This window comes from Kitasatospora sp. NPDC056446 (genome assembly GCF_042796115.1).
In the GTDB taxonomy this organism is placed as follows: domain Bacteria; phylum Actinomycetota; class Actinomycetes; order Streptomycetales; family Streptomycetaceae; genus Kitasatospora.
The window spans coordinates 1-42953 of record NZ_JBHTRF010000046.1; the positions used below are offsets into that span (position 1 = coordinate 1).

At 72.9% G+C, this 42953-nt stretch carries 41 protein-coding genes and 1 pseudogene; 13 read left to right on the forward strand and 29 right to left on the reverse strand.

Annotated elements, in window-relative coordinates; all coding sequences use genetic code 11:
• Positions 1–45: 45 nt before the first annotated feature.
• The 11 genes from ACFQ6N_RS25740 to uvrA all read right to left on the reverse strand — a co-directional run bounded on the left by ACFQ6N_RS25740 (position 46) and on the right by uvrA (position 13086).
• The gene (locus ACFQ6N_RS25740; RefSeq protein ID WP_045300565.1) at positions 46–333 is read right to left on the reverse strand and encodes an RNA polymerase-binding protein RbpA; all 288 of its coding nucleotides are present in this window, start codon (positions 331–333) and stop codon (positions 46–48) included.
• Positions 334–538: 205 nt separating this feature from the next.
• Positions 539–775: a preprotein translocase subunit SecG gene (secG, locus tag ACFQ6N_RS25745; RefSeq protein ID WP_380653459.1), complete on the reverse strand. Its 237-nt coding sequence runs from the start codon at positions 773–775 to the stop codon at positions 539–541.
• Between the two features lie 87 nt (positions 776–862).
• Positions 863–1648 carry a triose-phosphate isomerase gene (tpiA, locus tag ACFQ6N_RS25750; protein ID WP_380653462.1) on the reverse strand — a complete coding sequence of 262 codons (786 nt, stop codon included), beginning with the start codon at positions 1646–1648 and terminating at the stop codon, positions 863–865.
• 4 nt (positions 1649–1652) lie between these two features.
• Entirely contained in the window at positions 1653–2864 is a 1212-nt protein-coding gene (locus ACFQ6N_RS25755; RefSeq protein ID WP_380653465.1) for a phosphoglycerate kinase, read from the reverse strand.
• Between the two features lie 151 nt (positions 2865–3015).
• On the reverse strand, positions 3016–4020 hold the full coding sequence (gap, locus tag ACFQ6N_RS25760; RefSeq protein ID WP_380653468.1) for a type I glyceraldehyde-3-phosphate dehydrogenase: 1005 nt from the start codon (positions 4018–4020) through the stop codon (positions 3016–3018).
• 305 nt (positions 4021–4325) lie between these two features.
• On the reverse strand, positions 4326–5306 hold the full coding sequence (gene whiA / locus ACFQ6N_RS25765; protein WP_030238424.1) for a DNA-binding protein WhiA: 981 nt from the start codon (positions 5304–5306) through the stop codon (positions 4326–4328).
• Positions 5297–6394, reverse strand: coding sequence for a uridine diphosphate-N-acetylglucosamine-binding protein YvcK (gene yvcK / locus ACFQ6N_RS25770; RefSeq protein ID WP_380653471.1), 1098 nt, complete (start codon positions 6392–6394; stop codon positions 5297–5299). The genes whiA and yvcK overlap by 10 nt, the downstream gene beginning before the upstream one ends.
• A 66-nt stretch (positions 6395–6460) precedes the next feature.
• Positions 6461–7345 (reverse strand): RNase adapter RapZ, encoded by an 885-nt coding sequence (rapZ, locus tag ACFQ6N_RS25775; protein ID WP_229928619.1) that lies wholly within the window; start codon positions 7343–7345, stop codon positions 6461–6463.
• 118 nt (positions 7346–7463) lie between these two features.
• Positions 7464–9518, reverse strand: a complete 2055-nt coding sequence (uvrC, locus tag ACFQ6N_RS25780; protein WP_380653475.1) for an excinuclease ABC subunit UvrC — start codon at positions 9516–9518, stop codon at positions 7464–7466.
• A gap of 84 nt (positions 9519–9602) precedes the next feature.
• On the reverse strand, positions 9603–10040 hold the full coding sequence (locus tag ACFQ6N_RS25785; protein ID WP_380653478.1) for a Rieske (2Fe-2S) protein: 438 nt from the start codon (positions 10038–10040) through the stop codon (positions 9603–9605).
• A 130-nt stretch (positions 10041–10170) separates the two neighbouring features.
• Positions 10171–13086 (reverse strand): excinuclease ABC subunit UvrA, encoded by a 2916-nt coding sequence (gene uvrA, locus ACFQ6N_RS25790; RefSeq protein ID WP_380653481.1) that lies wholly within the window; start codon positions 13084–13086, stop codon positions 10171–10173.
• Positions 13087–13375: 289 nt separating this feature from the next.
• Between uvrA and ACFQ6N_RS25795 the strand changes: the two genes are divergently transcribed.
• Complete coding sequence (locus tag ACFQ6N_RS25795) at positions 13376–14113, forward strand: maleylpyruvate isomerase family mycothiol-dependent enzyme (protein WP_380653485.1); 738 nt, start codon at positions 13376–13378, stop codon at positions 14111–14113.
• A 54-nt stretch (positions 14114–14167) separates the two neighbouring features.
• Positions 14168–14821, forward strand: a complete 654-nt coding sequence (locus ACFQ6N_RS25800) for an MBL fold metallo-hydrolase (protein ID WP_380653488.1) — start codon at positions 14168–14170, stop codon at positions 14819–14821.
• 89 nt (positions 14822–14910) lie between these two features.
• On the opposite strand, the gene ACFQ6N_RS25805 is transcribed toward ACFQ6N_RS25800, so the two are convergent.
• The 6 genes from ACFQ6N_RS25805 to zapE form a co-directional block, all read right to left on the reverse strand.
• Positions 14911–15891, reverse strand: a complete 981-nt coding sequence (locus ACFQ6N_RS25805) for a TerC family protein (RefSeq protein ID WP_380653491.1) — start codon at positions 15889–15891, stop codon at positions 14911–14913.
• Between the two features lie 260 nt (positions 15892–16151).
• The gene (locus ACFQ6N_RS25810; RefSeq protein ID WP_380653494.1) at positions 16152–16730 is read right to left on the reverse strand and encodes a TerD family protein; all 579 of its coding nucleotides are present in this window, start codon (positions 16728–16730) and stop codon (positions 16152–16154) included.
• Positions 16731–16983: 253 nt separating this feature from the next.
• Complete coding sequence (uvrB, locus tag ACFQ6N_RS25815; RefSeq protein WP_380653496.1) at positions 16984–19074, reverse strand: excinuclease ABC subunit UvrB; 2091 nt, start codon at positions 19072–19074, stop codon at positions 16984–16986.
• Between the two features lie 44 nt (positions 19075–19118).
• Positions 19119–19427 (reverse strand): helix-turn-helix domain-containing protein, encoded by a 309-nt coding sequence (locus ACFQ6N_RS25820; protein WP_380653499.1) that lies wholly within the window; start codon positions 19425–19427, stop codon positions 19119–19121.
• On the reverse strand, positions 19424–19798 hold the full coding sequence (locus ACFQ6N_RS25825) for a type II toxin-antitoxin system RelE/ParE family toxin (RefSeq protein WP_380653502.1): 375 nt from the start codon (positions 19796–19798) through the stop codon (positions 19424–19426). Before ACFQ6N_RS25825 ends, ACFQ6N_RS25820 begins: the two co-directional genes overlap by 4 nt.
• Before the next feature lie 57 nt (positions 19799–19855).
• The gene (gene zapE / locus ACFQ6N_RS25830; RefSeq protein ID WP_380653505.1) at positions 19856–20974 is read right to left on the reverse strand and encodes a cell division protein ZapE; all 1119 of its coding nucleotides are present in this window, start codon (positions 20972–20974) and stop codon (positions 19856–19858) included.
• Between the two features lie 51 nt (positions 20975–21025).
• Between zapE and ACFQ6N_RS25835 the strand changes: the two genes are divergently transcribed.
• The 4 genes from ACFQ6N_RS25835 (at position 21026) to msrB (ending at position 24349) form a co-directional block, all read left to right on the forward strand.
• Positions 21026–21796, forward strand: coding sequence for a pyrimidine reductase family protein (locus tag ACFQ6N_RS25835; protein WP_380653508.1), 771 nt, complete (start codon positions 21026–21028; stop codon positions 21794–21796).
• A gap of 72 nt (positions 21797–21868) precedes the next feature.
• Positions 21869–22330 (forward strand): indole-3-glycerol phosphate synthase, encoded by a 462-nt coding sequence (locus ACFQ6N_RS25840; protein WP_380653511.1) that lies wholly within the window; start codon positions 21869–21871, stop codon positions 22328–22330.
• A 155-nt stretch (positions 22331–22485) separates the two neighbouring features.
• Positions 22486–23916: a UDP-N-acetylmuramate--L-alanine ligase gene (gene murC, locus ACFQ6N_RS25845; protein WP_380653513.1), complete on the forward strand. Its 1431-nt coding sequence runs from the start codon at positions 22486–22488 to the stop codon at positions 23914–23916.
• A 28-nt stretch (positions 23917–23944) separates the two neighbouring features.
• Positions 23945–24349 (forward strand): peptide-methionine (R)-S-oxide reductase MsrB, encoded by a 405-nt coding sequence (gene msrB, locus ACFQ6N_RS25850; RefSeq protein WP_380653516.1) that lies wholly within the window; start codon positions 23945–23947, stop codon positions 24347–24349.
• A gap of 135 nt (positions 24350–24484) precedes the next feature.
• Here the strand turns inward: msrB and ACFQ6N_RS25855 are convergent, their stop codons facing one another.
• The 8 genes from ACFQ6N_RS25855 to ACFQ6N_RS25890 all read right to left on the reverse strand — a co-directional run bounded on the left by ACFQ6N_RS25855 (position 24485) and on the right by ACFQ6N_RS25890 (position 32170).
• Positions 24485–25678 carry a cytochrome P450 gene (locus tag ACFQ6N_RS25855; RefSeq protein ID WP_380653519.1) on the reverse strand — a complete coding sequence of 398 codons (1194 nt, stop codon included), beginning with the start codon at positions 25676–25678 and terminating at the stop codon, positions 24485–24487.
• Positions 25675–26361, reverse strand: a complete 687-nt coding sequence (locus ACFQ6N_RS25860; RefSeq protein WP_380653522.1) for an ATP/GTP-binding protein — start codon at positions 26359–26361, stop codon at positions 25675–25677. The genes ACFQ6N_RS25855 and ACFQ6N_RS25860 overlap by 4 nt, the downstream gene beginning before the upstream one ends.
• Positions 26339–26692 (reverse strand): DUF742 domain-containing protein, encoded by a 354-nt coding sequence (locus ACFQ6N_RS25865; protein ID WP_380653524.1) that lies wholly within the window; start codon positions 26690–26692, stop codon positions 26339–26341. The genes ACFQ6N_RS25860 and ACFQ6N_RS25865 overlap by 23 nt, the downstream gene beginning before the upstream one ends.
• Entirely contained in the window at positions 26689–27120 is a 432-nt protein-coding gene (locus tag ACFQ6N_RS25870) for a roadblock/LC7 domain-containing protein (RefSeq protein WP_380653527.1), read from the reverse strand. Before ACFQ6N_RS25870 ends, ACFQ6N_RS25865 begins: the two co-directional genes overlap by 4 nt.
• Positions 27117–29093, reverse strand: a complete 1977-nt coding sequence (locus ACFQ6N_RS25875) for an ATP-binding protein (RefSeq protein ID WP_380653530.1) — start codon at positions 29091–29093, stop codon at positions 27117–27119. The genes ACFQ6N_RS25870 and ACFQ6N_RS25875 overlap by 4 nt, the downstream gene beginning before the upstream one ends.
• 85 nt (positions 29094–29178) lie before the next feature.
• Positions 29179–30189, reverse strand: a complete 1011-nt coding sequence (locus ACFQ6N_RS25880; protein ID WP_380653533.1) for an MBL fold metallo-hydrolase — start codon at positions 30187–30189, stop codon at positions 29179–29181.
• A gap of 121 nt (positions 30190–30310) precedes the next feature.
• Complete coding sequence (locus ACFQ6N_RS25885; protein ID WP_380653535.1) at positions 30311–31114, reverse strand: hypothetical protein; 804 nt, start codon at positions 31112–31114, stop codon at positions 30311–30313.
• Between the two features lie 117 nt (positions 31115–31231).
• On the reverse strand, positions 31232–32170 hold the full coding sequence (locus ACFQ6N_RS25890) for a GNAT family N-acetyltransferase (RefSeq protein ID WP_380653538.1): 939 nt from the start codon (positions 32168–32170) through the stop codon (positions 31232–31234).
• Between the two features lie 267 nt (positions 32171–32437).
• Between ACFQ6N_RS25890 and ACFQ6N_RS25895 the strand changes: the two are divergent.
• The 4 genes and pseudogenes from ACFQ6N_RS25895 to ACFQ6N_RS25910 all read left to right on the forward strand — a co-directional run bounded on the left by ACFQ6N_RS25895 (position 32438) and on the right by ACFQ6N_RS25910 (position 36462).
• A pseudogene (locus ACFQ6N_RS25895) lies at positions 32438–33762 on the forward strand (DUF692 domain-containing protein).
• Between the two features lie 30 nt (positions 33763–33792).
• Complete coding sequence (locus ACFQ6N_RS25900; protein ID WP_380653541.1) at positions 33793–34884, forward strand: TIGR04222 domain-containing membrane protein; 1092 nt, start codon at positions 33793–33795, stop codon at positions 34882–34884.
• Positions 34885–35013: 129 nt separating this feature from the next.
• Positions 35014–35796, forward strand: a complete 783-nt coding sequence (locus tag ACFQ6N_RS25905; RefSeq protein ID WP_380653543.1) for a TIGR04222 domain-containing membrane protein — start codon at positions 35014–35016, stop codon at positions 35794–35796.
• Between the two features lie 69 nt (positions 35797–35865).
• Complete coding sequence (locus tag ACFQ6N_RS25910; RefSeq protein ID WP_380653546.1) at positions 35866–36462, forward strand: hypothetical protein; 597 nt, start codon at positions 35866–35868, stop codon at positions 36460–36462.
• A 108-nt stretch (positions 36463–36570) separates the two neighbouring features.
• On the opposite strand, the gene hemQ is transcribed toward ACFQ6N_RS25910, so the two are convergent.
• Genes hemQ through ACFQ6N_RS25925 form a run of 3 tightly spaced genes read right to left on the reverse strand, consistent with a single transcriptional unit; the run spans position 36571 to position 39351 of the window.
• On the reverse strand, positions 36571–37296 hold the full coding sequence (hemQ, locus tag ACFQ6N_RS25915; protein ID WP_380653549.1) for a hydrogen peroxide-dependent heme synthase: 726 nt from the start codon (positions 37294–37296) through the stop codon (positions 36571–36573).
• The gene (gene hemG, locus ACFQ6N_RS25920; RefSeq protein ID WP_380653552.1) at positions 37293–38723 is read right to left on the reverse strand and encodes a protoporphyrinogen oxidase; all 1431 of its coding nucleotides are present in this window, start codon (positions 38721–38723) and stop codon (positions 37293–37295) included. The genes hemQ and hemG overlap by 4 nt, the downstream gene beginning before the upstream one ends.
• A gap of 34 nt (positions 38724–38757) precedes the next feature.
• Entirely contained in the window at positions 38758–39351 is a 594-nt protein-coding gene (locus ACFQ6N_RS25925; RefSeq protein WP_380653555.1) for a Uma2 family endonuclease, read from the reverse strand.
• Between the two features lie 55 nt (positions 39352–39406).
• Between ACFQ6N_RS25925 and ACFQ6N_RS25930 the strand changes: the two genes are divergently transcribed.
• A complete protein-coding gene (locus ACFQ6N_RS25930) occupies positions 39407–39847 on the forward strand; it encodes a DUF523 domain-containing protein (RefSeq protein ID WP_380653558.1) in 441 nt (146 codons plus the stop codon).
• Positions 39848–39885: 38 nt separating this feature from the next.
• On the opposite strand, the gene hemE is transcribed toward ACFQ6N_RS25930, so the two are convergent.
• The gene (gene hemE / locus ACFQ6N_RS25935; RefSeq protein ID WP_380653561.1) at positions 39886–40989 is read right to left on the reverse strand and encodes a uroporphyrinogen decarboxylase; all 1104 of its coding nucleotides are present in this window, start codon (positions 40987–40989) and stop codon (positions 39886–39888) included.
• Positions 40990–41135: 146 nt separating this feature from the next.
• Between hemE and ACFQ6N_RS25940 the strand changes: the two genes are divergently transcribed.
• Positions 41136–41798 carry a DUF3000 domain-containing protein gene (locus ACFQ6N_RS25940; RefSeq protein WP_380653564.1) on the forward strand — a complete coding sequence of 221 codons (663 nt, stop codon included), beginning with the start codon at positions 41136–41138 and terminating at the stop codon, positions 41796–41798.
• Between the two features lie 320 nt (positions 41799–42118).
• Positions 42119–42835 (forward strand): LuxR C-terminal-related transcriptional regulator, encoded by a 717-nt coding sequence (locus ACFQ6N_RS25945; RefSeq protein ID WP_380653567.1) that lies wholly within the window; start codon positions 42119–42121, stop codon positions 42833–42835.
• The last annotated feature ends 118 nt before the right edge of the window (positions 42836–42953 follow it).

Consider the following 42953-nt stretch of genomic DNA (forward strand, 5'->3'; position numbering starts at 1 on the left):
CGCCACCGTCACTCGACGGTGGCGCCCTTCTCCGTTCCGGTCGCCTCAGATCTCGCCGCGGAGCTTCGCCAGCGCCTCGGCCAGGATCGCCTCGCCGTCGGCGTCGGTGCGCCGCTCACGGACGTAGGCGAGGTGCGTCTTGTACGGCTCGTTGCGCGACGGGGCGGGCGGGTTGTGCTCGTCCTGCCCGGCCGGGAAGCCGCAGCGCGGGCAGTCCCAGGTGTCCGGGATCGCTGCCTCGGCGGCGAAGCTGGGCCGGGTCTCGTGCTTGTTGGCGCACCAGAAGGAGATCCGGTTGCGCGGGGCGGACTCGCCGCGCTCCGCCTCGCCCATCGGGCCTGCCCCGACCCTGCTGCCACGGATGGCATTGCCACTTGCCACGGTCTGACTCCCTGCGTACTGGTGCGCCGACCCGCCGCGGTGCGCGTCGGTGGCGAAAGTCGTCCTAGTGTAAGCAGGAGTTAAGCCTCCGCCACCACTGCCTCCGCACCCGACCGTCCCAGGATAGGCGCTCGGGCGACGGGGCGTCAGGCCCGTGTCAGCTCTTGTACTTCAGCAGCATGCTGAGCACGAGGATGCTGGCGAACCAGCCCAGGCCGACCACGATGGTGATGCGGTCCAGGTTGCGCTCGGCCACCGCCGAGCCGCCGCCGGTGGACATCGCGCCGCCGCCGAACATGTCGGACAGGCCGCCGCCCTTCCCCTTGTGCAGCAGCACCAGGAGGATCATCAGCAGACTGAAGATGATCAGGGCAATAGAGAACCCGAGAACCACGACGGGACCAACTCTCTCGTATCTTCGGCGAAGGGGCCGGGCCGCGTACGGCGGTCCGGCCCCAAAGCCTACGTTGCTGCGGCGGCGTTAGCCTACTGCCTGGTCACGGTAGCGCACGATCTTGACGAACTCGTCGGCGTCCAGCGAGGCACCGCCGATCAGGCCGCCGTCGATGTCGGGCTTGGCCATCAGGCCGGCCGCGCTCGACGACTTCACCGAACCGCCGTACAGCACGCGGACCTTGACGGCCAGCTCGGCGTCGTACAGCTCGGCGATCCGCCGGCGGATGGCGGCGCAGACCTCCTGCGCGTCCTCCGGGGTGGCCACCTCGCCGGTGCCGATCGCCCAGACCGGCTCGTACGCGACGACGACGCTCTCGGCCTGGTCGGCCGGGACGTCCGCCAGCCCGCCGTCGAGCTGGGCGAGGGTGTACTCGACGTGGGTGCCGGCCTTGCGGATCTCCAGCGGCTCGCCGATGCACAGGATCGGGGTGATCCCGGCGCGGTAGGCGGCCTTCACCTTGGCGTTGACGATCTCCTCGTTCTCGCCGTGGTACTGGCGGCGCTCCGAGTGGCCGATCACCGCGTAGGTGCACTGGAGCTTGGCCAGCATCGGGCCGGAGACCTCGCCGGTGTAGGCGCCGCCGTCGTGCCGCGAGATGTCCTGCGAGCCGTACTTGATCTTCAGCTTGTCGCCGAAGACCAGGGTCTGCACCGAGCGCAGGTCGGTGAACGGCACCAGGACGGCGACCTCGACGGCCTCGTAGTCCTTGTCGGCCAGCGCGAACGCCAGCTTCTGGGTGTGCTGGATGGCCTCGAGGTGGTTGAGGTTCATCTTCCAGTTGCCCGCCATCAGCGGGAGACGGTCGGTCATGCTTTCAGCCTTCCAGGGCGGCGAGACCGGGAAGGGTCTTGCCCTCCAGGTACTCGAGGCTCGCGCCACCGCCGGTCGAGATGTGTCCAAAGGCGTTCTCGTCGAAGCCCAGGATGCGGACGGCCGCGGCGGAGTCCCCGCCACCGACCACGGTGAACGCGTCGCTGTCCAGCAGGGCCTGCGCGACGGCCTTGGTGCCGTTCGCGTAGTCCGGGTGCTCGAAGACGCCCATCGGGCCGTTCCAGAACACGGTGCCGGCGTCGACCAGCTTGGCCGCGTACAGCTCGCGGGTCTTCGGGCCGATGTCCAGGCCCTCCTGGTCGGCCGGGATCGCGTCCGCGGCGACGACCTCGAAGGCCGCCGGGGCCTTGGTCTTGAGGTCCGGGAAGTCGGACGAGACCAGGACGTCGACCGGCAGGACGAACTCGACGCCGCGCTGCTCGGCCTCGGCCAGGTAGCCGAGGACGGTCGGGATCTGGTCCTCCTGGAGCAGCGAGATGCCGACCTCGTGGCCCTTGGCCTTGAGGAAGGTGTACGCCATGCCGCCGCCGATCAGGATCCGGTCGGCCTTCTTCAGCAGGTTGTCGATCACGCCGAGCTTGTCGGAGACCTTGGCGCCGCCGAGCACCACGACGTACGGGCGGCGGACCTCCTCGGTCAGCTTCTTCAGCACGCCGACCTCGGTGGCGATCAGGTCGCCGGCGGCGTGCGGCAGCAGGCCGGGCAGGTCGTAGACCGAGGCGTGCTTGCGGTGCACGGCGCCGAAGCCGTCGCCGACGTACAGGTCGGCCAGCGCGGCGAGCTGCTCGGCGAAGGCCTTGCGCTCGGCGTCGTCCTTGCTGGTCTCACCGGCGTTGAAGCGCAGGTTCTCCAGCAGCGCGACCTCGCCGTCGCCGAGCGCGGCGACGGTGGCCCGGGCGCTGTCGCCGACGGTGTCGGCGGCGAAGGCGACGTCCTTGCCGAGGATCTCGCCGAGCCGCTTGGCCGCCGGGGCGAGCGAGAACTTCGGGTCCGGCTCGCCCTTGGGGCGGCCGAGGTGCGAGGCGACGACGACCTTCGCGCCGGCCGCCGCCAGCTTGGCGATGGTCGGGGCGACGGCGCGGATCCGGCCGTCGTCGGTGATCGTCTCGCCGTCCAGCGGCACGTTCAGGTCGGCGCGCACGAACACGCGCTTGCCCTCGACACCGGCTTCGATGAGCTCTTCGATGGTCTTCACGGGGATTCGGTTACTCCTGGGGAGATGGTCGATGCGCAGAGGCGGCACGGCGCAGGGGCCGCCTGGGAAGTCCTTGAGCGCGGAGCGAGGGCCCGGTCGGCAAGTGCGCCGTCCGGGCCCTCGCCCCTACATCACGTCAGCTCCCACCGCGTCAGAGCTGCCCACCGACGAGGGTGACCAGGTCGACGACGCGGTTCGAGTAGCCCCACTCGTTGTCGTACCAGCCGAGCACCTTGACCTGGTTGCCCTGGACCATGGTGAGCTGGCTGTCGAAGATGCAGGAGGCCGGGTCGTTGACGATGTCCGACGAGACGATCGGGTCCTCGGTGTAGGCCAGGATGCCCTTGAGCGGGCCCTCGGCGGCCTTCTGGAACGCGGCGTTGACCTCGTCCTTGGTGACCTCGCGCTCCAGGGTGACGACCAGGTCCGTGATGGAACCGGTCGGGACCGGGACGCGCAGCGAGGTGCCGTCCAGCTTGCCCTTCAGCTCCGGCAGGACCAGCGCGGTCGCCTTGGCGGCACCCGTCGAGGTCGGGATGATGTTCTGCGACGCGGCGCGGGCGCGGCGCAGGTCCTTGTGCGGGAAGTCCAGGGTCACCTGGTCGTTGGTGAACGCGTGGACCGTGGTCATCAGGCCCTTGACGATGCCGAAGCTCTCGTTCAGCACCTTCGCCATCGGCGCCACACAGTTGGTGGTGCAGGAGGCGTTGGAGATGACGTGGTGGTTGGCGGCGTCGTACTTGTCGTCGTTGACACCCAGGACGATGGTGACGTCCTCGTCGGTGGCCGGCGCCGAGATGATGACCTTCTTCGCGCCCGCGGCGAGGTGCTTCTTCGCGGCCTCGGCCTTGGTGAAGATGCCGGTGGACTCGACGACGATGTCGACGCCCAGGGCAGCCCACGGCAGGTTCGCGGGGTCACGCTCGGCGGTCACCTTGAAGGTGTGGCCGTCGACGGTGATGCTGTCGTCGGTGTGCGAGACCTCGGCCTGGAGGGTACCCAGGGTGGTGTCGTACTTGAGCAGGTGAGCCAGGGTCTTCGTGTCGGTGAGGTCGTTGACACCGACGATCTCGATGTCCGCGCCCTGGGCCTTGACCGCGCGGAAGAAGTTGCGGCCGATGCGGCCGAAGCCGTTGATGCCTACCCGGATCGTCACGAACCGATCTCCTCGTTAGGTACGCCGGGCCGGAGCCCGGCGGGGATGAGATTTGGGAAGTCCCCGACCGCCTATGACCCTACCCCTCCGGGGCCTGGGAGGGCACATCGCGCCGCTTGGTGAGACCGGGCGTGGCGTGCCCCAAACCCCATTTCAGGCCGTCCGGCCCTGGCCCGCCGGGCAGTTGGTCCCAGGTCAGTGGTCTCTACCAATTCGGGAGTGTCGCGGCTGTCCGGAAACGACCGCGGCCGGCACCCGGGAATCCGGGTACCGGCCTGTCGTGATCACTGAGCGTGAGCAGGAGGTCAGTTCATCGCCATCTCGTCGGTCAGGCTGGCCTCGGTGCTCGGCAGGCCGAGCTCGGAGGCGCGCTTGTCGGCCATCGCCAGCAGCCGGCGGATCCGGCCGGCCACCGCGTCCTTGGTCAGCGGCGGGTCCGCAAGCGCGCCCAGCTCCTCCAGCGAGGCCTGCTTGTGCTGCATCCGCAGCTGGCCGGCCGCGGCCAGGTGCTCGGGCACCTCCTCGCCGAGGATCTCCAGCGCGCGCTGCACCCGGGCGCCGGCCGCGACCGCGGCCCGGGCCGAGCGGCGCAGGTTGGCGTCGTCGAAGTTGGCGAGCCGGTTGGCGGTGGCCCGCACCTCGCGCCGCATCCGGCGCTCCTCCCAGGCGAGCACCGACTCGTGCGCGCCCAGGCGGGTCAGCAGCGCGCCGATCGCGTCGCCGTCCCGGATGACCACCCGGTCCACACCGCGGACCTCGCGGGCCTTGGCCGGGATGCCGAGCCGACGGGCCGCGCCGACCAGGGCCAGCGCCGCCTCGGAGCCGGGGCAGGTGATCTCCAGGGAGGAGGAGCGGCCCGGCTCGGTGAGCGAGCCGTGCGCCAGGAAGGCCCCGCGCCAGGCGGCCTCGGCGTCACAGGTCGCGCCGGAGACGACCGCCGGCGGCAGGCCCCGGATCGGGCGCCCTCGGCCGTCCACCAGGCCGGTCTGGCGGGCGAGCAGCTCGCCGTCCTTGACGACGCGGACCACGAAGCGGCTGCCGCGGCGCAGCCCGCCGGGGGCCATCACGACGAGGTCGGACGAGTGCCCGAAGATCTCCAGGAGGTCCTTGCGCAGCCGCCGTGCCGCCGCCCCGGTGTCCAGCTCCGCCTCGATCACGATGCGGCCGCTCACGATGTGCAGTCCGCCCGCGAACCGCAGGATCGCCGACACCTCCGCCTTGCGACAGCAGGCCCGGGTGACCGGGAGCCGGCTGATCTCGTCCTTCACCGCTGGAGTCATCGCCATGGCCCGATCCTTCCATGTGTCCGGAAAATCCGGTCGTACGCTGCCGCCAACAGCTCGGGGTCGTGTCGCGGCGTGCCGTCGGTGCGGGCCACCGAGCCGAGCACCAGGGCGGCGCCCATCCGCTCGGCGGCCTTCTCCAGACCGGCGAGGTCCGCCTGGCCGAAGGCGCCGCCGGTGACGGCCCGCTCGTCCACCAGGATCGCATCCACCGCGAGCTCGGGAGCGTGGTCGGCGATGACCTCCAGGTGGCGCTGCGGGGTGAAGCCCTCGGTCTCACCCGGCTGGGGGGCCAGGTTCAGGGTGAGCAGGCGGCGGGCGCGGGTCTCGGTGAGGGCCTTGACCAGGTCCGGCACCAGCAGGTGCGGCAGCACGCTGGTGAACCAGGAGCCGGGGCCGAGGACCACCCAGTCCGCCTCGCGGACGGCGGTGACCGCCTCCGGGACGGCCGGCGGCCCGTCCGGCAGCAGCCGGATCGACTGCACGGTGCCGGGCGTCACCGCGACGTCGGCCTGGCCCCGGACCGCCGACAGCTCGCCGGGGCGCGCGGGGTCGTGGCCGCGCACGGTCGCCTCGATGTCCAGCGGCACCGCCGACATCGGCAGCACCCGGCCCTGGACGTTGAGCAGCCGGCCGACCCAGTCCAGGGCCGCCACCGGGTCGCCCAGCTTCTCCCAGAGCGCGACGATCAGCAGGTTGCCGACCGCGTGGCCGCCGAGCTCGCCGTTGCCGGTGAAGCGCTGCTGGATCACCTCGGACCAGGTGCGGCCCCAGTCGTCGTCCCCGCACAGCGCGGCCAGCGCCTTGCGCAGGTCGCCCGGGGGCAGCACCCCCAGCTCGGTGCGCAGCCGTCCGCTGGAGCCGCCGTCGTCGGCGACGGTGACCACGGCGGTCAGGTCGCTGGTGAGGCGGCGCAGCGCGGACAGCGAGGCCGACAGGCCCTGTCCGCCGCCGAGCGCGGTGATCCGCGGGGCCGGGTTGGCCCGGGCGGGACTGCTGCGCGGACGGCTCGGCGCCGTGGGCCGGGCCGGACTGCCCGCCCGGTCACCGGTCCTGCTCTGCGACTGCCGTCCGGGCACGTATCCCGCCACACATCACCTCGCGTTCGTCGGCCCCGCCACCGGTTCCGCCGGCGGGGCCGACGAGGGAGGCGGCGGTTACTCCCGTCCCATGTCACGGTGGACGAGCACCGTCTCGACTCCGTCGGCGATGAGACGCTTGGTCAGACGCTCGGACATGGCGACGCTGCGGTGCTTGCCACCGGTGCAGCCTACGGCAAGCGTCATGTAGCGCTTCCCCTCGCGTCGGTACCCCTCGGTCACGATGCGCAGAAGCTCCGTGTAACCGTCCAGGAACTCGTTGGCGCCGGGCTGCTGGAACACGTAGTCGGCGACGTCCGCGTCGGTGCCGGTGCGGGCCCGGAGTTCGGGCACCCAGTGCGGGTTGGGCAGGAAGCGGCAGTCCACCACGAGGTCGGCGTCGACCGGCAGGCCGTACTTGAAGCCGAAGGACATCACGGTGGCGCGCAGCTCGGGCTCGTCGTGGTCGGCGAACTGGGCGTCCAGCTTGGCGCGCAGCTGGTGCACGTTGAGGTTGGAGGTGTCGATCACCAGGTCGGCCTCGCCGCGCAGGTCGCGCAGCAGGTCGCGCTCCTGGGCGATGCCGTCCACGATCCGGCCGTCGGCCTGCAGCGGGTGCGGGCGGCGGACGCTCTCGAAGCGGCGCACCAGCGCGTCGTCGGAGGAGTCCAGGAAAACGACCCGGAGCCGGACGCCGCGCTTCTCCAGCTCGTCCAGCGAGGTGAGCAGGTCGTCGAAGAACTGGCGGCCCCGGACGTCGACGACCACGCCGATCCGGGCGACGTTGCCCTGGGAGCGGGCTCCCAGGTCGACCATGGTCGGGATCAGGGCCGGCGGCAGGTTGTCCACCACGAACCAGCCGAGGTCCTCCAGGCACTTGGCGGCGGTGGAGCGGCCGGCTCCGGACATGCCGGAGATGATCACCAGCTCCGGCGCGTTCTCGGCCACGTCTGACACGGTCACTTCGGTTCCCCGCTCTCGGTCTTTCTGCTGGGGAGAACGCGCGCGGCACGGCCGCCCTTCCCCGGCCCGGGCAGGCGGGCGGGGTCGGGGCACACCGGCTGACGGGCGGCGTCGGCCGTCATGGCGTCTCCTGGGATGGTGCGGTCCGGTGTGCTGCTGCCACCGGCTCGGCGGCCTGTTGGGGCCCGTCCTCGATGATCTCGCCGGTCGCGGTGTTGACCGCGGGTGCGACGGGTGTACGGGACGACAACGCCGCCGCAACAGTCTCCGCGGTGCGGCGTCCGATGCCGGGTACCGCGCAGAGCTCGTCGACGGTGGCGGCCCTGAGCTTCTTCAGCGAGCCGAAGTGCTTGAGCAGCGCCTGGCGGCGAGTCTCGCCGAGGCCCGGGACGGAGTCCAGTTCCCCGGCGGTGAGTCGCTTGGAACGCTTGTTGCGCTGGTAGCCGATCGCGAAGCGGTGGGCCTCGTCGCGCACCCGCTGGAGCAGGTAGAGGCCCTCGCTGGAGCGCGGCAGCACGACCGGGTCGTCCTCGCCGGGCAGCCAGACCTCCTCCAGGCGCTTGGCCAGGCCGCACAGCGCGACGTCGTCGATGCCGAGTTCGTCCAGGGCGCGCTTGGCGGCGGCGACCTGGGGCTGTCCGCCGTCGACGACCAGCAGTTGGGGCGGGTAGGCGAAGCGCCTGGGGCGGCCGTCCTCGGTGCGCGGGCCGTCCTCCGACCGGTCGTCCTCGGCCGCGCCCTCCGGGACGGCCTCGGGGACGGCCCACTCGCCGGTCTGCTCGCGCTCCTGGAGGTAGCGGCGGAAGCGGCGGCTGATCACCTCGTGCATCGAGCGGACGTCGTCCTGGCCCTCGAAGCCCTTGATCTGGAAGCGCCGGTACTCGCTCTTGCGGGCCAGGCCGTCCTCGAAGACGACCATGGAGGCGACCACGTCCTCGCCCTGGAGGTGGGAGATGTCGAAGCACTCGATGCGCAGTGGGACGGAGTCCAGCTCCAGGGCCTCGGTGATCTCCTGCAGCGCGCGGCTGCGGGTGGTGAGGTCGGAGGCGCGCTTGGTCTTGTGCAGCGTGAGCGCCTGCTGGGCGTTGCGCCGCACGGTGGCCATCAGGTCCTTCTTGTCGCCGCGCTGCGGCACGCGCAGGTCGACCTGGCTGCCGCGCAGGCCGCTCAGCCACTCCCGGACCGGCTCGACCGGGTCGGGCAGGGCGGGGACGAGCACCTCGCGCGGGACGGACTCGCCGCCGCCGTAGAGCTGCTGGAGGGCGTGCTCCACCAGGCCCGCGGTGTCGACGTCCTCGACCTTGTCGGTGACCCAGCCGCGCTGGCCGCGCACCCGGCCGCCGCGGACGTGGAAGATCTGCACGGCGGCTTCGAGTTCGTCCTCGGCGAGGGCCAGCAGGTCGGCGTCGGTGGCGTCGGCGAGGACGATGGCGTTCTTCTCCATCGCGCGCTTGAGGGCGCCGATGTCGTCCCGCAGCCGGGCCGCCTTCTCGTACTCCAGCTCGGCCGCGGCCTCCTGCATCTGCTCTTCCAGCCGGCGCAGGTAGTTGCCGGTGCGCCCGGCCATGAAGTCGCAGAAGTCCTCGGCCAGCTCCCGGTGTTCGTCCGCCGAGACCTTGCCGACGCAGGGCGCGGCGCACTTGCCGATGTAGCCGAGCAGACAGGGCCGGCCGACCTGCCGGGCACGCTTGAAGACGCCGTTGGAGCAGGTGCGGACGGGGAAGACGCGCAGCAGCAGGTCGACCGTCTCGCGGATCGCCCAGGCGTGCCCGTACGGCCCGAAGTAGCGCACGCCCTTCTTGTGCGCCCCGCGCATCACCTGGACCCGCGGGTACTCCTCGTTCAGGGTGACGGCGAGTTCCGGATAGCTCTTGTCGTCGCGGTACTTGACGTTGAACCGCGGGTCGAACTCCTTGATCCAGGAGTACTCCAGCTGGAGCGCCTCGACCTCGGTGCCGACCACGGTCCACTCCACCGAGGCGGCGGTGGTGACCATGGTCGCGGTACGCGGGTGCAGGCCGGCCAGGTCCTGGAAGTAGGACGACAGGCGCGGCCGCAGGCTCTTGGCCTTGCCGACGTAGATGACCCGGCCGTGGGCGTCGCGGAACTTGTAGACACCCGGGGAGGTCGGGATCGCACCGGGCGCCGGGCGGTAGGTGCTCGGGTCAGCCATGGGTCCACCGTACCGAGTGGGGCCGGGGTCGCGGGGCGGGGATCGTCTGGGGGGACCGGGGCGGTCGGGAGGCGGTCAACTGGCTCAGCTCGGGGTCACCTTGAGGTTTCCGCCCTCGACCGTGACGGTGTAGGCGGGCAGCGGGGAGGGGGCCGGGCCGTCCTGCACGGCGCCGTCGGCGATGCCGAACCGGCTGCCGTGGCAGGGGCACTGGATCTGCGCGTTCTTCACCTGGTCCACCAGGCAGCCGGCGTGGGTGCACCGGGCGTTGAAGGCCTTGTACTGGCCGGCGGTCGGCTGGGTGACCACGATCTTCTGCTCGCGGAACACCTTGCCGCCGCCCTCCGGCACGGCCGAGGCCGGGCCGAGGTCCACCGGGCCCTTGGGGGCGCTGCCGGTGCCCGAGGAGGCGGAGCCGCAGCCGGCGACCGCCACGGTACCGCCGGCCGCCAGCACGGCCGCGGCCCCGCAGAGCAGGGTGCGGCGGGAGGCGGTGGGGCTGGTCTCGGGGGCCTCGGACATCGGTGCGCTCCTACGGGTTCTGCTGCTGCGGGGTCTGCCGCTGGGGACCACGGAAGTCTATGCCGCAGGCGCCCCACCGCTCCCTCGGATCCCACTGTTCGGTGGCCCGGGGGGCGGTGGGGCGGGCGGGCTACTTCTTCGCCGCGGCGGCCCGCTTGCGCGGTGCCGCCTTCTTCGCCGGGGCGGGCGCCGGGGCGTCCGCGAAGCCGTCCGGCAGGATGTCCCGCAGGAACTTGCCGGTGTGGCTCTCCGGGACGGCGGCGATCTGCTCGGGGGTGCCCTCGGCGACCACCGTGCCGCCGCCGGAGCCGCCCTCGGGGCCCATGTCGACGACCCAGTCGGCGGTCTTGATCACATCGAGGTTGTGCTCGATGACGATCACCGTGTTCCCCTTGTCGACCAGCCCGCTGAGCACCTTGATCAGCTTGCTGATGTCCTCGAAGTGCAGACCGGTCGTCGGCTCGTCCAGCACGTAGACCGTCCGCCCGGTGGAGCGCTTCTGCAGCTCCGAGGCGAGCTTGACGCGCTGCGCCTCGCCGCCGGAGAGCGTCGGCGCGGACTGGCCGAGCCGGACGTAGCCGAGGCCGACGTCGTTGAGCGTCCTGAGGTGCCGGGCGATCGCCGGGACGGCCTCGAAGAAGGCCAGCGCCTCCTCGATCGGCATGTCCAGCACCTCGGCGATGGACCTGCCCTTGTAGTGCACCTCCAGCGTCTCCCGGTTGTACCGGGCGCCGTGGCAGACCTCGCACGGCACGTAGACGTCCGGCAGGAAGTTCATCTCGATCTTGATGGTGCCGTCGCCCGAGCAGTTCTCGCAGCGGCCGCCCTTGACGTTGAACGAGAACCGGCCCGGCAGGTAGCCGCGGACCTTGGCCTCCTGCGTCTCCGCGAAGAGCCGGCGGACGTGGTCGAACACACCGGTGTAGGTGGCCGGGTTGGAGCGCGGGGTGCGGCCGATCGGCGACTGGTCGACGTGCACCACCTTGTCCACCTGGTCGGTGCCGGTGATCCGGGTGTGCCGGCCCGGCACGCTGCGGGCGCCGTTCAGCTCCCGGGCGAGGTGGGTGTACAGGATGTCGTTGACCAGCGTCGACTTGCCGGAGCCGGAGACGCCGGTGATCGCCGTGAAGGTGCCGAGCGGGAAGCCGACCGTGACGTCCTTGAGGTTGTGCTCGCGGGCGCCGTGGACGGTCAGCTGGCGCTTCTTGTCCCGCTCCCGGCGGGTGGCCGGGATCGGGATGAACCGCTTGCCGGAGAGGTACTGGCCGGTCAGCGACTCCTTGTTGGCCAGCAGCTGCTTCAGCGAGCCGGAGTGCACCACCTTGCCGCCGTGCTCGCCGGCGCCCGGGCCGATGTCGACCACCCAGTCCGCGGTCTTGATGGTGTCCTCGTCGTGCTCGACCACGATCAGGGTGTTGCCGATGTCGCGCAGCCGCACCAGCGTCTCGATCAGCCGGTGGTTGTCCCGCTGGTGCAGGCCGATGGACGGCTCGTCCAGCACGTACAGCACGCCGACCAGGCCGGAGCCGATCTGGGTGGCCAGCCGGATGCGCTGGGCCTCACCGCCGGACAGGGTGCCGGCCGCGCGGTCGAGCGACAGGTAGTCCAGGCCGACGTCGACCAGGAAGCGCAGCCGCTCGTTGACCTCCTTGAGGACCCGCTCGGCGATCTGCTTGTCCCGGGCGTTGAGCTTCATCGCGCCCAGGAACTCGGAGCAGTCGCTGATCGACATCGAGGAGACGTCGGCGATCGACTTGTCCTGGACGGTGACGGCGAGCACCACCGGCTTGAGCCGGGTGCCCCGGCACGTCGGGCAGGGCACCTCGCGCATGTAGCCCTCGAAGCGCTCGCGGCTGCTGTCGCTCTCCGCCTCGGTGTGCCGGCGCTGGATGAACGGGACGGCGCCCTCGAACCCGGTGCTGTACGAGCGCTCGCGGCCGAAGCGGTTGCGGTAGCGCACCTCCACCTGGTGCTTGTGCCCGTACATCAGCGCCTTCTTGGCGCGGGCGGGCAGCCCGGCCCAGGGGATGTCGGTACGGAAGCCGAGCTCCCCGGCCAGCGCGTCGATCAGCCGCTGGAAGTACTCCTTGGCGTGCCCGGCCGACCACGGGTGGATCGCGCCCTCGTCGAGCGAGCGCTCGACGTCCGGCACGACCAGCTCCGGGTCGACCTCCATCCGGTTGCCCAGGCCCGAGCAGTCCGGGCAGGCGCCGAACGGCGAGTTGAAGGAGAACGAGCGCGGCTCCAGCTCCTCGAACGACACGTCGTCGTACGGGCAGTAGAGGTGCTCGGAGTACATCCGCTCGCGCTCCGGGTCGTCCTCGGGGAGGTCGACGAAGTCGAGCACGACCATGCCGCCGGACAGCCGCAGGGCCGTCTCCACCGAGTCGGTGAGCCGCCGCTTGGCGCTCTCCTTGACGGTCAGGCGGTCGATGACCACCTCGACGGTGTGCTTCTCCTGCTTCTTGAGCTTCGGCGGCTCGGCGAGCTGGATCGTCTCGCCGTCCACCCGGGCGCGGGAGTAGCCCTTGGACTGGAGGTCGGCGAAGAGGTCGACGAACTCGCCCTTGCGCTCGCGCACCACCGGGCTGAGCACCTGGAACCGGGTGCCCTCGGCGAGCTCCAGCACCTTGTCGACGACCGCCTGCGGCGACTGCTTGGCGATCGGGCGGCCGCAGTGCGGGCAGTGCGGCTTGCCGATCCGGGCGAACAGCAGGCGCAGGTAGTCGTAGACCTCGGTGATGGTGCCGACGGTCGAACGGGGGTTCCGGTTGGTGGACTTCTGGTCGATCGAGACGGCCGGGGAGAGGCCCTCGATGAAGTCCACGTCGGGCTTGTCCATCTGCCCGAGGAACTGGCGTGCGTAGGAGGACAGCGACTCGACGTAGCGGCGCTGGCCCTCGGCGAAGATCGTGTCGAAGGCGAGCGAGGACTTGCCGGAGCCGGAGAGGCCCGTGAAGACGATGAGGGAGTCGCGGGGCAGGTCGAGCGAGACGTTCTTGAGGTTGTGCTCGCGAGCACCGCGGACGATGAGGCGGTCGGCCACTGCTTCTGGCGCCTTTCTCCGGGGCGAGAGGGCTTGCGGTGAGTTGGGGTTCTTCTTCCAGGATGCGGCAGCCAGCCTATAGCTCAGACGTTCGAATCTCGACTCTGTCCAGCGGAGACCACCCGAACGAGTGAGGATGGCCACCGGACCATCCGTACCCGCACCGTCCGCGTGCCGCGAGCCTTCCGGAAAACACCCTGCTCAGGGCCCTGATTCGGCGATAGCGTCGCCTGGTCAACGAGCGAAACCCCCCGCGGGCAACGCCCGCCCCGTAGCGAAAGCAGGTCCGATGACCGACCCGCAGTCCGCCGCCGACTCCGCCGCCGCCTGGCTCGACCAGGTCGAGGAGAGCACCCAGCGCCTGCTGCGCACCGCCGCCGGGCTGGCGCCCGAGGCCGTCGCCGAGCCCTCCGCGCTCCCCGGCTGGACCCGGGGCCACGTGCTGGCCCACCTCGCCCGCAACGCCGACTCCCTGGTCAACCTGCTCGACGGCGCCCGCACCGGCACCGACATCCCGCAGTACGCGAGCGGCGACGCCCGGGACCGGGACATCGAGCGCGACGCCCCCCGCCCGGTCCAGGCCCAGCTCGCCGACCTGCGCGACTCGCACGAGCGCTTCGCGGCAGCGGCCGCGAAGCTGCCCGCCGAGGCCTGGACGGCCGAGGTCCGGCACCGCACCGGCTACGTCTTCCCGGCCTCCGACATCCCGCACAAGCGCCTGCTGGAGCTGGAGTACCACCACGTCGACCTGGCCGCCGGGTACACCCCCGACCAGTGGCCCGAGGACTTCGCCGCCGCCCAGTTCCGCAAGCTCGCCGCGGACCTGGCCGACGAGGCCGGCCTGCCCGCCGCGCTGCTGGTCGCCGACGACTCCGGGGACCGCGCCGTGATCGGCTCCGGCGAGCCCGCCCTGACCGTCGAGGGCCCCGTCCGGGCGCTCACCGCCTGGCTCTCCGGCCGCTCCGACGGCGCCGCCCTGCGCCGCACCCCCGACACCGGCCTCCCCCCGCTTCCCCCGATGGGCTGACCGCGCGAGGATGACCCTGAACCCTGTAGCCGGAGCCGGACGAGGAGCAGTGGCATGACGTACCACGGAGCGGTCAAGGTCGGCGGACCGCCGGACGTGCGCGAGCTGGCCCACCTGATCATCACCAAGGTCGCCGTCGGTCCGTACGACAACAACGCCTACCTGCTGCGCTGCCGGGCCACCGACGAGCAGCTGCTGATCGACGCGGCCGCGGACGCCCCGGTGCTGCTGGAGACCGTCGGCGACGAGCTGGCCACCGTGGTCACCACCCACCGGCACCACGACCACTGGGGCGCCCTCACCGAGGTGGTCGCCACCACCGGCGCCCGCACCGCCGCCGGCGAGCACGACGCCGAGGGCATCGACGTCCCCACCGAGCTGCCGCTCGCGGACGGCGACACCCTGCGGGTCGGCCAGGTCGGGCTCACCGTCCGCCACCTGGTCGGACACACCCCGGGCGCGATCGTGCTGGTCTACGACGACCCCCAGGGCCACCCGCACGTCTTCACCGGCGACTGCCTCTTCCCGGGCGGCGTCGGCAACACCTGGGGCGACCCGGAGGCCTTCCGGACCCTCTTCCGGGACGTCAACGAGAAGATCTTCGACGTCCTCCCCGACGAGGCCTGGGTCTACCCCGGCCACGGCAACGACACCACCCTCGGCGCCGAACGCCCCCACCTCGACACCTGGCGCGAGCGCGGCTGGTAGTCCGCGCCCGGGGCGGGCCCGCCCCGGGTACGCCACAGGCCCCCGCGACGCAGTCGGTCGCGGGGGCCTGTGGCGCGCTACGGGCGGGGTCAGGCGTCGAGCTTCGCCTGCTCGTGCTCGGCCTCGGCGGCCTTCTTGGAGGCCCGCAGGCTGGTGAACGTGGTGACGGCCAGCACCACCACGATGAAGCCCAGCGAGAACGGGATGCCGATCTCCGGGACGTTCGCCCCGGCCTCGTGGGCAGCGTGCAGCACCAGCTTCACGCCGATGAAGCCGAGGATCACCGACAGGCCGTACGACAGGTGGACCAGCTTCTTCAGCAGGCCGCCGATCAGGAAGTACAGCTGGCGCAGGCCCATCAGGGCGAAGGCGTTGGCGGTGAAGACGATGTACGGGTCCTGGGTGAGGCCGAAGATGGCCGGGATCGAGTCCAGGGCGAACAGCACGTCCGTGGTGCCGATCGCCAGCATGACGATCAGCATCGGGGTGATCAGCCGGCGGCCGTTCTCCCGGACGAGGAGCTTGGTGCCGCGGTAGTCGTCGGTGGCCGGGAAGCGCCGCGTGATCGACTTCAGCAGGCGGTTCTCCTCGAACTCTTCCTCCTCCTCGTCGGCCCGGGCCTCCTTGACCAGCTTCCACGCCGTCCAGATCAGGAAGGCGCCGAAGATGAAGAACACCCAGGAGAACTCGGAGACCAGCGCCGCGCCGCCCGCGATGAACACCGCGCGGAGCACCAGGGCGATGATCACACCGAACATCAGCACGCGCTGCTGGTAGATCCTGGGCACCGCGAACTTGCCCATGATCAGGATGAACACGAAGAGATTGTCGACACTGAGCGACTTCTCCGTGATGTACCCGGCGAAGAACTCACCGGCCGGCTGCGCCCCGGAGTGCCACCAGAGGAACCCGCCGAAGATCAGCGCCAGCACGACCCAGACGGCCGTCCAGATCCCGGCCTCCTTGATCGAGACCTCGTGCGGCTTGCGACCACCGATGAAGAAATCGGCCACGATCAGGGCGATCAGCACACCGATCGTCGTGACCCACATGGTTACGGAAACGTCCACTACTGCTCCTCCGGCAGGTAGGCGAGACAGTCATCGTCACTGCCGGAGGTCTCTTCCGCCCGTCGGGCCGGCCGCCCCGGGGCGCCGCGATGGGCGCCCGTGATGACGGGGTCGGCTGTCGAGGAATACTCCCCTCCGCTGCCATCGAGAGTAACAGGAAGGGCAAAGGAAGGTAAAGAAGGTAAAGAACCGCCCCCGGGCTGCGCCGTCCGCGCGGCCCTGCGCCGTCCGGGCCGGTCGGCCCGTCCCGCGCGGGCCGGCTAGAGGTAGGGCTCGATCGCGGGCAGCAGGTCCTGGAAGGTACGCCCCTTCGCCGGCGCCCCGATCGCCTGCATCTCCCAGCCGCCGTCGCCGTCCCGGACCACCTTGGCCATGATCTGCCCGGTGTGCGGCCCGCCGCCCGCCAGCTCGTAGCGCGCCAGCTCCACCCCGGTGGTCTCGTCCACCAGCCGGCAGTGCGCCCGCTGCACCTCGGCGAAGGTCTGCCCGGTGTACGAGCTCACCGTGAACACCACCTGGGTGATGTGCGCCGGCACGTGCAGCAGGTCGACCAGGATCGCCTCGTCGTCCTCGGCCCCCGACCCGCCCTCCAGGTTGTCCCCGGTGTGCCGCACCGAGCCGTCGTTGCTCTCCAGGTGCTGGAAGAACACCACGTCGGACGGGGTCCGCTCGGCGTACAGCAGCGCCGAGGCGTCCAGGTCGATCGTCCTGGACCGGCTGCCGAACAGGCCCCGCTTGGGGGCCGCCTGCCAGCCGAGGCCCATCCGGACCACGGTCAGGGCGCTGCCCGGCCCCTTCTGGAGGCTGACCCGCTGCCCCTTGGCAAGGTTCACCGACACGACGTTGTCCTCTCTGCCGGCCATGCGGTCGCTGCCGCCCGGCACCCCGGTGGAACACCCCGTCGCCGTCCCCCGGCTGAGGCCCCCTCTGCTACGGCCCGTGCCCGTCCCGTGAGCGCGATGCCGCAGGCCAGCCTAGGCCCTGCGGCGCCCCCGCCCCGCCAGGGTTTCCCCGTTTGTGGCAAGGCTGAGACACCGCCGGGCTTGACCGGTGCCATTCCGGCCAAGCCCCGCCCCCGCCCCACCCGTCCCGTCAGGCCACCCCGGCCTCGCGCATCTGCCGCAGCTCCCTCTTCAGCTCCTTGACCTCGTCGCGGAGCCGGGCGGCGACCTCGAACTGGAGGTCGGCGGCGGCCGTGTGCATCCGGTCGGTCATCTCCTGGATCAGATCCGCCAGCTCGGCGGCCGGCAGGGACTTCGCGGGCTTGCGGTCCGCGCCCAGCGACGGCACCGGGGCCTTGCCCTTGCCCTGGTTGCGGTAGCCGCTGGACAGCAGCTCGTCGGTGTCCACGTCCTCCCGGGCGAGGGTGTCCAGGATGTCGCCGATCTTCTTCCGCAGCGGCTGCGGATCGATCCCGTGCTCCTTGTTGTAGGCCTGCTGCACGGCCCGGCGGCGGTTCGTCTCGTCGATCGCCTTCTCCATCGACGGGGTGATCCGGTCCGCGTACATGTGGACCTGGCCGGAGACGTTGCGGGCCGCGCGGCCGATCGTCTGGATCAGTGACGTCCCGGAGCGCAGGAAGCCCTCCTTGTCCGCGTCCAGGATCGCCACCAGCGACACCTCGGGCAGGTCCAGGCCCTCACGCAGCAGGTTGATGCCGACCAGTACGTCGTACCGGCCCGCCCGCAGCTCGCGCAGCAGCTCCACCCGGCGCAGGGTGTCCACGTCGCTGTGCAGGTACCGGACCCGGATGTCCAGGCCGAGCATGTAGTCGGTGAGGTCCTCGGCCATCTTCTTGGTCAGCGTGGTGACCAGCACGCGCTCGTCCCGCTCCACCCGCGCCCGGACCTCGTGCACCAGGTCGTCGATCTGCCCCTCGGTCGGCTTGACGATCACCTCGGGGTCGATCAGGCCGGTCGGGCGGATGATCTGCTGCACCTGGCCGTCGCCGCGCGACAGCTCGTACGGGCCCGGCGTCGCCGACAGGTACACCGTCTGGCCGATCCGCTCCAGGAACTCCTCCCACTTCAGCGGGCGGTTGTCCATCGCGGACGGCAGCCGGAAGCCGTGCTCCACCAGCGTGCGCTTGCGCGAGGCGTCGCCCTCGTACATCGCGCCGATCTGCGGGACGGTGACGTGCGACTCGTCGATGACCAGGAGGAAGTCCTCCGGGAAGTAGTCCAGCAGGGTGTTCGGCGGGGAGCCGGGCTCGCGGCCGTCGAAGTGCATCGAGTAGTTCTCGACGCCCGAGCAGGTGCCGATCTGGCGCAGCATCTCGATGTCGTAGGTGGTGCGCATCCGCAGCCGCTGGGCCTCCAGCAGCTTGCCCTGCTTCTCCATCCGGTCGAGCGTCTGCGCCAGCTCCGTCTCGATGCCGGCGACCGCGCGCTCCATGCGCTCGGGGCCCGCCACGTAGTGCGAGGCGGGGAAGACGTAGACGGACTCGTCCTGGCTGATGATCTCGCCGGTGAGCGGGTGCAGCGTGTACAGCGCCTCGATCTCGTCGCCGAACATCTCGATCCGGACGGCGAGCTCCTCGTAGACCGGGAAGATCTCGATGGTGTCGCCGCGCACCCGGAAGGTGCCGCGGCTGAAGGCCACGTCGTTGCGGGCGTACTGGATGTCCACGAAGCGGCGCAGCAGCACGTCCCGGTCGACCTCCTGGCCGACCTTGAGCTGCACCATCCGGTCCACGTACTCCTGCGGCGTGCCGAGGCCGTAGATGCAGGAGACCGAGGCGACCACGATCACGTCGCGGCGGGTGAGCAGCGAGTTCGTGGCCGAGTGCCGCAGCCGCTCGACCTCCTCGTTGATCGAGGAGTCCTTCTCGATGTAGGTGTCCGTCTGCGGGACGTACGCCTCGGGCTGGTAGTAGTCGTAGTACGAGACGAAGTACTCGACCGCGTTGTTCGGCAGCAGTTCGCGGAACTCGTTCGCCAGCTGCGCGGCCAGCGTCTTGTTCGGCGCCATCACCAGGGTGGGCCGCTGCAGCTTCTCGATCATCCAGGCCGTGGTGGCCGACTTCCCGGTGCCGGTGGCACCGAGCAGCACGACGTCCTTCTCCCCTCCCCTGATCCGCCGTTCCAGCTCGGCGATCGCCGCCGGCTGGTCACCGTTCGGCTGGAAGGGGCTGACGACCTCGAAGGGCGCCACGGACCGCTCAATACTCGTGATGGGACGCACGCCTCCACCGTACGGCCCACCACTGACAACCGGCGCCGCTTCGGTCAGGCCGCGTGCGGCTCGAACCTTATGGCGGGCTCGCGGGCCGGGTCGATGCGGACCGCGGCGTCGAAGGCGGAGGCCAGGCACTCGATCAGCAGCAGGGTCGGATCGACTCCGCTCTCCTCGATGCTTTCCAGCGTCTCCTCGTCCAGCCCGGCCCGCGCGGCCAGCTCGGCCAGCGTCCACCCGAGCGCGGAGCGGCGGGCGTACACGGCCTCGGCCAGCGCCATCCGCCGGCCGGCCGCCCGGTACTCCTCGCTCTCGCGGTGCTCCGGCGGCACGATCCAACGGGTGTGGTAGCCGCTGCTCATCGGTCCTCCTCGTCCCTGTCGTAGACCTGGTGGTCGTCGGCGGGCATGTGCTCGGCCTCGCACGTCTTCTGGGCGCGGCGGGCCCGCTCGACTTCGTCCGTCTCCCGGCTCCTAGTCTTGCGGAAGACCGTCAGCAGCACAGCCCGCCGTCCGGGAGCCAGCCAGTAGGTGATCCGCATCGGCCCGATCCGCAGTTCCCGCAGCGGCCCGCCGAGGTGGCTCGCCAGCGGGAAGGGCAGCAGCTCGCCGTCCTCGGCCAGGCGGTCGGCCGCGCGCTCGGCCGCCCGGTACTCGGCGAGCGGGCATCCGCGCAGCCAGGAACGGACCTCGGGCTCGATCTCGACGGTGTAGGCGGCCCGGGTGCCGGTCATGCGTCCCCCCTCTGCTCCGTCAGGGAGCAACGCGTGACCGGGGCCGGGGTTACGGGTTCAGGCCTTCGCGCTGTCGCGGGCGAGGGCGACGAGGCGGGAGACGGCGCGCAGGTACTTCTTGCGGTAGCCGCCGCGGAGCAGCTCGTCGGGGAAGACCCGGTCGAAGGGGAGGCCGGAGGCGGTGACGGGCAGTTCGCGGTCGTACATGCGGTCGGCGAGGACGACCAGGCGCAGCGCGGTGGACTGGTCGTCGACCTGGTGCACGCCGCGCAGGCAGACCGCGCTGACGTCGTCCAGCAGGGCGCCGTAGCGGCTGGGGTGGACGGCGGAGAGGTGGGCGAGCAGGGCGTCGAAGTCGTCCAGGGAGGCGCCGGGGGTGCGGGCGGCGGCGGCTTCGACGGCCTCGTCGGTGTACGGCGGCGGGGCGTCGGGCAGGCCGCGGTGGCGGTAGTCCTGGCCGTCGATCCGCAGCGGGCGGAAGTGCGCGGACAGGCCCTGGATCTCGCGCAGGAAGTCGGCGGCGGCGAAGCGGCCCTCGCCGAGCTTCTCCGGCAGGGTGTTCGAGGTGGCGCACAGCTTGACGCCGGCCTCGACCAGGCGGCCGAGGAGGGTGGAGACCAGCACGGTGTCGCCCGGGTCGTCCAGCTCGAACTCGTCGATGCAGAGCAGGGTGTGCCCGGAGAGGGTGCGGACGGCCTGCTGGAAGCCGAGCGCGCCGACCAGGTTGGTCAGCTCGACGAAGGTGCCGAAGGCCTTGGGGCCGGGGGCGGCGTGCCAGAGCGAGGCGAGCAGGTGGGTCTTGCCGACGCCGTAGCCGCCGTCGAGGTAGACCCCGGCGGGACCGGTGGGCGCGGGGGCGGAGCGGCGGAACCAGCCGCGCTTGGGCGCGGAACCGTTTCCTCCCGCGAGGGTGGCCGCGAACTGCTCCAGCACCTGGACGGCCTCGTACTGGCTGGGCTGGGTCGGGTCCGGGATGTACGACCCGAAGCTCACGTCGGCGAACCGGGGCGGCGGGACCATCTCGGCGACCAGCCGCTCGGCGGGCACCACGGGGCGGCGGTCGGTGAGCGCGATCGGGGAGCCGGACGCGCTCGCGGCGGCTATCGACTCGGTCGCGGTGTCGGGGCGGGAGGCTGCGGGCACATCAGTAGAGGGTACGCCTGGTCCCCGCGCCATTCGAACCGCCTCCGGCCTCCCCCGAACGGCCCACGGTGGAAGACTGAGGGCATGCAACAGTTGATCAGCCCGCTCGCCGCGACGGTCGCCGATCCGGCCGCACTGGAATCGCTCGCCGCCGTGTACGCGTACCCCGAACAGGTGAATCGGGGCCGCCCCTGGCTGCGCGCCAACATGGTGTCCGGCCTGGACGGCGGGGCGAAGCTCGACGGGCTGTCCGAGGGGCTCTCCGGGGACGCCGACAAGCGGATCTTCGGGGTGCTGCGGGCGCTGTCGGACGTGGTGCTGGTCGGCGCGGAGACGGTCCGCGCGGAGGGCTACCGGCCGGCCCGGGCCCGCAAGGAGTTCGCGGCGGCGCGGGCGGCGGCCGGGCAGGCGCCGGCCCCGGCGATCGCGGTCGTGACCCGCTCGCTGCACCTGGACCTGACCGCGCCGCTGTTCACGGACCCGCTGGTCAGGACGGTGGTGATCACCACCGAGGACGCCCCCGAGGAGCGCCGCCGCGCGGTCGCCGAGGTGGCCGACCTGGTCCTCGCCGGGACCGGTTCGGTGGACCTGCGGGCGGGCGTGGCGGCCCTGGCCGAGCGGGGCTGGACGCGGCTGCTGACCGAGGGCGGTCCGCGCCTGCTGGGGCAGCTCGCGGCGGCGGGCCTGCTGGACGAGCTGTGCCTGTCGCTGGCCCCGCTGCTCACCGGCGGCGACGCGCCGCGCATCCTCCACGATGCGCAAATGCCTGACGTGCAGCGGATGCGACTGGTCTCATTGATCGAGCAGAAAGGATTCCTCTTCACCCGCTACCTGCGTCGCCCGGGTTCGGAATGACCCCGTGACCCCTCGATCGTGATCCCGTTATGCGATGCCGGGGCCCGGGGGCCGGCCACTGGAAGGACTCACGTGTTCAAGACGGTACTGATGATCGAAAAGGCTCTCTCCGACGCGGACGTGGAGCTCGTCACCACGCTCCACAGCGACGAGAAGGTCTCCTTCGTCGTCCTGATGCAGCCTCGCGGCAAGCAGGACGAGCTGCTGCGGGCGCTGGACGACGTGGCCCTCGGCCACCTCGACAAGGTGGTGCACGAGCACGACGAGTCCGAGAGCGGGCCCACCGTGGCCACCGAGTCGCTGGAGCACAGCCTGCGCCACCTGCGCTCGGCCGGGGCCGCCGCGGTGGGCGAGCTGGTCGAGGAGAAGCCGCTGGAACGGCTGCGCGCGGTGGTCGAGGAGCACCGGGCCGACGAGGTGGTGGTGCTCACCTCCCCGCACTTCGTGGAGGAGTTCTTCCACCGCGACTGGGCCTCCCAGGCCCGGCACAAGGTGGGGGTGCCGGTGCTCAGGCTGTTCGCCAGCGACTCCTGACTCCGCGCGCCGGTGGTGCAGAATCGTCCTTGCGGTCCGTCCGCGAGGACGGTTCTGTCGTCTGCGGCGCCTGCGGCGTCCCCGACGTCCGTGGCGTCGCCCCGCACCGAACCGTCCGCCCGCCCTGTCTGCCCCCGCCCGTACGGAGCCACGCCTTGAACGACGCCGCGCACGACCTGCACGCCCCGCACTTCATCGGCATCGGCGGCGCCGGGATGTCCGGCCTGGCGAAGATCCTCGCAGTGCGCGGTGCCAGCGTCTCCGGCAGCGACTCCAAGGAGTCCGAGACCGTCCTCGCGCTGCGCGCCCTCGGTGCCACCGTGCACGTCGGCCACGCCGCCGAGCACGTGCCGGACGGCACCAGCAGCGTGGTCGTCTCCAGCGCGATCCGCGCCGACAACCCGGAGCTGGCCGCGGCCCGGGAGCGCGGCATCCCGGTGGTGCACCGCTCCGACGCGCTGGCCGCGCTGATGGGCGGCCGCCGCGCGCTCGCGGTGGCCGGCACCCACGGCAAGACCACCACCACCAGCATGCTCGCCGTCGCCCTCGGCGAGCTGGGCCTGGACCCGTCCTACGCGATCGGCGGCGACCTCGACGCGCCCGGCTCCAACGCCCACCACGGCACCGGCGAGATCTTCGTCGCCGAGGCCGACGAGAGCGACCGCAGCTTCCACAAGTACGCGCCCGAGGTGGCGATCGTGCTCAACGTGGAGCTGGACCACCACGCCAACTACGCCTCGATCGACGAGATCTACGAGTCCTTCGAGACCTTCGTCGGCCGGATCGTCCCCGGCGGCACCCTGGTGGTCTCCGCCGACCACGACGGCGCCCGCGAGCTGACCTCCCGGGTGACCGGCCGCGAGGACCTGAACGTGGTCACCGTCGGCGCCGCCGAGGACGCCGACGTCCGGGTGCTCTCGGTGGTCGCCCGCGGCATGACCAGCGAGGTCACCGTCGTCCTGGACGGCACCGAGCTGACCTTCACCGTCTCGGTGCCCGGCCGGCACTACGCCCACAACGCCGTCTCCGCTCTGGCCGCCGGCGTCGCGCTGGGCGTCCCGGCCGCCGACCTGGCCAAGGCGCTCGGCGCCTACACCGGGGTGCGCCGCCGCCTCCAGCTCAAGGGCGAGGCCGCCGGCGTCCAGGTGATCGACTCCTACGCCCACCACCCCACCGAGATGACCGCCGACCTGGAGGCGATCCGCGAGGGGCTGGACGGCGCGGGCCGGGTCCTGGTCGTCTTCCAGCCGCACCTGTTCAGCCGCACCCAGCAGCTCGCCGAGGAGATGGGCCGGGCCCTGGCCCTGGCCGACGCCTCGGTGGTGCTCGACATCTACCCGGCCCGCGAGGACCCGATCCCCGGCGTGACCAGCGAACTGATCATCGACGCCGCCCTCCGGGCCGGTGCCGAGGTCACCGCCGAGCACTCCTTCGCCGCCGCCCCCGCCCTGCTGGCCGGCCTCGCCCGCCCGGGCGACCTGCTGCTCACCATGGGCGCGGGCGACGTCACCAACCTCGGGCCGGCCATCCTGGACAACCTGCGGGGAGGCCTGGAGCACCTCGCGAACGTTGCTTCCAACGTCTGACCTACGTCCACCGCGACCGGGAGCCGTGATGAGCTACGAGATCGAGAAGACCGAAGCCGAGTGGCGCGAGCAGCTCAGCCCCGAGGAGTACCACGTGCTCCGCGAGGCGGGCACCGAGCGCCCGTTCGTCGGCGAGTACACCGACACCAAGACCGTCGGCGTCTACGGCTGCCGGGCCTGCGGAGCCGAGCTGTTCAGCTCCGAGACCAAGTTCGACAGCCACTGCGGCTGGCCGTCCTACTACGCGCCGCTGGCCGGGGACCGGGTCCAGTACATCGAGGACACCACGCTCGGCATGCGCCGGGTGGAGGTGCGGTGCGCGCGCTGCGGCGGGCACCTGGGGCACGTCTTCGAGGGTGAGGGCTACGGCACCCCGACCGACCAGAGGTACTGCATCAACAGCATCTCGCTGACGCTCCGGCCGGCCGAGTAACGGCGGACGGGCGGCGACGGCCGTCGTCGGCCCGGAGGCCCGGAGGCCAGGAGGCCAGGAGGCCCAGAGGCCAGGACACCCCGCGGTGTCCTGGCCTCCTGCCGTCCGGCCCGGTCCCACTCGGCCGGCGACCGCTCAGCCGGCGACCGCTTCGAAGCGGACCGGGAGGTGGACCAGGGCCCGGTGGAACGGGCCCGGGCGCCAGAGCAACTCCTCGGCCGGGCCGGCCAGTTCGAGGTCGCTGAGGCGGCTGCCGAGCTGCTCGATCGCGGTGATCGCGATCAGCAGGGCCGGGTCCCGGGCCGGGCAGGCGTGCGGGCCGGCCGCCCAGGCCAGGTGGGCGCTCTCGCCGCTGCGCAGCTCGCCGTCGTCGGTGGGCGGCGCGGCCTGGGAGTTGGCCGCCGCGTAGGAGACCAGGACCAGGGTGCCGGCCTTGATCTCGCGGCCGTGGAAGACGATGTCGTAGCGCGGGTAGTGGGCGGAGAGGTTGGCGAGCGGCGGCTCGTGCCAGAGCACCTCGTCGATCGCCTGGTGGGCGGTCATCGCGCCGCCGAACAGCGAGCCGGCGTAGCGGGCGTCGGTGAGCAGGCGCAGCAGGGCGTTGCCGATGAGGTTGGTGGTCGGCTCGTGCCCGGCGATCATGGTCAGGGTGATCTGCCGGATCACCTCGTCGTCGTCCAGTCCGACCGGGTGGGTGACGAACCAGGAGGCGAGGTCGTGCCGGGGGCGTTCGCGGCGCTCGGCGACCATGGCGGTGATCACCGCGAGGAGTTCCCCGTAGGCGGCGCCGGCCTTGGCGGTGGACTCGATCAGCCCGGTGATCGCGCCGACCACCCGGTCCCGGTGCTCCTCGGGCACGCCGAACCAGGTGGTCAGCACGAAGGCGGGCAGCTGGCGGGCGTACTGGGCGATCAGGTCGGCGTGGCCGGTGCCGGCGAAGCGGTCGATCAGCCGGTGGGCGGCCTCGGCGACCTGGCGCTGGAGCCGGTGCGGTTCGAACAGCGCCAGGGCGTCGGTGATCACCGCCCGGTAGCGCGCGTGCGTCTCGCCGTCGCTGAACAGGGCGGTCGGGCGGTAGCCGAGCACCGGCAGCAGCGGGGAGTCCGCCGGGACGGTCCGCTGCCAGGCGCGGGAGTCCTTGGAGAAGGTGTCGGAGTCGCGCAGCAGGTCCAGGGCGGCCTGGTAGTCGGTGACCAGCAGGGCCTCGACGCCGGGCGCGATCTCCACCGGGGCCACCGGGCCGTGCCGGCGCAGCCGCTCGTAGACCAGCTGGGGGTCGGCGGCGAAGACCGGGCCGTGGATCGGGGTCGGACGGGTCTCGACGGTCACGGGCGTTCCTCGGTGGCGGTGGAGGCGGTGGAGGCGGCGGTGGCGGTGGAGGCGGTGGAGGCGGCGGGCAGGGCTTCGAGGACGTGCTCGGCCAGCGCGATCAGCGCGTCCAGGCTGCCCTCGCGCTCGCGGGCGTCGCAGAGCAGCAGCGGGGTGGTGGGGTGCAGGTCCAGGTGGGCGCGCAGGACCTCGGGCGGGTGGTCCGGCGCGTCCGGGAAGCGGTTGACGGCGACGGCGTAGGGCAGGCCCTGCTCCTCGACCATGTCCATGATCTCGAAGGAGTCGGCCAGCCGCCGGGTGTCGGCGAGCACCAGGGCGCCGAGGGCGCCGCGGGCGATGTCCTGCCAGAGCGGGAAGAAGCGGCGCTGGCCGGGGGTGCCGAACATGTAGAGCACGACGTTGCCGGGCAGGGTGAGCCGGCCGAAGTCCACCGCGACGGTGGTGGTGGACTTCTCGGGCAGGCCCGCCAGGTCGTCGACCGGCCGCCCGGTCTCGGTCATCGCCTCCTCGGTGTGCAGGGTGGCGATCTCCGAGAGGGTGCGGATGAGCGTGGTCTTGCCGACCCCGAACGGGCCGGCGACCACCAGTTTCATCAGCGTCTGGTCCCGGTCGGGCAGGTAGCCGACCCGGTCCGGCGGCCCGACGGGGGCGCCGTCCGGGTCACCGGAGCGCACGGAGTCCAACGAGGAGCCTCTCGACGAGGGAGCGGTCGGTCTGCTGGGCCCGCGGGATCGGCGCACGGGCGTGCAGGCAGCCCGTCTCGACCAGGTCGGCCGCGAGGAAGACCGTGGCGCTGACCGGCAGGCGCAGGTGCGCGGCGGCCTCCACCACGGTGAGCGCGCCGGGGCGCAGCAGGTCCCAGAGCCGGCGGTGTTCGGGTTCGAGCCCGGTCGGCGGTTCGGCGCGGTCGGCGAACAGGACGGTCAGCCGCTCGAAGCCCTCGGTGCCGGGGCGGCTGCGGCCGCCGGTGGCCAGGTAGGCGGGCACCATCCGCCTGCGGGGGACGGCGGTCATGACCGGACGGTGTCGTCCTGCTGCCGGGACGGGCTCGCGAGCGCGCGGCCCAGGGCGGCGACCTGCACCTGCATCTGGTAGGACACGTTGCCGAGTTGGGCGTCCGGGGTGGTGAACACGGCGAGTGAGGTGTTCTCCCCGGCGGGGACGACGATGGCGTAGCCGAGGTCGGACTCCACCACGGTCTGGGCCAGCCGGGGGCGCTCGGTGTCGGTGAACGCGGTGGTGAACGCGCGGGCGGCGGCGTGCACGGTGGCGGTCATCGCGGCGACCCGCTCGGCGGAGGCCCGCCCCAGGCCGTCCGAGGCGCCCTCGACCAGGCCGTCCCCGGTGGCGATGACCGCGTGCAGCACCCCCGGCAGCTCCAGCAGCGGGGTCAGCACCCACGAGATCTCGTCGGTGGCGGTCGGGCTGGGCGTGCTGGTCACTGCTCGGCTCCTTCTAAGGGCGTCGGGCCGGTGGTGTGGCCACCGGGGTCGGGGTCGGCGGTGGTGTCGCCGGGGGTTCCGGCACCGGCGGCGGTGACGGTGACGGTGGCGGTGGCGATGGCGGTCGGGGAACCGGCGGTGGTGCCGCCGTTCCCGGACGCGGCGTCCGCCCGTGCGGCCCGCGCCACGGCGGCGCGGCCGGAGTCGGTGCCCTGTTGCAGCGCCTGCCAGTGGGCGGCGGCCTGTTCTGGGGTGCGCCCGGGGGCGGCCGGGGCCGTGGTGGCGGGGGGCGCGGGGGCGGCGGGGGTACCCGGCTCCTCGGCGGCCGTCGGGCGGCGGCGGCGCCGGGTGGGCAGGCCGCTGCCGTCGTCGGCCGGAGAGTCCGGCGAGTCCGGCGAGCCGGCCGCCTCCGGGGCGCCGGCGGTCTCCGGGGCACCGGCCGCTGCCGGAGGCCGCGGGGAGGCTGCCGTCCCCGCAGCCTCCGCCACCGGGCGGGCCGTGCCCGGGTCGGGCACCACGTGGATGGCCGGTGCCGGGTGCGGGCCCGGCTGGTGGTGGCGGTCGGCGAGCCGCGGGCCGTCCTGCTCGTCGGCGTCGCGCATCGGCGGGACGGCGGCGACGGTGGGCGCGGGGGCGGGCCCGGCGCCGGCCCGCAGCGGCAGCGGGGTGAGCACCGACAGCTGTTGCCCGTCGTCGACGACGGTGACCAGTCCGGCCGGGATGCGCAGGATGGTCCGCATGCCGCCGTACGGCGAGGGCTCGATGTGGCAGGCGAAGCCGTACTGGCGGGCGAGCTTGCCGATCACCGCGAAGCCGGTCTTGGGCGGGTTGCCGAGTTCGGTGAGCAGGACGTCCGGCGGGCCGGCGAGCAGTCGGCGGGCGCGGCGCAGCTGGTCCTCGTCCATGCCGATGCCGCTGTCGTCGATGATCACCAGCGCGCCGCGGCCGCCCTGTTGGACGGTCACCGGGACGTCGGTCTCCGGGTGCGAGTAGGAGGTGGCGTTGGCGAGCAGTTCCGCGATGGTGACGGCGATCGGCTCGGCGGCCCGGGCGACCACCGCCAGCCGGTGCTCCCGCAGGTGGTTGGCGACCTTGACCCGGGCGTAGCCGGGCACCCGGGAGAGCGCGCCGACGACCACCTCGGCGAGCGGCGAGTCGGTGCGGGCGAGGCCGGGCCAGGCCTCGCAGAGCACGCCGACGGTCTGGATCCGGCGCAGCGCCACCTCGTTGCGGAAGTCGACCTCCAGCAGCCGGGGGTCGTCGTTGTCGTGCTGGAGCTGCTGGACGAGGCTCTGGATCTGGTAGAGCAGGGTCTGGATCCGGGAGGTGGCGCCGCGCATGGCGGCGCGGGCGGCGGCGTCGACCCGCTCGCGTTCGTCGGCGAGGGCGGCGGTGGCGGCGTCCAGGACGGACTGGAGTGCCCGGACCGCCTCGGGGCCGACGGCCCGCGGGTCCAGCGGGCCGACCAGCGGCGCGTTGGCGTGGGTGAGCCGGACGGCGGTGGCGGCGACCCGTTCCTGGGCGAGGTGGCCGATCTCGGCGAGCAGCGCGGCGGCGCGTGCCTCGGCGGTGGCGAGGCCCCGGTCGGCCTCCTCGGCGCGGGCGGTCGCGGCGGCGCTCTGCCGGGCGGCGTCCCGGGCGGCCTCCTGTGACTCCCGGACGGTGTCCCGGGCGGTGTCCTGCGCCTCGCGGGCGGCGTCCTGGGCCTCGCGGGCGGCGTCCTCGGCGGCGCGGGTGCGGCCCTCGGCCCGCCGGGCGTCCTCGGTGGAGCGCCGGGCGGTCTCCTGCGCCTCACGCACCTGCTGCTCGGCGCGGGCCAGGCGGCCCTCGGCGACGCGGGCGCGCTCCTCGCCCCGGGCGAGCGCGGTCTCGGCGGCTGTCGCCCGGGCCGCGGCCCCGGCCCGGCCGCGGGCGAGCACGGCCGCGGCCACGGCGGCGACCAGCGCCAGGGCGATCAGCGCGATCTGCGTCATCGATGTCCTCGGGGGTGCTTGCGGGTCGGGCCGGGCGGGGGCGTCGGGCCGGGCGGGGCCCGACGGGGGCGGAGCCGGGCGGGCGTCAGCCCCGGGCGGCGCGGGGGTGCGGGATCCGGGCGGCGTCCTCGGCCAGTTCCCGGGCGACCAGGGCGACCTGTCCCATGGCGTCCAGGACGCCCGGTGCCGCCGATCCGTCCAGGTGCCGGTACTCGGCCGCGACGGTGAGGACCAGCCGCTCGGGCAGGCCGAGTTCGGGGTGGCGCTGCTCGGCGATCACCCGCCGGGCGGCGTCCAGCGCGGGTATCCCGGCCGCGTGCAGGGTGTGGGCGCGCTCGCGGACGTACGCGAGGTAGCCGATGTGCTCCTGGACGCCGTCGCGGTCGAGCACCGGGCCGTGGCCGGGCACGAAGATCTCGGCGCCGGTGGCCAGCGCCTGCTCGCAGGCGCCGATGATGTTCTCCAGCGGGCCGGCCCAGTGCGAGGGGTGGTCGCCGGGCTGTTCGGGCGTCGAGGAGAAGATCACGTCGCCGGTGAAGACCGCGCGCTGGTGCGGGAGGTGGACCATCAGGTCGCCGCCGGTGTGGGCGGCGGGCAGGCTGGTGATCCGTACCGGGTACCGGCCGACCCGCAGCTCCAGTTCGCCGGTGAAGACGGTGTCCGGGTGCACCGGATCGGTGCCGGACCAGTCGAACCGCCCGAAGTGCTCCTTGAGGTAGCCGCCGAGCAGGGAGTCCGGGTCGCTCTCGGTGACCAGGGCGTGCTGCTGCTGCGGGGTGGGCTCCCAGTGGATGTGCTCCAGCGCCTCGCGGGTGGCGATCACCTCGGCGTCGGGCAGTACCCCGGCGCCCCACAGGTGGTCGCCGTTGGCGTGGGTGACGACCACCCGGTCGACGTCGACCCCGGTCGGCAGCAGTCGGCGGCTCGCGGCGAGGAACTCGCCGGCCATCGAGGGGTCGTAGGGGGTGTCGATCCAGAGCGCGGTCGCCTCGGAGGCGAGCAGCCCGCAGTTGGCCAGGCCCCAGCCCCGCTTCGGGGGGAGCCACACGTACAGGTCCTCGGCAATCGCGCTCACGTTCGCGCGGTTGATCGTCATGTGCGTGATTATGCCCATGATGTGTCAGGAGCGGGGTAAAACCTGTACGAACGCCCGGAGTTCGTGCCCCGGTCTCTCCCGGGCTGTCCGGATTCGCACTACGTGGTCGAGACCAATCGTCTCATTGCTCGGGACGACTCGCGGACACCTCGCCCCGCAGCCCGGGCGGGACCTCGGAGCGGGGCGCGGGCAGGGCCCGGCAGACCTCGACCGTGACGTCCACGGTGTCCAGCCCGATCACCCGGCCCTCCACCGCGACGAAGCCCTTCTCCCCCGAGCGGAAGAGCGCCGCCAGCGGGGAGGTCCGGCCCGCCGCGGTCAGCGCCTCCACCGCCATCGCCGAGCCGAAGGCGAACACCCCGCAGAGCACCACGCAGGGCGCGTGCCGGGGCGTACGGGTCACGAAGATGAAGCCGTGGTCGCGGATCAGCTCCCCGGCCGGGCTGTACAGCGCCTCGAAGGTCATCCCGCCCCAGCGGGCGCGGGCCTCGTCCGGGTACTCGATGGCGAAGTCCGGGAACACCGCGTCCAGCACGCCGCCGGAGTAGGCGTTGACGCTCGGGCCGCCGATCGAGAAGGTCGGCATCCGCGGGTCCTGCGCGCCGGCCACCACCAGCTCGATCGTCGCCTTCCGGTTGACCTTCCGCAGCAGGTCGGTCAGTTCCGCTATCGCCCTGGCCTCCGCCATCGGCATGAACAGCACGTTCTTCGGCCCGCGGCTGGTCAGCCGGCAGCCGTCGGCGGTGAAGGCGAACTCCTCGACCTCGATGCTCGGCGTGACGATCTGCACCCGGCTGTACGGCGCCAGCAGCGCCCGCAGGAAGCCGTAGCGCAGCAGCAGTCTGGTCCGGGCCAGGGAGCGGGCCGCGAGGAAGCCGATCGCGGCCGGCACCGATGCGATCAGCACCTGGAGCAGGATGTCCATGTCATCCCCCCGGAGGGACACTCGACCGCGAACTGCGGGCCCTGGTTACGTCCCCGTCCGTGGCCGGAAATACCCCTTTCACGGCGGTTCCGGTCGTCAGGATCACCGTCCGGAGTGCTACTTCAGGTGCTTGATGCCCTTGCGCTCCCCCGCGCAGCGCTCGTACCCGAGCCATCCGTTGATCGCGAGCATCGGGGCGTTGGTCTCGTCGTTGGAGGTGTACGCGTGCCGGTAGCCGGCCGCGGCGGCCAGCCGCAGCGACTCCAGCTTGGCCGCCTTGCTCAGCCCGCGCCCGCGGAACTCCCGGCGGCAGGCGGTGAACGCGGACCAGTAGCGGTCCGCGCCGTCGGTCTGCGCCATGGTGAACGCGACCGGCTCGCCGTCCGCCACGGCGACCACGGTCAGCGCGCGGTCCAGGTCCGGCCGGGCCCAATCGCCGTGCAGCCACTCCTGGTACTCCAGGGCGTCCATCGGCACCTCGCCGGGCTCGTCCCGGATGGCGTCCGCCTCGACCAGGAACAGCGGGTACGGGTCGTCCGCCCAGTCGGAGGCCGGGCGCAGTTCGACGCCGGCCGGCCGCCGGGGCGCCTGCGGCAGCGGCAGCGCCAGGTCCCGGCCGCCGAACTGCGCCTGGCGCCCGAGCTCGTAGCCCCGGGCGGCGCCGAAGGCCAGCGAGGCGGGCTCGTCGTCCAGCCAGGTGTGCAGCTCCGTCACCCCGTGCCCGGCCAGGTGCCGTTCGGCCGCGGCCAGCAGGGCGGTGGCCGCTCCGCGCCGCCGGAACTCCGGCAGCACGCTGCCGTTGGCGTGCCCGACACCGGCCGCCGTCGTCCCGAGCACCAGGCCGCAGCGGACCGTGCCGACCACCCGGCCGTCGAGTTCGGCGACGAAGGTCCGGTAGTGCTCGGCGGGATTCTGCCGCGCGTTCAGCCAGAGCATGGCCGCGGGCGTCGTCACCAGGTGTTCACGCCCGGCCTGGTGGGCCGCCACCGCGGCCTCGGCGTCCTCCGGGTGGAAGTCACGGATGGTCAGGGAAGTCAGAGAAGTCGAAGAAGTCATGGGTTCGCACACTAGCCCCGAGGGGCCCCGGACCGCCCTCGATTTTTCCGGCGACACGGCGCCCCACCTGCGCCGATGTATCGTACTCGGGACCAAAGTCCCTCACCTTCGGGACGACAAGCTCAAATAATGCTCTGAGATGCCCGGGTGAGGCTTGGCAGCCACCCCGCCCGGGGACATCCTCAGCACACGGCCGCGTGGTCCTGGCGACGGCGCCCGCACCACCCGACGGCCCTCCCATCCCAGCCCTCCGAAGGGGGCGAACCGATGACTTCCCCTGCTCTGGACCTGCCCGTACGGGCGACCGGCGGCGCCACCGCCCCCACCGGCCTGGGCGTCGGCCTCGGCTGGCGCAGCGAGATCGACACCGTGGTCGAGCGCCAACCCGGCCTGGACTGGGTCGAGGTGGTCGCCGAGAACGTCTGCGCCGGCCACCTGCCCGAGTCGCTGACCGTGCTGCGCGAACGCGGCGTCACCGTCGTCCCGCACGGCGTCGGCCTCGGCCTCGGCGGCGCCGACCGGCCCGACCCCGGCCGCCTCGCCGGACTCGCCGACACCGCGCTCGCGCTCGGCTCCCCACTGGTCAGCGAGCACCTCGCGTTCGTCCGGGCCGGCGGCCTGGAGGCCGGCCACCTGCTGCCCGTCCCCCGTACCCGGGACTCGCTGCGGGTGATCGCCGAGAACGTCCGGATCGCCCAGGACCTGCTCCCGGTGCCGCTCGCCCTGGAGAACATCGCCGCCCAGCTCGCCTGGCCGGACGACGAGTTCACCGAGGGACAGTTCCTCGCCGAACTGGTCGAACGCACCGGCGTCCGGCTGCTGATAGACGTCGCCAACCTGCACACCAACCGGGTCAACCTCGGCACCGACCCGGCCGCCGAACTCGACCGCCTGCCACTGGAGGCGCTCGCCTACGTGCACGTCGCGGGCGGCACCCTGGTCGACGGCGTCTGGCACGACACCCACGCCCACCCCGTCACCGAACCGGTGCTGGAGGTGCTGGCCGAGCTCTGCGCACGGGTCGCGCCACCCGGCGTCCTGCTGGAACGGGACGCGAACTTCCCGCCGCCCAGCGAGCTGGCCGGTGAACTGGACGCCATCCGCCGGGTGCTGGAGGGGAGCACCCGGTGACCGGCGGCCCGACCACCGCGACCGACCCGACCACGGCGACCGACCCGGGCACCGCGGAGGACTCCACCGACGCCGCCCGGGAGCGCCTGGCCCGGCGACAGGCCGAACTGCTGGCCGCCCTGGTGGCCGGCGGGCCGGTCCCGCCCGGCTTCGACCCGGCCCAGGTCCGCGCCCAGTCCACCGGCCTCGCCACCAAGCGGCGCGACACCACCGCGAAGGTCGCCCCGGAACTGCCCCGCCTGCTCGGGCCGCAGTACGGGCCGCTCTTCCTCGGCTACGCCCGCACCCACCCGCAGACCGGCGGCTACCGCGCCGACGCCCGGTCCTTCGCGCAGTGGGCGCTCACCGACGGCGGCCCGCTCGCCACCGACCACCGCCGGGCCCTGGAGCAGTGGCTCCACCCGGCTCCCGTACGGCCGCCCGGCCCGCTCACCCGGCTGCGCCGGGCCCTGCGCGGCTAGCGCTCCATCGTCACCCCGGGGGAACCGCCCATGTGGCACAACAGCTACTTCATCGTCCCGGCCGTCCTGCTCGCGGCGGCCGTCGTGTACGCCGTCCGGACCCGGCAGCGCATCGGCCACGTCGCGTTCGCCAAGGGCCTGCCCGGCCGCGGACTGCCGCTGCTCGACGCCGCGTTCCTGGCCGGCGGGCCGGGCCGGGTGTTCGACACCGCCCTGGTCCGGATGCACCTCTCCGAGCAGGTCGTGGTCAGCCGCTCCGGCCTGGTCACCCTCACCGGCGGCAAGCCGTACGACGCCGTCGACCAGGCGGTCCAGGAGGCCGTCGGCCGCACCGGCAGCCGCGAACTCGCCCCGCTGCGCCGGATGGTGAAGCGCTCCGCCGCCGTCCAGGAGATCGGCAACCGGCTCGCCGACCGCGGGCTGATGCGCCGCCCCGAACGGCTGCGGCGCGCCCGCACGGCCCGTCGGCTGCTCTGGCTCGCGATGCTCCTCGCCCTGCTCTCCATGCCGGCGTCCGTGCTGATCGACGACGGCGCCTTCGGCCACGACCGCCCCAACCTCGTGATCCCGGGCCTCCTGCTGCTCGTGGGCACCGCCACACTGCTCACCACCCGGCCGATCAGGAACCGGATCACCCCGGCCGGGGTCCGCCAGCTGTCCCTGATGAACGGATCGCCGTGGACGCCCCGGTCCGGGGTGTCGCCCCGGCTGGCCGGCGGCGCGCTGCTGGGCGCCCTCGCGCTCGGCGGACTGGCCGCCGCCGGGCTGGAGGACCAGGAGCTGGAGGCCGCGATGCTGGCCGGGGCGGCCGACGAGGAGGCGATGCAGCAGGCCACCATGTCGACCCTGCTCGGATCGTCGTCCTCGTCCTCGTCCTCGTCCTCCTCCTCGTCGTCGGGTTCGTCGGGCTCGTCGTGCTCCTCCGCCTCCTGCGGCGGCTCCGCCACCTGGTGCGGCTCCTCGGACTCCGGGTCCTCCGGCTGCGGGACGTCCAGCTGCGGGTCGAGCTCCAGCAGCTGCGGATCCTCGTCGTCCAGCTGCGGCTCCTCGTCCTCCAGCTGCAGTTCCTCGTCCTCCTCCAGCTGCGGATCGAGCTGCGGCGGCGGTGGCTGCGGTTCCTGACCCCGGCCCGGGACGAACCGCCGCGGTTCGTCCCGGAACGGCGGTTCGTCCCCCGGCTGACGTCACAGTTCGGTATCGCGGACCGGGAAGCCGTTCCCCCCGCCATCCGGCGAGGCATACAACAAGGCCATGTGGTTGCTGTTCCTGATCCCGGCCTGTGTCGCAGCGGTGCTCTCCTGCCTCCGGCTGGTCCGGATGACCGCCACCGCCGACGCCCTGGCCGAACAGGACGGACTGCGCCCGCCCGAAGCCGTCGGCATCGGGCTGTACGAGACCGCGTACCTGGCCGGCGGCCCGGACCGGGTGGTCGAACTGGCCCTCGTCCTGATGGCCGGACGGGGCAGGCTGCACCTCGCGCACACCGGCTGGACCACCGTGGTCGACCCCAGGGGCCGCAGCCGCCTGGAACGGGCGGTCATCACCACCGTCGGCCCCGAGGGCCAGTGCCGTACGGACGGGCTGCGCCAGGCCATGGCCGAACACCCCACCGTGCTGGAGATCGGCGCCCGGCTCGCCCTGGCGGGCCTGGCCACCCCGGCCCTGGTGCAGCGCAACACCGTCGTGGTGGTCCGGCACGTCCGGCACGCGCTGCTGCTGACCCTGCTCCTGCTGGCCGCCTCACTGGCCCTCAGCGGCTTCACCGGCGGTGACACCGTCGCCCCGATCGCCTGGTTCTCGCTGCCGCTGATCCTCACCTCGGGCACCCTGCTGATGGCCCGGGTCGACGTCTACCCGTACACCCGCTGGGCCTCCCCGATCGGCCAGGAGGTGCTGCGGGAGGTCCGCCCGGCCCGCCAGCGCGGCCTCGCCGACGACGAGGAGCGCGAACTGCTCACCGCCGTCGCCATGAACGGCCCGGCCGTCCTCCCCGACGCCCGCCTCCGCGCCGCCCTGCGCCCGCACCGCACCTGACACCGCTCCTCGCCTGACCTGCGGAAAAGCAGCTGCGCACGGCGGCCGGGACGGGGCACACTCCTCCCCATGGACCCACGCGACCCCGACCGACCGGGCCTCGGCAGCAAGGAGCGCGCGGCGCTCGACCGCGCCCGGCACGAGGGCCGCCCCGTCCGGCTGCACCGCTCGATCCCCGGCGCGGACCGGCTGGACGGCTTCGTCCTCGGCACCGGCCCGGTCTGGACCCTGCTCGCCTCCTGCACCGACCACCGCCTCGACGGCTGGACCGCCGTCCGCACCACCGACCTCCACAAGGTCCGCGACCGGGACGGCGGGCAGGACGGCGAACCGGGCCTGACCGTACGGTTCCTGCGCCGCCGCGGCCTGTGGCCGGTCCGCCCGCCCGGCGCCGACCTGCCGCTGGACGACCTGCCCGGCCTGCTCACCGCCGCCTGCGCCGAGTACGGCCTGATCGTCCTGCACACCGAGCGCCGCGACCCCGACGCCTGCCGGGTCGGCACGGTCACCGCCCTGCGCCCCGCCTCCCTGCGCCTGCACGAGGTCGACCCGCAGGCCCGCTGGCACCGGGAGCCGACGAAGGTCCGCTTCGCGGACGTCACCCGGGTCGACCTCGGCGACCACTACACGGACGTGCTCCGCGAGTTCGCCGGCCCGCGGCCCTGAACCGCTCCGGGGACTGAGCCGCGGCGAACGACTGAACCGCTCCGGGAACGCCGGAGGCCGGCCGCCCCGAGTACGGGACGGCCGGCCTCCGGAAGGAACCGCGGACACTCAGGCCAGGCCGTTGAGCAGCTCGCCGACCGCCTTGCGGCGGCCGGTGAAGAACGGCACCTCCTCGCGGACGTGCAGCCGGGCCCGGGAGGGGCGCAGGTCGCGCATCAGGTCGACGATCCGGTGCAGCTCGTCCGCCTCGAAGGCGAGCAGCCACTCGTAGTCGCCCAGCGCGAACGAGGCCACCGTGTTGGCCCGCACGTCCGGGTAGCCGCGCGCCATCTTGCCGTGCTCGGCGAGCATCGCGCGCCGCTCCTCGTCCGGCAGCAGGTACCACTCGTAGGAGCGCACGAACGGGTAGACGCAGACGTAGTCGCGCGCGCGCTCGTCGGCGAGGAAGGCCGGGATGTGCGACTTGTTGAACTCGGCCGGGCGGTGCAGCGCCATGTTCGACCAGACCGGCTCCAGCTCGCGGCCCAGGCCAGTGCGACGGAAGCGGTTGTACGCCTCCTGGAGGTCGTCCGAGTCGCCGGCATGCCACCAGACCATGATGTCGGCGTCCGCGCGCAGACCGGAGACGTCGTACGTGCCGCGCACGGTCACGTCCTTCTCGGCCAGCTGCTCGAACAGCCCGTCGACCTCGGCGGCCAGCGCGGTGCGGTCCTCGGGCAGAGCGCCCTTGAGCTTGAACACCGACCACATCGTGTAGCGGATGACCTGGTTCAGGTCGCGCGCCTTCTTCTTCTCGGGCTGCTGCTCCGGCTGCCGCTCAACGCTCTCAGTCATGCGCCCATTGTCCTCTCCGTGGAACCTTCCCCGGTCGCCGGGGCCAACAGTCTGTCGACGGCTGCCGCGGCGGCGGCAGCCGAACCGATGCACGCCGGAATGCCCACCCCGTCGTACGCGGCGCCGCACAGCGCCAGCGCGCCCACCCGCTCCGCCGCCGCCCGGACCCGGGCCACCCGGTCCGGGTGCCCCACCGGGTACTGCGGCAGGCCCGCGTCGAAGCGCGAGACGAAGGTGTCGTACGGCCGGGCGGTCAGCCCGATCGCCTCCTCGAGGTCCGCCAGCGAGCGGGCCACCAGCTCCTCGTCCGGCCGTCCCAGCGCCTCGTCGTCGCGGTGCCGGCCCAGCGAGGTGCGCAACAGGAACGCGTCCGGCGCGGAACGCTCCAGCCAGCCCCACTTGTTGGAGGAGAAGGTCGACGCCTTGATCCGCCGCCCGTCCACCGGCGGCACCAAAAAGCCGCTGCCGCTGGGGAGTTCGGCCAGGTCGGCGCGCCGGAACGCCAGGGTCACCAGCGCCATGCCCGCGTACTCCACGGTGTCCAGCTCGGCGGCGGCCGACGGGGCGTCCTCGCGCAGCAGCCGGGCCGCGGCCGGGGCCGGGACGGCCAGCACCACGGCGTCCGCGTGCAGCACCTCGCCGCCGGTCACCACCCGCCAGCCGTCGGGGGTGCGGCGCAGTTCCTCCACCGGGGCGTCCGTGCGCAGTTCCGCACCCGCCCGGACGCAGGCCGCGGCGACCGCCTCCGGCAGGGTGCCGAGGCCGCCGCGCAGGCCGTTGAACACCGGGGTGCCGACCACCTTCGGCCGGGAGGCCAGCTCGTGCACGCCCTCGACCAGCGAACCGCCGCCGCGCGCGATCGCCAGCAGCTGCGGCACGGCGGCGCGCAGCGAGATCTCGTCGGCGCGCCCGGCGTAGACACCGCCCAGCAGCGGTTCCACCAGCCGGTCCACCACCTCGCGGCCCAGCCGGTCGCCGACGTAGCGGCCGATCGCGACGTCCTCCCCCACCTCGGTGGGCTCCTCGTGCCGGGCCCGCTCCAGCCCCTCGGCGGTCAGCACGCCGGAGGCGGCCAGCGCCTCCAAGTCGCCCGGCACGCCCATCACCTGGCCGCCCGGCAGCGGCCGCAGCGCCCCGCGTGTCCAGATCGCGGCCTTCGCGGTCGTCGGCGGCTCCAGCTCGTCGCCCAGGCCGACCGCCCGCGCCAGCTCCACCGCCTCCGGCCGCCGGGCCAGCACCGACTCGGCCCCGAGGTCCACCCGGACCCCGCCGACCTCCCCGCCCCACAGCTTCCCGCCGACCCGCCCCGACGCCTCCAGCACCGTCACCCGCGCCCGCGCGGGCCCCCCGGCCGCACCACTCAGGAAGGCGGCCGCGGCCAGCCCCGCGATCCCACCACCGACGACGACGACCCGTGCTTGCGACATGCTCCGCAGTCTCGCAGGTCTTTACACCGGACCCTCAATCCGCTGCACGCCCGGGCCTCGTCGGCACCAGGCTGTCCAGGTCGATCGTGACCGGAAACGGCACCGGGCGTTCGAGCCTGCCCCGGAAGATCCCGGCCGGCGCATAGGAGGAGGTCGTCGTGTCCAGCTCGTAGACGTGCACGACCGGCAGGTCGTCCTCTTCCTCGACGATCCAGTAATGCGGGATGCCGGCCTCCGCGTACTTGCGGATCTTGACCGTACGGTCGCGGTGCGCGGACTCCGGCGAGACGACCTCGACGACGAGCGCCACCTCGTCAGGGGTGAACCGCGTACGGTCGGGTTCGTACGCCGCGTCGGCGACCACCACGTCCGGCTCCGGGCGATTCCGCTTGTCGAGCCGGATCGTCATCTCGCGCTCGGCCAGCATCCCGTCCGGAACCGACGTCTCCAGCGCGGCGGTCAGCCTTGACACGACCCGGCTGTGCCATGAGCGCTGCGGAGACATCATGAAGACCAGTGCTCCATCGATCAGTTCGGTGTGCCGCGGCGCCTGCGGCAGGTGGTCGAGGTCGTCGGCGAACCAACCCTCGTCTCTGGGCGCGTACATCCAGTCCGGCAGCTCGCTCATGGTCCTACGGTAGCGATTCCGGGCGCGCGACGGACCCCCGCTTAATCTGTGTGCCATGGAACCGATCGTGGTGAGCGCGTGTCTGGCCGGGGTGCCCTGCCGGTACGACGGGCGGGCGAGGACCTCGGACGGCGCGCTGCGCCTGGTCGAGGAGGGGCGTGCCGTGGTGGTGTGCCCGGAGCGGGCCGGCGGGCTGCCGACGCCCCGGCCGCCGGCCGAGATCGTGGGCGGGGACGGCGCGGACGTGCTGGACGGGCGGGCGCGGGTGGTGGACGCCACCGGGACGGACCGCACCGGGGAATTCCTGGCCGGCGCCCGGGCCGCGCTCGACGCCGCCGAGGCGGCGGGGGCACGGCGGGCGGTGCTGATGGCCCGCAGTCCGTCCTGCGGCTGCGGGCAGGTGTACGACGGGACGTTCGGCGGGGAGCTGCGCCCCGGCGACGGGGTGACGGCGGCGCTGCTGCGGCGCGCGGGGATCGAGGTCACCACCGGGTAGCGGGCCCCCGGCTCCGGGGGCCCGCCGCCGTGCGGGTCTCAGCGCGCGCTGGCCTCGTGGACGAAGGCGACGAGGCGGCTGAGCGCGTCCGGGTCCATGGACGGCATGACGCCGTGGCCGAGGTTGAAGATGTGGCCGCTGCCGCCGACCGCCTGGGCGGCGTGCAGCACCTCGCGGGCCTTGGTCTCCACGACCTTGGTGGGCGCGAAGAGCACCGCCGGGTCGAGGTTGCCCTGGAGGCCCTTGCCGGGGCCGACCCGCTCGGCGGCGACGTTGAGCGGCACCCGCCAGTCGACGCCGACGACGTCCGCGCCGGCCTGGCCCATCAGGCCGAGCAGTTCGCCGGTGCCGACGCCGAAGTGGATCCGCGGCACGCCGTACCCGGCGACGGCGTCGAAGACCTTGGTGCTGGCCGGCATCACCGAGCGGCGGTAGTCGTCCGGGGCGAGCGAACCGACCCAGGAGTCGAACAGCTGGACCGCCGAGGCACCGGCCTCGATCTGCACCTTGAGGAAGGCCGAGGTGATGTCCGCGAGCCGGTCCACCAGGGCGGCCCACAGCTCGGGCTGGCCGTACATCATGGCCTTGGTGTTCTCGTGGTTCTTGGACGGCCCGCCCTCGACCAGGTAGCTGGCGAGCGTGTACGGCGCGCCGGCGAAGCCGATCAGCGGGGTCTCGCCGAGCTCGTCGACGAGCAGGCCGACGGCCTCGGTGATGTAGGGGACGTCGTCCGGCTCCAGCAGGCGCAGCCGCCGCAGGTCCTCGAAGGTGCGGATCGGGTCGGCGATCACCGGGCCGACGCCGGCCTTGATGTCGACGTCGATGCCGACGGCCTTGAGCGGCACCACGATGTCGCTGAAGAAGATCGCCGCGTCCACCTTGTGCCGGCGCACCGGCTGCAGGGTGATCTCCTTGACCAGCTCGGGCCGCATGCAGGACTCCAGCATGGGGATGCCCTCGCGGACCTTCAGGTACTCGGGCAGCGAGCGGCCGGCCTGGCGCATGAACCACACGGGCGTGTGCGGCACCGGCTCGCGCCGGCAGGCGCGCAGGAACGCGGAGTCGTACGCGGCGCCGCGGCGCGCGGGGGTGGTCCGGCCGTCGTGGGTGGCCGCCGTCGTGTCTGCCGTTGTCTCGCTCACGTGTCAAATCTTCGCACGCGCCCCGGGGGCGGTTTCCCGGCCGGGCTCGTCGGTTCCTCCAAGATCTGTCCGGGTTTGCCGTTCCGGCACGCCGCTGGGAGAGAAGTTGCGGCGATAACCCGGGCTTTCGACCTAGTCTTCGGGGCATGGCAGCGGTCGGAGGGCACCCCGCGCAGGGTGGCGGAGCAGGTGGCGGAACGGGTCGCGAGGGGGCGCCGAGCGAGTTCCGGGCTGCCGTGGCGGCCCTGGACGGGGCCCGGTTGCGCCCCGAGGTGCAGCTCTCTCCCGCGCCGGCGCCGCGCCGGCTCGCCCCGCACTCCTTCGCGGTGACCGCCTCGGTGGAGGTGGACGGCGAGGAGCTGGCGGACGGCCGGCTGGTGCTGCTGTACGACCCGGCCGGGCAGGAGGCCTGGAACGGGGAGTTCCGGGTGGTCACGATGACCCGGGCCGAGCTGGAGCCGGAGATGGCGGGCGACCCGATGCTCTCCGAGGTCGGCTGGGCCTGGCTGCTGGACTCGCTCCAGGCGCACGGCGCCGGGTACGCGGAGCCGTCCGGCACGGTGACCCTGGCCTCGTCCCAGTACTTCGGCGGCCTCGCGGACCGCCCGTCGTCGACCGAGGTCGAGATCCGGGCGTCCTGGACCCCGGCCGACGGCCGGTTCGAGCGGCACCTGGCGGCCTGGGCGGACCTGCTCTGCGTCAGTGCCGGCCTGCCGCCGGCGGCACCGGCCCCGCAGGGCCCCGCCGAGGTTCCGTCACTCGGTGGAGTGGTCCCGATGCCGGCCCGGCGACGCCCCCGGTCGCACTGACGGGTGGCTCCCGGGCCCGACGGCACCGGAGGGCCGGGACGCCACCCCCAGGACTGACGGAGTGTGACTTCGGACCCGCTCTGCGTCAATTAACCGGCCGATACTGACCGATCTGCGTCGGATCTGATCGATTTTGTGCGAATACCACGCATGTCTCATCAATCATTTGCGCGATTTGTCCGTATTGTTACTCACTAGATCGTGATCTTTCGCTAAAGCCGGGCACGGTTGCTGCCGAAGCAGTCTGTGACCCTTTCCGAACGCGGAACACTCCGACCGCCCCCTCGGGGTTCCGTCCGCCACTCCCCGCAGGAGGCCTGGTGTCGGTCCTTCTTGAGCACCCCGCAAACGTGGTCGCCTACCGGCCGACCAAGCCCACCGCCATGGTGGTCATCGCCGATCCCCGTGTCCGAAACACCGTCACCCGTCACCTGTGGGCGCTCGGCGTCCGCGACGTGATCGAGGTGTCCTCGATCGCCGAGGCCCGCCCCCGGGTCTCCACTCCCCGCGACATCTGCGTCGCCGACGTCCACCTGCCCGACGGCTCCGGACTGACCATCCTCGCCGAGACCCGCGCCGCGGGCTGGCCCAACGGCCTGGCCCTGTCCGCCGCCGACGACATCGGCGCGGTCCGCAGCGCGCTGGCCGGCGGCGTCAAGGGCTACGTGGTCACCGGCACCCGGACGAACGTCGCGATGCCGGGCCGCCCGGGCCTTCCGCTGGGCGCCGCCGGGCTGGCCGGCCGGATGCGCCGCCCCGGGATGCCGGGCATGCCGGGCGCCAACGGTGCACCGGGTGCACCGGGCGCCCCCGGTGCGCCCGGCCCGCAGCAGTCCGCCTACCGCGAGCTGTCCGGCCGCGAGGTCGAGGTGCTGCGGCTGGTCGCCGAAGGACAGTCGAACAAGGCGATCGGCGTCGCGATGGGCCTCTCCGCACTCACCGTGAAGAGCCACCTCGCCCGGATCGCCCGCAAGCTGGGCACCGGCGACCGTGCCGGAATGGTGGCAGTCGCACTGCGCACCGGGATCATCCACTGAGCCGAGTGCTCCGGACCGCCGCGGCGGGCCGGGGGGTACGGTTGCCACCCGGGCCCCGCGCCCGGGGCCCGGCCCCCCCGCACCCCCCCCCCCCGCCCCGGGGGCGGGGCGGAAGACC

Excerpts from the sequence above, each read along its gene's own strand:
- ACFQ6N_RS25740 (WP_045300565.1), bottom strand. The coding sequence starts at position 333 with ATGGGCGAGGCGGAGCGCGGCGAGTCCGCCCCGCGCAACCGGATCTCC.
- tpiA (WP_380653462.1), bottom strand. The coding sequence starts at position 1,648 with ATGACCGACCGTCTCCCGCTGATGGCGGGCAACTGGAAGATGAACCTC.
- whiA (WP_030238424.1), bottom strand. The coding sequence starts at position 5,306 with ATGGCGATGACTCCAGCGGTGAAGGACGAGATCAGCCGGCTCCCGGTC.
- uvrC (WP_380653475.1), bottom strand. The coding sequence starts at position 9,518 with ATGGCTGACCCGAGCACCTACCGCCCGGCGCCCGGTGCGATCCCGACC.
- ACFQ6N_RS25785 (WP_380653478.1), bottom strand. The coding sequence starts at position 10,040 with ATGTCCGAGGCCCCCGAGACCAGCCCCACCGCCTCCCGCCGCACCCTG.
- ACFQ6N_RS25795 (WP_380653485.1), top strand. The coding sequence starts at position 13,376 with ATGACCGACCCGCAGTCCGCCGCCGACTCCGCCGCCGCCTGGCTCGAC.
- ACFQ6N_RS25800 (WP_380653488.1), top strand. The coding sequence starts at position 14,168 with ATGACGTACCACGGAGCGGTCAAGGTCGGCGGACCGCCGGACGTGCGC.
- ACFQ6N_RS25820 (WP_380653499.1), bottom strand. The coding sequence starts at position 19,427 with ATGAGCAGCGGCTACCACACCCGTTGGATCGTGCCGCCGGAGCACCGC.
- ACFQ6N_RS25825 (WP_380653502.1), bottom strand. The coding sequence starts at position 19,798 with ATGACCGGCACCCGGGCCGCCTACACCGTCGAGATCGAGCCCGAGGTC.
- zapE (WP_380653505.1), bottom strand. The coding sequence starts at position 20,974 with ATGGCGCGGGGACCAGGCGTACCCTCTACTGATGTGCCCGCAGCCTCC.
- ACFQ6N_RS25835 (WP_380653508.1), top strand. The coding sequence starts at position 21,026 with ATGCAACAGTTGATCAGCCCGCTCGCCGCGACGGTCGCCGATCCGGCC.
- msrB (WP_380653516.1), top strand. The coding sequence starts at position 23,945 with ATGAGCTACGAGATCGAGAAGACCGAAGCCGAGTGGCGCGAGCAGCTC.
- ACFQ6N_RS25865 (WP_380653524.1), bottom strand. The coding sequence starts at position 26,692 with ATGACCGCCGTCCCCCGCAGGCGGATGGTGCCCGCCTACCTGGCCACC.
- ACFQ6N_RS25875 (WP_380653530.1), bottom strand. The coding sequence starts at position 29,093 with ATGACGCAGATCGCGCTGATCGCCCTGGCGCTGGTCGCCGCCGTGGCC.
- ACFQ6N_RS25880 (WP_380653533.1), bottom strand. The coding sequence starts at position 30,189 with ATGACGATCAACCGCGCGAACGTGAGCGCGATTGCCGAGGACCTGTAC.
- ACFQ6N_RS25885 (WP_380653535.1), bottom strand. The coding sequence starts at position 31,114 with ATGGACATCCTGCTCCAGGTGCTGATCGCATCGGTGCCGGCCGCGATC.
- ACFQ6N_RS25890 (WP_380653538.1), bottom strand. The coding sequence starts at position 32,170 with ATGACTTCTTCGACTTCTCTGACTTCCCTGACCATCCGTGACTTCCAC.
- ACFQ6N_RS25900 (WP_380653541.1), top strand. The coding sequence starts at position 33,793 with ATGTGGCACAACAGCTACTTCATCGTCCCGGCCGTCCTGCTCGCGGCG.
- ACFQ6N_RS25905 (WP_380653543.1), top strand. The coding sequence starts at position 35,014 with ATGTGGTTGCTGTTCCTGATCCCGGCCTGTGTCGCAGCGGTGCTCTCC.
- ACFQ6N_RS25910 (WP_380653546.1), top strand. The coding sequence starts at position 35,866 with ATGGACCCACGCGACCCCGACCGACCGGGCCTCGGCAGCAAGGAGCGC.
- hemQ (WP_380653549.1), bottom strand. The coding sequence starts at position 37,296 with ATGACTGAGAGCGTTGAGCGGCAGCCGGAGCAGCAGCCCGAGAAGAAG.
- hemG (WP_380653552.1), bottom strand. The coding sequence starts at position 38,723 with ATGTCGCAAGCACGGGTCGTCGTCGTCGGTGGTGGGATCGCGGGGCTG.
- ACFQ6N_RS25925 (WP_380653555.1), bottom strand. The coding sequence starts at position 39,351 with ATGAGCGAGCTGCCGGACTGGATGTACGCGCCCAGAGACGAGGGTTGG.
- ACFQ6N_RS25930 (WP_380653558.1), top strand. The coding sequence starts at position 39,407 with ATGGAACCGATCGTGGTGAGCGCGTGTCTGGCCGGGGTGCCCTGCCGG.
- ACFQ6N_RS25940 (WP_380653564.1), top strand. The coding sequence starts at position 41,136 with ATGGCAGCGGTCGGAGGGCACCCCGCGCAGGGTGGCGGAGCAGGTGGC.